Annotated in this window: 54 protein-coding genes (2 of these 54 running past the window's edge); 30 read left to right on the forward strand and 24 right to left on the reverse strand. The window is 62.2% G+C overall.

The annotated features are described in order from the left end of the window. A protein-coding gene (hmpA, locus tag BW992_RS02470; RefSeq protein WP_072388258.1) for an NO-inducible flavohemoprotein crosses the window boundary here: on the reverse strand, window positions 1-469 show its start. The gene continues 713 nt to the left of window position 1, outside the view; 469 of the gene's 1,182 nt are visible here — the first part of the coding sequence; its start codon is at window positions 467-469; its stop codon lies beyond the left edge, outside the window. 151 nt (window positions 470-620) lie between these two features. Here hmpA and norR point away from each other — a divergent pair, with 151 nt between their 5' ends. From norR to BW992_RS02495, 5 genes are all read left to right on the forward strand, one after another. Beyond that, window positions 621-2,177, forward strand: a complete 1,557-nt coding sequence (gene norR, locus BW992_RS02475; protein WP_076405527.1) for a nitric oxide reductase transcriptional regulator NorR — start codon at window positions 621-623, stop codon at window positions 2,175-2,177. Window positions 2,178-2,414: 237 nt separating this feature from the next. Then, window positions 2,415-3,317 carry a chemotaxis protein CheV gene (locus BW992_RS02480; RefSeq protein WP_072388262.1) on the forward strand — a complete coding sequence of 301 codons (903 nt, stop codon included), beginning with the start codon at window positions 2,415-2,417 and terminating at the stop codon, window positions 3,315-3,317. A gap of 148 nt (window positions 3,318-3,465) precedes the next feature. Further along, on the forward strand, window positions 3,466-3,801 hold the full coding sequence (locus BW992_RS02485) for a hypothetical protein (protein ID WP_072388264.1): 336 nt from the start codon (window positions 3,466-3,468) through the stop codon (window positions 3,799-3,801). A gap of 77 nt (window positions 3,802-3,878) precedes the next feature. Beyond that, window positions 3,879-4,628 (forward strand): YkgJ family cysteine cluster protein, encoded by a 750-nt coding sequence (locus BW992_RS02490; protein WP_072388747.1) that lies wholly within the window; start codon window positions 3,879-3,881, stop codon window positions 4,626-4,628. 147 nt (window positions 4,629-4,775) lie between these two features. After that, window positions 4,776-5,747: a 2-hydroxyacid dehydrogenase gene (locus tag BW992_RS02495; protein ID WP_072388266.1), complete on the forward strand. Its 972-nt coding sequence runs from the start codon at window positions 4,776-4,778 to the stop codon at window positions 5,745-5,747. 76 nt (window positions 5,748-5,823) lie between these two features. Here BW992_RS02495 and BW992_RS02500 read toward each other — a convergent pair whose 3' ends face one another. Next, entirely contained in the window at window positions 5,824-6,726 is a 903-nt protein-coding gene (locus tag BW992_RS02500) for a DMT family transporter (protein WP_072388268.1), read from the reverse strand. Window positions 6,727-6,861: 135 nt separating this feature from the next. Between BW992_RS02500 and BW992_RS02505 the strand changes: the two genes are divergently transcribed. From BW992_RS02505 to fecA, 4 genes are all read left to right on the forward strand, one after another. Further along, complete coding sequence (locus BW992_RS02505; RefSeq protein ID WP_072388270.1) at window positions 6,862-7,749, forward strand: AraC family transcriptional regulator; 888 nt, start codon at window positions 6,862-6,864, stop codon at window positions 7,747-7,749. A gap of 116 nt (window positions 7,750-7,865) precedes the next feature. Beyond that, a complete protein-coding gene (locus tag BW992_RS02510) occupies window positions 7,866-8,354 on the forward strand; it encodes a sigma-70 family RNA polymerase sigma factor (RefSeq protein ID WP_072388272.1) in 489 nt (162 codons plus the stop codon). 4 nt (window positions 8,355-8,358) lie between these two features. After that, on the forward strand, window positions 8,359-9,306 hold the full coding sequence (locus BW992_RS02515; protein WP_076405530.1) for a FecR domain-containing protein: 948 nt from the start codon (window positions 8,359-8,361) through the stop codon (window positions 9,304-9,306). Window positions 9,307-9,457: 151 nt separating this feature from the next. Then, a complete protein-coding gene (fecA, locus tag BW992_RS02520; protein ID WP_072430784.1) occupies window positions 9,458-11,797 on the forward strand; it encodes a TonB-dependent Fe(3+) dicitrate receptor FecA in 2,340 nt (779 codons plus the stop codon). 97 nt (window positions 11,798-11,894) lie between these two features. Here fecA and BW992_RS02525 read toward each other — a convergent pair whose 3' ends face one another. Continuing rightward, window positions 11,895-12,302 carry an HPF/RaiA family ribosome-associated protein gene (locus BW992_RS02525; protein ID WP_072388278.1) on the reverse strand — a complete coding sequence of 136 codons (408 nt, stop codon included), beginning with the start codon at window positions 12,300-12,302 and terminating at the stop codon, window positions 11,895-11,897. Between the two features lie 495 nt (window positions 12,303-12,797). On the opposite strand from BW992_RS02525, the gene BW992_RS02530 reads away from it, so the two are divergent. Continuing rightward, a complete protein-coding gene (locus BW992_RS02530; protein ID WP_072388280.1) occupies window positions 12,798-13,115 on the forward strand; it encodes a DUF3509 domain-containing protein in 318 nt (105 codons plus the stop codon). Window positions 13,116-13,154: 39 nt separating this feature from the next. Here BW992_RS02530 and BW992_RS02535 read toward each other — a convergent pair whose 3' ends face one another. Beyond that, on the reverse strand, window positions 13,155-13,655 hold the full coding sequence (locus BW992_RS02535; protein ID WP_072388282.1) for a phosphate-starvation-inducible protein PsiE: 501 nt from the start codon (window positions 13,653-13,655) through the stop codon (window positions 13,155-13,157). A gap of 301 nt (window positions 13,656-13,956) precedes the next feature. Here BW992_RS02535 and BW992_RS02540 point away from each other — a divergent pair, with 301 nt between their 5' ends. Next, a complete protein-coding gene (locus BW992_RS02540; protein ID WP_072388283.1) occupies window positions 13,957-14,217 on the forward strand; it encodes a YebG family protein in 261 nt (86 codons plus the stop codon). An 87-nt stretch (window positions 14,218-14,304) separates the two neighbouring features. Here BW992_RS02540 and BW992_RS02545 read toward each other — a convergent pair whose 3' ends face one another. Continuing rightward, the gene (locus tag BW992_RS02545) at window positions 14,305-15,324 is read right to left on the reverse strand and encodes a Glu/Leu/Phe/Val dehydrogenase family protein (RefSeq protein WP_072388284.1); all 1,020 of its coding nucleotides are present in this window, start codon (window positions 15,322-15,324) and stop codon (window positions 14,305-14,307) included. Between the two features lie 185 nt (window positions 15,325-15,509). Here BW992_RS02545 and BW992_RS02550 point away from each other — a divergent pair, with 185 nt between their 5' ends. After that, the gene (locus tag BW992_RS02550) at window positions 15,510-16,313 is read left to right on the forward strand and encodes a SirB1 family protein (RefSeq protein ID WP_072388285.1); all 804 of its coding nucleotides are present in this window, start codon (window positions 15,510-15,512) and stop codon (window positions 16,311-16,313) included. A gap of 94 nt (window positions 16,314-16,407) precedes the next feature. On the opposite strand, the gene maiA is transcribed toward BW992_RS02550, so the two are convergent. From maiA to hmgA, 3 genes are read right to left on the reverse strand one after another with little or no spacing between them, the layout of a single operon-like run. After that, window positions 16,408-17,043 carry a maleylacetoacetate isomerase gene (maiA, locus tag BW992_RS02555; RefSeq protein WP_072430783.1) on the reverse strand — a complete coding sequence of 212 codons (636 nt, stop codon included), beginning with the start codon at window positions 17,041-17,043 and terminating at the stop codon, window positions 16,408-16,410. An 11-nt stretch (window positions 17,044-17,054) separates the two neighbouring features. Then, window positions 17,055-18,359 carry a fumarylacetoacetase gene (gene fahA, locus BW992_RS02560; protein ID WP_076405532.1) on the reverse strand — a complete coding sequence of 435 codons (1,305 nt, stop codon included), beginning with the start codon at window positions 18,357-18,359 and terminating at the stop codon, window positions 17,055-17,057. A gap of 3 nt (window positions 18,360-18,362) precedes the next feature. Beyond that, window positions 18,363-19,667 (reverse strand): homogentisate 1,2-dioxygenase, encoded by a 1,305-nt coding sequence (gene hmgA / locus BW992_RS02565; protein WP_072430781.1) that lies wholly within the window; start codon window positions 19,665-19,667, stop codon window positions 18,363-18,365. Between the two features lie 115 nt (window positions 19,668-19,782). Here hmgA and BW992_RS02570 point away from each other — a divergent pair, with 115 nt between their 5' ends. Next, window positions 19,783-20,568, forward strand: coding sequence for an IclR family transcriptional regulator (locus BW992_RS02570; RefSeq protein ID WP_072388291.1), 786 nt, complete (start codon window positions 19,783-19,785; stop codon window positions 20,566-20,568). A 188-nt stretch (window positions 20,569-20,756) separates the two neighbouring features. Here BW992_RS02570 and BW992_RS02575 read toward each other — a convergent pair whose 3' ends face one another. The 3 genes from BW992_RS02575 to BW992_RS02585 form a co-directional block, all read right to left on the reverse strand. Beyond that, complete coding sequence (locus BW992_RS02575) at window positions 20,757-23,309, reverse strand: helix-turn-helix transcriptional regulator (protein ID WP_076405534.1); 2,553 nt, start codon at window positions 23,307-23,309, stop codon at window positions 20,757-20,759. A 139-nt stretch (window positions 23,310-23,448) separates the two neighbouring features. Further along, window positions 23,449-24,816, reverse strand: coding sequence for a DUF1329 domain-containing protein (locus tag BW992_RS02580; protein WP_076405536.1), 1,368 nt, complete (start codon window positions 24,814-24,816; stop codon window positions 23,449-23,451). A 22-nt stretch (window positions 24,817-24,838) separates the two neighbouring features. After that, window positions 24,839-26,632 carry a DUF1302 domain-containing protein gene (locus BW992_RS02585; RefSeq protein WP_072388297.1) on the reverse strand — a complete coding sequence of 598 codons (1,794 nt, stop codon included), beginning with the start codon at window positions 26,630-26,632 and terminating at the stop codon, window positions 24,839-24,841. 888 nt (window positions 26,633-27,520) lie between these two features. Here BW992_RS02585 and BW992_RS02590 point away from each other — a divergent pair. Beyond that, window positions 27,521-28,288 carry an N-acetylmuramoyl-L-alanine amidase gene (locus tag BW992_RS02590; protein ID WP_072388299.1) on the forward strand — a complete coding sequence of 256 codons (768 nt, stop codon included), beginning with the start codon at window positions 27,521-27,523 and terminating at the stop codon, window positions 28,286-28,288. Window positions 28,289-28,329: 41 nt separating this feature from the next. Here the strand turns inward: BW992_RS02590 and BW992_RS02595 are convergent, their stop codons facing one another. The 4 genes from BW992_RS02595 to BW992_RS02610 all read right to left on the reverse strand — a co-directional run bounded on the left by BW992_RS02595 (window position 28,330) and on the right by BW992_RS02610 (window position 31,713). Further along, window positions 28,330-29,241 carry an SDR family oxidoreductase gene (locus BW992_RS02595; protein ID WP_072458681.1) on the reverse strand — a complete coding sequence of 304 codons (912 nt, stop codon included), beginning with the start codon at window positions 29,239-29,241 and terminating at the stop codon, window positions 28,330-28,332. Between the two features lie 179 nt (window positions 29,242-29,420). After that, window positions 29,421-30,323 carry an alpha/beta fold hydrolase gene (locus BW992_RS02600; RefSeq protein ID WP_072388303.1) on the reverse strand — a complete coding sequence of 301 codons (903 nt, stop codon included), beginning with the start codon at window positions 30,321-30,323 and terminating at the stop codon, window positions 29,421-29,423. After that, the gene (locus tag BW992_RS02605; RefSeq protein ID WP_072388306.1) at window positions 30,323-31,105 is read right to left on the reverse strand and encodes a class II aldolase/adducin family protein; all 783 of its coding nucleotides are present in this window, start codon (window positions 31,103-31,105) and stop codon (window positions 30,323-30,325) included. Before BW992_RS02605 ends, BW992_RS02600 begins: the two co-directional genes overlap by 1 nt. A gap of 152 nt (window positions 31,106-31,257) precedes the next feature. Next, window positions 31,258-31,713, reverse strand: coding sequence for a flavodoxin (locus tag BW992_RS02610; protein ID WP_072458682.1), 456 nt, complete (start codon window positions 31,711-31,713; stop codon window positions 31,258-31,260). A 155-nt stretch (window positions 31,714-31,868) separates the two neighbouring features. Here BW992_RS02610 and BW992_RS02615 point away from each other — a divergent pair, with 155 nt between their 5' ends. Both BW992_RS02615 and BW992_RS02620 read left to right on the forward strand, forming a co-directional pair. After that, window positions 31,869-32,345, forward strand: coding sequence for a PAS domain-containing protein (locus BW992_RS02615; RefSeq protein ID WP_072388310.1), 477 nt, complete (start codon window positions 31,869-31,871; stop codon window positions 32,343-32,345). A gap of 54 nt (window positions 32,346-32,399) precedes the next feature. Further along, window positions 32,400-33,005, forward strand: coding sequence for a hypothetical protein (locus tag BW992_RS02620; RefSeq protein WP_072430776.1), 606 nt, complete (start codon window positions 32,400-32,402; stop codon window positions 33,003-33,005). 99 nt (window positions 33,006-33,104) lie between these two features. Here the strand turns inward: BW992_RS02620 and BW992_RS02625 are convergent, their stop codons facing one another. After that, window positions 33,105-34,064 (reverse strand): MerR family transcriptional regulator, encoded by a 960-nt coding sequence (locus BW992_RS02625; protein ID WP_072388314.1) that lies wholly within the window; start codon window positions 34,062-34,064, stop codon window positions 33,105-33,107. A 175-nt stretch (window positions 34,065-34,239) separates the two neighbouring features. Between BW992_RS02625 and folM the strand changes: the two genes are divergently transcribed. The 6 genes from folM (at window position 34,240) to BW992_RS02655 (ending at window position 38,081) form a co-directional block, all read left to right on the forward strand. Beyond that, entirely contained in the window at window positions 34,240-34,950 is a 711-nt protein-coding gene (gene folM / locus BW992_RS02630) for a dihydromonapterin reductase (protein WP_076405538.1), read from the forward strand. A 19-nt stretch (window positions 34,951-34,969) separates the two neighbouring features. After that, on the forward strand, window positions 34,970-35,530 hold the full coding sequence (folE, locus tag BW992_RS02635) for a GTP cyclohydrolase I FolE (protein WP_072388318.1): 561 nt from the start codon (window positions 34,970-34,972) through the stop codon (window positions 35,528-35,530). Beyond that, entirely contained in the window at window positions 35,531-35,911 is a 381-nt protein-coding gene (folX, locus tag BW992_RS02640; RefSeq protein WP_072388320.1) for a dihydroneopterin triphosphate 2'-epimerase, read from the forward strand. It abuts the gene before it with no gap. Between the two features lie 99 nt (window positions 35,912-36,010). Beyond that, complete coding sequence (locus BW992_RS02645; RefSeq protein WP_072388322.1) at window positions 36,011-36,307, forward strand: DUF1244 domain-containing protein; 297 nt, start codon at window positions 36,011-36,013, stop codon at window positions 36,305-36,307. Next, the gene (locus tag BW992_RS02650) at window positions 36,300-36,638 is read left to right on the forward strand and encodes a HopJ type III effector protein (RefSeq protein ID WP_072388324.1); all 339 of its coding nucleotides are present in this window, start codon (window positions 36,300-36,302) and stop codon (window positions 36,636-36,638) included. The genes BW992_RS02645 and BW992_RS02650 overlap by 8 nt, the downstream gene beginning before the upstream one ends. A 192-nt stretch (window positions 36,639-36,830) precedes the next feature. Beyond that, on the forward strand, window positions 36,831-38,081 hold the full coding sequence (locus BW992_RS02655) for a 2-aminoadipate transaminase (protein WP_072388326.1): 1,251 nt from the start codon (window positions 36,831-36,833) through the stop codon (window positions 38,079-38,081). A gap of 186 nt (window positions 38,082-38,267) precedes the next feature. Here the strand turns inward: BW992_RS02655 and trxB are convergent, their stop codons facing one another. Further along, a complete protein-coding gene (gene trxB, locus BW992_RS02660) occupies window positions 38,268-39,230 on the reverse strand; it encodes a thioredoxin-disulfide reductase (RefSeq protein ID WP_003205459.1) in 963 nt (320 codons plus the stop codon). 309 nt (window positions 39,231-39,539) lie between these two features. On the opposite strand from trxB, the gene cysZ reads away from it, so the two are divergent. Both cysZ and BW992_RS02675 read left to right on the forward strand, forming a co-directional pair. After that, window positions 39,540-40,295 (forward strand): sulfate transporter CysZ, encoded by a 756-nt coding sequence (gene cysZ, locus BW992_RS02670; RefSeq protein ID WP_072388329.1) that lies wholly within the window; start codon window positions 39,540-39,542, stop codon window positions 40,293-40,295. 40 nt (window positions 40,296-40,335) lie between these two features. Then, entirely contained in the window at window positions 40,336-41,535 is a 1,200-nt protein-coding gene (locus tag BW992_RS02675; protein WP_076405541.1) for a glycosyltransferase family 4 protein, read from the forward strand. A gap of 136 nt (window positions 41,536-41,671) precedes the next feature. Here BW992_RS02675 and BW992_RS02680 read toward each other — a convergent pair whose 3' ends face one another. From BW992_RS02680 to BW992_RS02690, 3 genes are all read right to left on the reverse strand, one after another. Next, complete coding sequence (locus BW992_RS02680) at window positions 41,672-42,775, reverse strand: NADH:flavin oxidoreductase (protein ID WP_072388333.1); 1,104 nt, start codon at window positions 42,773-42,775, stop codon at window positions 41,672-41,674. 209 nt (window positions 42,776-42,984) lie between these two features. Then, complete coding sequence (locus BW992_RS02685) at window positions 42,985-43,467, reverse strand: glutathione peroxidase (protein ID WP_072388335.1); 483 nt, start codon at window positions 43,465-43,467, stop codon at window positions 42,985-42,987. Window positions 43,468-43,574: 107 nt separating this feature from the next. Continuing rightward, on the reverse strand, window positions 43,575-44,060 hold the full coding sequence (locus BW992_RS02690; RefSeq protein WP_072388337.1) for an FKBP-type peptidyl-prolyl cis-trans isomerase: 486 nt from the start codon (window positions 44,058-44,060) through the stop codon (window positions 43,575-43,577). Here BW992_RS02690 and BW992_RS02695 point away from each other — a divergent pair. The 3 genes from BW992_RS02695 to BW992_RS02705 are packed head-to-tail and all read left to right on the forward strand — an operon-like array spanning window position 44,029 to window position 47,429. After that, the gene (locus tag BW992_RS02695; protein WP_072388749.1) at window positions 44,029-44,367 is read left to right on the forward strand and encodes a DUF3565 domain-containing protein; all 339 of its coding nucleotides are present in this window, start codon (window positions 44,029-44,031) and stop codon (window positions 44,365-44,367) included. The genes BW992_RS02690 and BW992_RS02695 overlap by 32 nt on opposite strands. Window positions 44,368-44,420: 53 nt before the next feature. Continuing rightward, the gene (gene pta / locus BW992_RS02700; protein ID WP_076405543.1) at window positions 44,421-46,520 is read left to right on the forward strand and encodes a phosphate acetyltransferase; all 2,100 of its coding nucleotides are present in this window, start codon (window positions 44,421-44,423) and stop codon (window positions 46,518-46,520) included. Continuing rightward, entirely contained in the window at window positions 46,521-47,429 is a 909-nt protein-coding gene (locus BW992_RS02705) for an acyltransferase (protein WP_072430771.1), read from the forward strand. Between the two features lie 199 nt (window positions 47,430-47,628). On the opposite strand, the gene cysN is transcribed toward BW992_RS02705, so the two are convergent. The 3 genes from cysN to BW992_RS02720 form a co-directional block, all read right to left on the reverse strand. Next, complete coding sequence (cysN, locus tag BW992_RS02710) at window positions 47,629-49,527, reverse strand: sulfate adenylyltransferase subunit CysN (RefSeq protein ID WP_072388344.1); 1,899 nt, start codon at window positions 49,525-49,527, stop codon at window positions 47,629-47,631. A gap of 9 nt (window positions 49,528-49,536) precedes the next feature. Beyond that, window positions 49,537-50,454, reverse strand: coding sequence for a sulfate adenylyltransferase subunit CysD (gene cysD / locus BW992_RS02715; protein ID WP_072388346.1), 918 nt, complete (start codon window positions 50,452-50,454; stop codon window positions 49,537-49,539). 248 nt (window positions 50,455-50,702) lie between these two features. Next, window positions 50,703-51,461, reverse strand: coding sequence for a Nif3-like dinuclear metal center hexameric protein (locus tag BW992_RS02720; RefSeq protein WP_076405545.1), 759 nt, complete (start codon window positions 51,459-51,461; stop codon window positions 50,703-50,705). Between the two features lie 104 nt (window positions 51,462-51,565). On the opposite strand from BW992_RS02720, the gene algW reads away from it, so the two are divergent. The 3 genes from algW to BW992_RS02735 all read left to right on the forward strand — a co-directional run bounded on the left by algW (window position 51,566) and on the right by BW992_RS02735 (window position 55,848). Further along, the gene (gene algW / locus BW992_RS02725) at window positions 51,566-52,726 is read left to right on the forward strand and encodes a Do family serine endopeptidase AlgW (protein ID WP_072388350.1); all 1,161 of its coding nucleotides are present in this window, start codon (window positions 51,566-51,568) and stop codon (window positions 52,724-52,726) included. Window positions 52,727-53,009: 283 nt separating this feature from the next. Further along, on the forward strand, window positions 53,010-55,115 hold the full coding sequence (locus BW992_RS02730; RefSeq protein WP_076405547.1) for a TonB-dependent siderophore receptor: 2,106 nt from the start codon (window positions 53,010-53,012) through the stop codon (window positions 55,113-55,115). A 13-nt stretch (window positions 55,116-55,128) separates the two neighbouring features. Further along, a complete protein-coding gene (locus tag BW992_RS02735; RefSeq protein WP_072388354.1) occupies window positions 55,129-55,848 on the forward strand; it encodes a DUF4198 domain-containing protein in 720 nt (239 codons plus the stop codon). A gap of 84 nt (window positions 55,849-55,932) precedes the next feature. Here the strand turns inward: BW992_RS02735 and hisC are convergent, their stop codons facing one another. Beyond that, window positions 55,933-56,421, reverse strand: the 3' end of a protein-coding gene (hisC, locus tag BW992_RS02740; protein WP_072388357.1) for a histidinol-phosphate transaminase. It continues 564 nt past the right edge of the window; only the last 489 of its 1,053 coding nucleotides appear in the window; its start codon lies off the right edge, out of view; it ends in the stop codon at window positions 55,933-55,935.

A 56,421-nucleotide genomic window follows, 5' to 3' on the forward strand; every position in this document is an offset into this window, starting at 1 on the left:
CACGCTCGCCCCGCCAGCCGCCCGGTGCCGCGGCTTTCTGGTCGTACATGCCGGCTTCGGCACCGATCAGGATATCGGCCAGCTGGTTATAGGCCGCGCCCCACGCGGCAATCACCTCGGGAGTGGCGATTTCCTCGCCCAGCACCTCGGCAATGGCCCGCAACAGACAGGCGCCAACGATCGGGTAATGCTCTGGCAGGATCTGCAAGGCCACATGCTTGTTGACGATTTTCGCCACCAGGTCACCCAACTGGTCGAGCTGGTCGATGTGCCGCGCATACATCAATACGCCATTGGCCAGGGCGCGGGGCTGGTCGCCGCTGGCCTGGTGAGCCTGGTTGAACAGGGGACGCACCTGGGGATATTCGGACAGCATCATGCGGTAGAAATGGGTAATGAGCGCTTCACCACCGCTTTCCAGCAATGGAACAGTGGAACGGATGATGGCGCGTTCTTCTTGGCTGAGCATTGGGTGACTCCATGCAAGGACTTGATAACAACTGCCTTGTCCTATCAGATTTCATGCCATGATTAATTTCGTTATTTTTCAATAACTTAAAATCAGAGTAGTCATAAAGACACAAGACTCGATATAGTCTTTGGGACTACATGGAGTCTTTATGACCGCAACCTCTCTGCTGACAGCCTTGTTGCCACTGGTGGCGGACCTGTCCCGGGAACTGCCTGAAGGCGAGCGCTATCGCCGCCTGCTGGGAGCCCTGCGCGCCTTGTTGCCCTGCGACGCAGCCGCACTGTTGCGCCTGGACGGAGACTGCCTGGTGCCCCTGGCGGTGGACGGCTTGAGCACCGACACCTTGGGCCGACGCTTCCGGGTCAGCGAGCACCCGCGCTTCGAAGCGCTGCTGGCCAATCCGCACCCGACCCGGTTCGCCACCGACAGTGACCTGCCCGATCCGTACGACGGGCTGGTCGAAGGCCTCGACGATCATCTGGAAGTCCACGATTGCATGGGCTGTCCGCTGTTCGTCGATGAACGACCGTGGGGACTGCTGACCCTCGACTCACTGGATCCGGGCCGCTTCGAGCCGATCGACCTGAGCGCCTTGCAGGCCTTCGCCAGCCTCGCCGCCGCCACGGTCAGCGCGGCCGAACGCATCGAGCGCCTGGCCTTGAAAGCCGAAGACGAACACCGCCGCGCCGAGGTCTATCGCCAGGCCAGCGGCCATCAGCACCGGGACATGGTCGGCCAGAGCAAGGCCCATAAACGCCTGGTGGAAGAAATCAACCTGGTGGGCAGCAGCGACCTGACGGTACTGATCACCGGCGAAACCGGCGTCGGCAAGGAACTGGTCGCCCAGGCCATCCATGCCGCCTCGAAGCGCGCCGAGCAGCCGATGATCAGCCTCAACTGCGCCGCCCTGCCGGACACCCTGGTGGAAAGCGAACTCTTCGGTCACGTGCGCGGCGCCTTCACCGGGGCCACCGGTGATCGGCGTGGCAAGTTCGAACTGGCCGACGGTGGCACGCTGTTCCTCGATGAAGTGGGCGAGCTGTCCCTCACCGTCCAGGCCAAGCTGCTGCGAGTGCTGCAGAGCGGCCAGTTGCAGCGCCTGGGCTCGGACAAGGAACACCGGGTCGATGTGCGCCTGATCGCCGCCACCAACCGTGACCTCGCCGAGGAGGTGCGCAACGGTCGCTATCGGGCCGACTTCTATCATCGCCTGAGCGTCTACCCCCTGCAGGTACCGGCCCTGCGCGATCGCGGTCGCGATGTGCTGTTGCTCAGCGGCTTTTTCCTGGAGCAGAACCGTTCGCGCATGGGCCTTGGCAGCCTGCGCCTGAGCAGCGACGCCCAAGCCGCGCTGTTGGCCTATGACTGGCCAGGTAACGTGCGCGAACTGGAACACCTGATCGGTCGCAGCGCCCTCAAAGCCCTGGGCCGCTGCCCGGTGCGGCCGAAAATCCTCAGCCTCGGCGCCCAGGACCTGGATTTGCCCCAGACCGGCGAACCGCTTTCAGCCTCGGCCCCGGCCAGCCCGACGCCCGCCACGGAACCGGCCACCGGAGATATGCGCGAAGCGGTGGACGATTTCCAGCGCCGGTTGATCACCGCCAGCCTGGAGCGCCACCGGCACAACTGGGCCAGCGCCGCCCGGGAACTGGGCCTGGACCGCGCGAACCTGGGGCGGATGGCCCGGCGACTGGGGCTCAAGTAGCTCCCCTTCCCCCTGCTCGGACCCAGAACAAGAGTGGGCACCTTGTGGCCAGGGGATTTATTCCCTGGCCACAGATCAATCCCGCACCTCAGGATAAGCGTGCGCAGGCCGCTGACTTGAAATTGGCTGACGACAGCTTTCGTCCTAAAGCCTGCCCCCAACAAGTCGATAACCCAATATCAAAAGCTGTTTTGGCGATCTTCATGCTCGCCCCACCTTTTTACACAGAAGGTTTTTATGTCTTCCAACAAAGCCCGCGCAGATTCACTTTCGCTTCTGCTGTTTACCTTGCGCAGCGGCAAGCTGATGGCAATCAACCTGCTCAAGGTCAGTGAAATCATCCCCTGCCCGCCACTGACCAAACTGCCGGAGTCGCACCCCCATGTAAAAGGCATCGCGACCCTGCGTGGCACATCGCTGTCGGTGATTGACCTGAGCCGCGCCATTGGCGAGCGCCCCCTGGAAGATCCCGATGGCGGCTGCCTGATCGTCACCGATGTCAGCCGGTCCAAGCAGGGCCTGCATGTGCAGGCAGTGAGCAAGATCGTGCATTGCCTGACCACCGATATCAAACCGCCGCCCTACGGCTCCGGCGGCGTGCGGGCGTTCATCACCGGCGTGACGTCGGTGGACGGCACACTGGTGCAAGTACTGGATATCGAAAAAGTCATCCATGGCATCGCCCCGGCGCAGATCGAGACGGCGCCCACCGAATTGAGCATGGAAGACGCCGAGGTATTGGGTAACGCGCGGATCCTGGTGGTGGATGACAGCCAGGTCGCCCTGCAACAATCGGTGCACACCCTGCGTAACCTGGGCCTGCAATGCCACACCGCCCGCAGCGCCAAGGAAGCCATCGAGTGCCTGTTGGAACTGCAGGGCACCGCACAGGAAATCAACCTGATCGTCTCGGACATCGAGATGTCGGAAATGGACGGCTACGCCCTCACCCGGACCTTGCGCGAAACCCCGGACTTCGCCCATCTCTACGTGCTGCTGCACACCTCCCTCGACAGCGCCATGAACAGCGAGAAAGCCCGGCTGGCCGGTGCCAACGGCGTGCTCACCAAGTTCTCTTCGCCGGAACTGACCAAGTGCCTGATCACGGCGGCCAAAGCCGTTGCCGAACAAGGACGCTGAGGACAAAGACGTCGTTACCCGCTGATGGGCACCGCCTGTGGCGTGCCCCCGGACGGCCCCCCAGTCACGCCTGGAATCACGTCGCCGTGTCACGCGCTCGCCGTTGTGGGCTTATAGTGCAGGCTCCCCTGGCGCTCTGGAGTCGAACATGAACAGTACCGCACGAACCGCTCTTTACCTGGTCGCCCTGACCTCCCTTGCCTTTCACGCCCACGCCTCGAGCCCCAGCGCCTGGGCAGCTCATGACAAAGAGGTGCTTGCCAGTTGCCTGAAAGCCAGCGGCCTGAAGGACGCGGCGCCCGTGGGCAGCGCCGCGCAATTCGATGACCGGGTGGGCTACACCGCGCTGTTGCTGCAAGGCCACTATCCGCAGAAACACATGAAAGGCGCGAACGGCACCGAACTGTGCCTCTACCACAAGCAAGCCAAGGTCGCCTACGTCACCGAATGGGATTCGATTCGTCCAGCCACGACCTCGCACTGAGTGGCGCATAATTTGCTATGCAGGGCTTGGCACGGCGTATTTCTGTCGCCGCTTTCAGCCTCGCATCCGGGCAATCGATGAACACGACATTTTCCTGCGTAGGGTGTGGCAAATGCTGCACCGATCACCACGTCCCCCTGACACTCGACGAGGCCCGAATGTGGGCTGATGACGGCGGCCAGGTGATCGTCCTGGTGGAAGCCTTCCTGCCCAATGGCCTGGGCCTGCCGGCGGGGCAACGCGAGCATGCCGAACGGCGTTCGGCGGTGGTTCGCACCGGCAGCACCGAAGCGTTCGTGGCGATCACCTTCGCCGCCTACAACGCTGGCCGTTGCAGGAACCTCGACGAAGAAAACCTGTGCCGCATCTATGAGCGCCGGCCATTGGTTTGCCGCATCTATCCCATGGAAATCAACCCGCACATTCCCCTCGACATCGCCGTCAAGGAATGCCCGCCGCAATCGTGGGAAACCGGACCGCAGTTGATCCTGGGAGGCGAACTGGTGGACCAGGAACTGGCACGGCTGATCGAGCGTTCGCGCCAGGCCGATCGCGACGAGATCCGGATCAAGGAGCGGGTCTGCGCTCGCCTGGGCATCCATGTCACCGCGCTCAAGGGCGACGGGTTCACCGCCTACCTGCCGGACATGGCGGCGTTCGCCTCGGCGATCGACCAGGTGCGCTCCCAGCCCCTGGAGCAACAGGCCAACGAGTGGCAGCTTCACCTGTCCGGTGCCGATGTGGCCGACCAGGTCCAGGCCAGCGGTGCATGCGTCGCCACGGAAACGCCGGCCAACTACGCCTTTATTTCGCTGCGGGCGGCATAGCGGCAGATCGTGACGAACCCTCCCGTGGGAGCGGCCTGGTCCGCTCTCACACGGTGTCTTCATGGCTTGCGATCACTTCCCCTCTCGCCTAACCCTCGGCAAGAATGTTAGCGTGCTTGGTATTCTCTGCCAGACGAGCCTTGCACGATGAAAAAAACCGTACTTGCCTTCAGCCGTATCACGCCCCAGATGGTCGAGCGCCTGCGACAGGATTTCGACGTGATCGTGCCCAACCCGTCGAACGGCGACATCAATGCCCAGTTCAACGAAGCCCTGCCCCAGGCGCACGGACTGATCGGCGTGGGACGCAAGCTTGGCCGCGAACAACTGCAAGACGCCGCGAACCTGCAAGTGGTGTCCAGTGTGTCGGTGGGCTACGACAACTACGACCTGGCCTACTTCAATGAGCGCGGGATCATGCTTACCAACACGCCCGACGTGCTCACCGAAAGCACCGCCGACCTGGCGTTCGCCCTGCTGATGAGCAGCGCCCGGCGCGTCGCCGAACTGGACGCCTGGACCAAGGCCGGTCAATGGCAGGCCACCGTCGGCCCGCAACTGTTCGGCAGCGATGTGCACGGCAAGACGCTGGGCATCGTCGGCATGGGCAACATCGGCGCGGCCATCGCCCGGCGTGGCCGCCTGGGCTTCAACATGCCGATCCTCTACAGCGGCAACAGCCGCAAGACCGAACTGGAAAACCAGTTGGGCGCGCAATTTCGCGAACTCGATCAGTTGCTGGCCGAAGCGGACTTCGTCTGCCTCGTGGTGCCCTTGAGCGAGAAGACCCGTCATCTGATCGGCCAGCGCGAACTGTCGCTGATGAAGCCGAGCGCCATCCTCGTCAACATCTCCCGCGGCCCCGTGGTGGATGAACCGGCGCTGATCGAAGCCTTGCAGAACAACCGCATCCGCGGCGCCGGGCTGGATGTCTACGAAAAAGAGCCCCTGGCCGAGTCGCCGCTGTTCCAGCTGAAAAACGCCGTGACCTTGCCCCACATCGGTTCCGCCACCCATGAAACCCGTGAAGCCATGGCCAACCTTGCGGTGGAGAACCTGCGAAGCGCCTTGATGGGCGAACGGCCCAAGAACCTGGTCAACCCGCAAGTCTGGAAATAAGACTCGCCGGGTATCATGAGCCCTGTGGCGAGGGAGTTTGCGCCCTCGCCACGGGATATTCGCCAGCCACTGCGCCTCAGCGCGCACCCAGCGCGACTTTCGCGGCCACCGGCCGCGGTTTGCGGAACACCAGCACGTTCCCCAGCATCACCAGCACCAGCCCGACCAACGCCGGTGCCGTCCATTGGTAGCCCTCGGCGAACGCCGAGACATTCAGCGCCACCACCGGAAACAGGACCGTGCAATACGCTGCCCGCTCCGGCCCCATGCGCCCCACCAGCGTCAGGTACGCGGTGAAGCCGATCACCGATCCCGGGATCACCAGGTACATCAACGAGCCGATATAACGAGTATTCCATTCCACCTCGAAGGGGATGTCGTTGAACAGGCACCACACAGCCAGCATCGCCGCGCCATAGGCCATCCCCCAGGCATTGGTCGTCAGCGGCTTGAGCCCGGCTTTCTGTTGCAGGCTCGACAGCATGTTGCCGGCCGAGAAACACAAGGTCCCCAGCAGCGCCAGCGCCAACCCGAGCAACGTCTGTGGGCTGGCCTGGTGGCCGGCCAGTTCCGGCCAGAACAGCAGCCCCAACCCCGCCAGCCCGAGGGCACCGCCCAACAGCACGTTACGCGCGATACGCTGGCCGAAGAACACGCGTGCGTTCAAGGCATTCCACAGCGTGGCGGTGGAGAACACCACGGCCACCAGGCCGCTGGGAATCCACTGGGTGGCGGTGAGGAAGCACATGAAGTTGATGCAGAACAGACACAGGCCCTGGGCCAGGCAAATCAGATGGCCACGGCGATTCATGACCTGCAGGCGCCGGCTGAGCAAGAGCATTGCGAACAGGATCAAGGCCGCGAGGCCGAAGCGATAGACAATCGACACCGCAATGGCGACGACGCCCAGTTGAAGTTTCAACGCGATCCAGGTGGTGCCCCAGATCAGTACGGTGAGCAAGTACAGCGAGAGGTTCATGACGGCGTCTCCTGACATTGGCCACCAGTGTCACGCCATGGGCCGACGGCCAGTTGCGTAAACTTGCGGTTTTGTCGGTGGGCGGGCTGGCAGGGAGCGGCCTACGGAGTAGGATGTAGGCTGGAGAGAACGAACATGTCCACACTGCAAACCCTGCAAGTCTTTCAAGCCCTCAACAGCTCGCCCAACGCTCGCCTGGAATACAGCGCCGAGCTGGGGGATGGCATGGCGGCCGCCTTGTGGAGCAATCATCACGACGCGCGGGACTACGAGGCACCGACCCACCACACACTGTCGTGCTACATCGCCGGCGGTACCGGTACCTTTCGCCGCGAACGCCCCGACACCACCGGGGCTCCCGACAAGCTCTGCGTCCTGCCGGCCGGCCATGAATCGGCCTGGGTCATCAACGGCGACATCCGCCTCGCCCACCTGTATTTCAGCCCCGAGCAATTCGCCCTCGGTTGTGTCACGTTGCTGGACCGCGAACCCCGGCAACTCCAACTGCACGAAGCGACCTTTCTCGACGACCCGCAACAAGCCCAGCGTTTTCGCCAGTTGATCGGCCTGGACTGGAACGAACCTGCCGAACGCCTGCTTTGCACCAGCCTGGCCCATGACCTGCTCGGTCATTTGCTGCTGAGCCAAGTCAGCCCGCGCCAGGGGCTACGCCTCAAGGGCGGGCTGGCCGCTCACCAGCGACGCTTGCTGGTGGACTACATCGACAGCCACCTGGCCGATGGCATCAGCCTCGGGCAACTGGCGGCATTGTGTACGCTGTCCGAATACCACTTTGCCCGGATGTTTCGCGAGAGCTTCGGGCTGCCCCCCCATCAATACGTGCTTGCGCGGCGTCTTGCCCGGGCGCGTCACCTGCTACGCACCACCTCACACCCCTTGGGCGATGTCGCCCTGGCCTGTGGGTTCGCCAGCGCCAGTCATTTCACCCACCGTTTCCGCCAGGCCCTGGCCGCCACGCCTGGAGAGTATCGACAGGCCTTCCTGCGCCAAACGCCCACGTGACCCGGTTCAACGAAAGAACCCGATACTCATCCCGATTGCCGTAGCCCCCGTCGCGCCACTACAATGCGAACAATTCTTGTTCTCTAACGTAGTCGATCGCTGTCGGAGTGTCCCCGTTGCCGCCCGCCCCCACCGTCGAAGTGCTTTATACCGCCCATCACAACTGGCTCAACGGCTGGCTGCGACGCAGGCTCGGCTGCCCCGACAGCGCCGCCGACCTGGCACAGGATACGTTCATTCGGGTACTGACCGCTCGCGATCCACAGCCGATCCTCGAACCGCGGGCCTTTCTCACCACCATCGCCAAACGCGTGCTGTTCAACCATTACCGCCGCCAGGACCTGGAGCGCGCCTACCTCGAGGCCGTGGCTCAATTGCCCGAGCAGGTGGCGCCGTCGGAGGAGGATCGGGCGATCATTCTGCAAACCCTGCTGGAACTCGATCAGTTGCTCGACGGCCTGCCGCGTGCGGTCAAGCGTGCCTTTTTGCTGGCCCAGGTCGATGGACTGACCTACAACGAAATCGCCCGCGAACTGGGCATCTCCCTGGCAACGGTCAAACGCCATTTGAACAAGGCAGCGATGCGCTGCTATTTCGCGCTGTGACCCCATGAACACGCCCCCCAACGTGAGCACACGCGTCGCCGAGCAGGCGGTCCACTGGTTACTGGAAATGCAGCAGGGGCCACTCACCCCACGTCAGCAACAGGCCTGGGAACAATGGCTCGACGCCCACAGCGAACATCGCCGCGCCTGGGAGCACATACAACGCGTCAACCAACGACTGCGCAGCGTGTCGTCCCCCTTGGCCCACGCCGCCCTCAATGCCCCCAAGCGCAGCACCCGGCGCCAGGCGCTCAAGCTGCTATCGATACTGGGCGCCGGTTCGGCCCTGGCCTGGGGCCTGCGCGAACGCCAGGTGCTGCCCCCGCTGCTGGCAGACTATCGCAGCCCGGTGGGCGAGCGTCGTCGCCTGACCCTGGATGACGGCAGCCAGTTGCAGCTCAACACTGGCAGCGCCGTGGACGTTCGCTTCGACGCCCAACGCCGCGTGATCCGCCTTCTGGAAGGGGAACTGCAGTTGGCCAGCGCCCGGGACCCTCGTCCGCTGCACATCGTGACCGCCCATGGCCTGCTGGACAGTCATGGCGCGCGGTTCAACGTCCGTGAGTTTGCCGACCACACCCAGGTGGCGGTGTTCGAAGGGCAAATGCAAGTCCATGACCGGCATGGCGCCTCACTCTTGTTGACGGCCTCGCGGCAAGTGGGCCTGGGCGTCAACGGCCCCGGCCCGGTCACGGCACTGGACGCCAACAGTGGTGCCTGGACCGAGGGCATGCTGGTGGCGTCCCACATGCGCCTGGCGGATTTCCTCGACGAACTCAGCCGCTACCGGCGCGGCCAGTTGCACTGTGACGACGCGGTCGCCAACCTGCTGATTTCCGGAAGCTACCCACTGGACAATAGCGAACGCATTCTCGATCTGCTGGAAGTCAGCCTGCCGGTGACCGTGCGACGGTTTACCCGCTACTGGGTCAGCGTCGAAGCTCGCAGCTGAAACATGAGCATGACGAGGGCCGGGCATCGCCCATCGAACAAACCCGATCGCGCCCTGTTTAAAAAAATAATGTTCCGGTGAGCCGTTTTCGACACCTCGGGTGACAGAGAAGTAAAGCCACTTTGACGCAACCTTCTCAGGACCCTCCTTCATGCAGCCATTGCCTACCCGTCTCACCCCGATCACTCGCATCCTGCGCCGACTGCTGCTGGGAGCAAGCCTGGGCCTCGTTGCGTTACCGCCGGCGCAGGCAGCCGAACCCAAGGCCTACCACATCGCGCCGTCCTCGCTGGAAGAGGCCCTCAATCAGTTCGGTCGGGAAGCGGGGGTCTTGATTTCCTTCGGCTCGCAAGTGACCAGCGGGTTGAAAAGCCGCGGCCTGGAAGGCAGCTACAACCCCGAACAGGCCCTGGATGCGTTGCTTGAAGGTACGGGCCTGCAAGCCCGTCCCGAAGGCGACAACGCCTTCAGCCTGCAACCGGTCAGCGACGCCGCGCTGGACCTGGGGACCACCACCGTGGTGGGCGACTGGCTCGGCGATGCCGCGCAGGCCAACGTGTTCGAGCATCCCGGCGCCCGTGACGTCATCCGTCGCGAAACCTTCGAGCGGCAGGGCGCGACCCAGGCCCGCGATGTGCTCAATCGTATTCCCGGGGTCAACGCCCCCGAGAACAACGGCACTGGCAGCCACGATATGGCGCTGAACTTCGGCATCCGGGGCCTCAATCCACGCCTGGCCTCACGTTCCACGGTGCTGATGGACGGTATCCCGGTGCCCTTCGCCCCGTACGGCCAGCCGCAACTGTCGTTCGCCCCGGTCAGCATGGGAAACATGGACGCCGTGGATGTGGTGCGCGGTGGCGGTGCGGTGCGCTATGGCCCACAGAACGTCGGCGGCGTGGTCAACTTCGTGACTCGGGCCATTCCCGATGCACCGACGGTCAAGGGTGGCTTGCAGACCGAGACGAGCCCGTCCTCCAGCCACGACGGCTTCAAGACATCTTCCAACCTGTTGGCCGGCGGCACCGCCGCCAATGGCCTGGGCGGTGCGCTGCTGTATTCCGGAACCCGTGGTGGCGACTGGCGCGAACACAGCGACACGCAGATCGACGACCTGATCCTCAAAGGCAACTACCAGCTGGACGAAGCCAACAGTTTCAACGCCATGGCCCAGTACTACGAGGGTGAAGCCAATATGCCCGGCGGTCTGAATGTCGCCGACTACGATGCCGATCCGTACCAGTCCACTCGGCCGAACGACCGGTTCTGGGGCCGCCGAACATTGGTCAACTTCGGCTATCGCTACCAGCAAGACCGCCGGGAATTCACCGCCAGCACATTCTTCACCAAGACCTTGCGCAGCGGTTACCTGGATCAAGGCTCGTTCCTCTCCCTGTCGCCTCGCGAATATTGGGTGCGCGGCCTGGAAACCCGCTTCGCCCAGGGCTTCGACCTCGGCCCGACCCGCCACGAAGTCGGGGTCGGCTACCGTTACATCAATGAAGCCGGCCACGAGTTGCGCTATCGCACCCCTATCGCCAGCAACGAGTTGCCGACGACCGACAGCCGAAACGACCGAGACACCCGTGGCGGCACGCAAGCCAACGCGTTTTTCATCGATGACCGGATCGACATCGGCAAGTGGACCATCACGCCGGGTATTCGCTACGAGATGATCGAATCGCAGCAAACCAACAACCTGACGAACGTGAAGTACAAAGGCGACTACAACACCGCCCTCCCGGCGCTGAACGTGCTCTATCACCTGACCGACGATTGGAACCTGTACGCCAACACCGAAGGCTCCTTCGGCAGCGTGCAGTACAGCCAGATGCCCAACCGCGTCAGCAGCGGCGAAGTGAAGCCGGAGAAAGCCCGCACCTGGGAGATCGGCACACGCTATGACAATGGCAATCTGAAGGCAGAGATCGGCGCATTCCTGATCAACTTCGATAACCAGTATGAAAGCAACCAGACCAACGACTCGGTGATCGCCCGCGGCGAAACCCGTCACCAGGGCGTGGAAACCAGCATCAACTATGCCCTCGATGGCCTGAGCCCGGTGCTGGCCGGTTTCGATGTCTACGCCACCTACGCCTTCGTCGACGCCACGATCCGCGAAGACGGGCCGAACAAGGGCAACCGCGTGCCGTTTTCCTCGAAACACAAGGGCACCCTGGGGATCGGTTACACCGAAGGCCCATGGAAGCTCAACCTGGACAGTACCTACCAGAGTGCGCAGTTCGCCGACAACGCCAACACCCGCGCCGAAAGCGCTGATGGCAGCACCGGCAATATTCCCGGCTACATGCTCTTGAGCAGCCGTGCCGCCTACGACTTCGGCCCGCAGTTGTCGGACCTGAATGTCGCCGTGGGGGTGAAGAATATTTTCAATACCCAGTACTTCACCCGCTCCTTCGACGACAACAACCGGGGCAAGTACGTAGGGGAACCGCGCACGTTGTATGTGCAGACCTCCGTGGCATTCTGATCGGCACGCAACCCGCGTCCTGTCCATGACACCACAGAAAACGAAACGGGCCTGCAATTGCAGGCCCGTTTAGCAGGTCAGTGGGTTTGAATCAGGCTCAGCCGTTCAGGGCAGCCCGCTCGTTTTCCAGGAATTCTTCCTCCAGCATCGCGTCGGCCAGTGCCACGGACTCGGTCTTGACTGCCGCGGCGCGCTTGCCGCGCAGCTTGCCGAACAGATGTTCCAGGGCATTTTCAAGCTTGGTGGCCGCGCCTTCGATCGCCGCATCCAGCGAACCGGCCTTGTGCGTCACGGAGATCGGCTGATGGCCCTTTGGCCGAGCTTCGATCTGGCAGCGCATGTCATGGGGACCAGGCTTGTCGCCGTTCTCATCCCCCAGGTGGACCTCGACCCGAGTCAGGTCTTCTTCGTAACGTTCGAGCGTGCTTTCAATGGTTGTACGTACCCACTCCTCCAGTCGGATGCTGCTTTGAATATGGTTATCGCTGTTGACTTGGATTTGCATAGTTCATCCCTTATTTCGGCTAGCTCGCCAGGGGCCTGTCGACGTTGGCGTAACGGCCCCTTGAATACAGAGTCGGGCTGTGGGAGGAACAATTCAACCCCTGGAGAAAGATAAATATTCATTTGCAAATAAAGGCGGACAACACGCAAAAGCGCTGTTAAGGTCGGGAATTGCCCTGCCTCGCCTCCTCTGGCAAACCCTCTCCTTCCTGCACCTTCAACGACCATTGCGCCCCGAAACGGGCAGCCGTTGCAGCGCCGTTCCAGAGCGCTGTGGATCGATACGCCTGGAACCATTGTCCGAAGGTTTTTCCGGCATGTCCCTTGCTACCTCTCAACCAGGCACCGCAGGGGAATGACTGTCAAATGGCCACCTGCCGACGCCTTGCAACAGAGGATGAAATACGAACATGGAATGGCCGATGGTCCGGTATTGCGAACTAATCCTGATCACGGCCGGTCAACAACTGCACGTTCAATCAGGCGGTGACGCATCATGGACAACCCTTTTCAGATCATTACCGACGCTTTTGCGCCGCACTATCAAATCAATCTGAGCATCCAGGGACTGGACGGCAGCATCATGCTGACCTTATCCAAGGCCGGTCGGATCGTCGCCAAGCGCATGATCAGCGCCCAGCAACGCAACGATCCGGAACGCCTGAAACGCCTGGTGCAAAGCATCCAGTTCGGCATCGCCATCGAGCAGGGCCACAGTGCCGTGGCGATCCTCGAAGCCATGACCGGCGGTGACAACGTCAAGCTGCCACCGCGGCAGGCACAAAGCCTGGGCGCCCCTGCCGCCAGCCTCTGAGACGGCGCGAGGGGCCCGCGGCGACTTCTCGTTGAGCCCCTAGATCTCGCCTTTCTCCACTTCGGCATGCTCGCTGGAACCCGCACCGACCTTACGGTGCGGGTGTTCGATCTTCACCGAAGGAAATTGCGAGGAAGCGTAGCGCACCACCAGGATAGAGAACGCCAGCAGCAGGATGCCGCCACACAGGTAGATGATCCCGAGGTCCGGCGGGCTGTGATGGGAAACGTTGGAAATCAGCAGGCGGGTCAGCGCGGTAATGGCCACGTAGATCAGAAACCGTACCGGCATGTGGTTGGTCTTGAAATAGATCCCCACCATCGCCCCCAATTCCAGGTAGATGAACAGCAGCAGGATGTCATCGATCTTGATGTGCCCCTCTTCGATCATCTGCAAAAATTCCATCACCGCCGCCCAAGCGGTCACCGCTCCGATGGCGAACAACGCCAGGTAATGAAACGTCTCGACGAACAGGTTGCCCAGGGATTCGGCCAGTTGATGCACGTTCTGCCGCAGGTTCTCGGCCCAGTTGATTTTCACGGTGTGGTTTCCTTAGGTCGTTTCGACCGGATGATGCGGATTGGACGTGACGGTTGTTCTGCATGCAGAAAAAAGGCCAGCGACTGTGGGTGAGATGGCAATGGGCCGTGCTTCGACACTTTTGCGCGGCTGGCGAAGACGGGATCTCTGCCACCAGGCTCAGCCCGCCAGGACAAATACCGAAACCGGTCTACATTAAAAAGCCACTATCCAAGGGAAAGGGATTTCGCTTATCCTCTTGGCTGTATATAAATACAGTAGTCAGAAAGACTAACCAATGTGAAGGCATGTGAGGTGGTGAATGGCCGTCGAAGTGGTATACCGCAGCAGCCGAGATCTGGAGCGCTTGTTCATGGATAAAGCCGAAGCTGACCGTCATGACAAAATGCTGGAGCTCGCCGAATTGCTGGCCGAAGTGTTGCAAAAAGCCGTTCCATCGCTGAGCGAGCAACAGGTAGAGGAAGCCGGCATCTACATGGCGAAGAATCGCGAAGTATTTGCAAGGGCATTCAAGAGCCAGCCGGACGCGCTGTCCGAACTGCTCAATCCTTCCGCCGAATGAACAAAAAAGATCGCAGCCTTCCGGCCGCACCGCATGGCATTGAATGCATGCAGGTGCGGCCGGAAGGCTGCGATCTTTTTTATCGGTTCACTTGTACAGCAAGCGCTCCGCCAGTTCGTCCGCCACCCGCGCCGGCGAGCGCTTTTCGGCCTGGGCATGGGCGAAGATCTCGGTAAGCCGGGCGCCGATCTTCGACAGGTGAGCCGTAATGGTCGGCAACTCTTCACCGTGGTGTTTCAGGGCGACGTAGATCAGGCCGCCGGAGTTGATCACATAGTCCGGCGCATAAAGAATCCCGCGCCTTTCCAACTGATCGGCCACTTGCAGGTTGCTCAACTGGTTGTGGGCCGAGCCGGCGACGGCCGAGCAGCGCAGTTGCGCCACGCTGTGGCTGTTGAGTACACCGCCCAGGCCACAGGGCGCGAGAATGTCGCAAGGGGTACTGAGCAGCGCGTCGTTGGCGATAGGATGGGCACCCAGTTGCTCCATTGCCAGTTGCACCTTGCCGGGGTCGATGTCGCTGACCAGCAGTTCGGCGCCCGCCGCGTGCAGTTGTTCGGCCAGGGCATATCCCACGTTGCCCAGGCCCTGGATGGCCACCCGCAGGCTTTCCAGGTTATCGCTGCCCAGGCGCGCCATGGCCGTGGCGCGGATGCCGGCGAACACACCCATCGCCGCATGGGGTGCGGGGTCTCCCGAGGCCGTGGTGCTGGTGACATGGCGAGTCTGCTGGGCGATGCAATCCATGTCGGCCACCGACGTGCCGCTGTCGATGGCGGTGATGTAGCGACCATCCAGTTGCTCGATGCAGCGGCCGAAGGCTTCGAACAATGCGGCCCGGCTTTCGACATGGGCCGGGCGCATGATCACCGCCACCCCGCCGCCCACCGGAAGTCCGGCCAGGGCAGCCTTGTAGCTCATGCCCTGGGCCAGGCGTACCGCGTCGACCACGGCACTTTCGTCGTCGGGGTAGGACAGATAACGACACCCTCCCAGGGCCGGCCCAGGACGGCTGCAGTGGATGGCAATGACCGCCTTCAACCCGGTCGTCGGGTCTACGCTCAAGTGCAGCGATTCAAGGCGGGAGCTTTGCATGAGAGCAAACATCGAAAGGCTCCCGAATCACTTTTGTTTGTTTCGCCAGTATAGGCGTGTAGTCGAAAATTGCTGGAGCACGCCGGAATAAGCCGCAGCCGTTGTCAGTCTTTTCGGACATAACCATTACGACGACTGTCCGAGACTGGACGAAACCCCATGGCGGGGCTAAAACGAGGCAAAGCCCGGAGACTGTGATGAAACCGCGCCAAGCTTTTTTTGAATGCCTGCACCGCTCGCCACCGGCCCTGTTCGAAGCGGCGCTGTGGATTGCCGCCGAACATGACCGTGACGTGGACGTGCCGGCCCTGCTCAGTGATTTCAAGGACCTGCAACGGCGTGTCAGCCAGAACCTGCCGATGCTCCCTGTCGCGGAGCTGGGCCAGCCCCTGCTGCGCTGCCTCAACGACCTGGGTTTTGCCCAGGATGACTTCACCCCGCTGCGCCCGCGCGCCGCGTTGCTCGACAAGGTACTGGCGCGCAAGCGCGGGCAACCCCTGGCCCTGGCCTTGATTGCCCTGGAGTTGGCCCGAGGCCTGGAAATTCCGATGGTCGGCGTCAACTTCCCTGGCCATTTCCTGTTGCGCGTGCCCGGCGCCGACCATTTGCTCGACCCCTGCGGCGGCCGCCGGCTCTACCCCAATGACTGTCGGGAACTGCTGCAACGCCAATACGGTGCAAACATGCCGCTCAAGGCCGAGCACCTGGTCACCGCCGAACCGATGCAGATGCTCCAGCGCCTGTCGCGCAACCTCCGGCAATTGCACCTGACGAACGACGAATACATCGATGCCTTGATCGACGCCGAACGGGTACTGGAAATGGGGAATGCCAGCGCCGCCGACTACCTGGCCCGCGCCAGCCTGTACCAGCGGCTCGATTGCCCCAACGCCGAACGCTTCGACCTGGAACACGCGTTGATGCTCAGCGACGATCCGATCCAACGGATCCGGTTGACCGAACGGCTGGGGCATTTACCGCCGAATTCGATTGTGCATTGAACCGGTGGACGGCATTCGGCAGGGATGATGGCCCTGTGGCGAGAGAGCTTGCTCCTCGCCACAGCAATCACCTGGTTTTCAGAACAGCAAGCCTTCAGGGTGTATCCGGCTGGTTCGCCGGATGCGCCTGCCGGAAGGCCGGATGGGCAGCCGCCAACGCGGCAACGCGGCGGATCCGTGGGTACGCGTCCAGGGTCACGTTGAACCGCTCGGCCGCATACAGCTGCGGTATCAGGTAAACGTCCGCCAGCCCCGGTAACGGGCCGAAACAATAGCCCTCATCGCCGATCAACTGCTCCACCGCCGCCAGCCCTTGGCCGATCCAGTGAGCGATCCACTCCGTCACCTGCGTTTCATCGTGTTCCCACTGCCGCAGCTTGTTAAGCACGCTGACGTTGTGCAATGGATGGATGTCGCAACCGATCAGTGCCGCGACGCCCCGTTCATGGGCACGAACCGTCAGGTCCGGATTGAGCAGTGGCACCTGTGGATAACGTTCCTCCAGGTACTCGATGATGGCAGGCGACTGCACCAGCAGCCCGCCCTCGTCGGTGCGCAGCGCCGGTACGCGCCCCTGCGGGTTGATCGAAAGATAGGCCGGCTGGCGATGCTCACCGCCCGGTGGGGCGATCAGGTTGACCGGCAGGGCCTGGTAATCCAGGCCCTTGAGCGCCAGGGCAATACGCACCCGGTACGACGAGGTGGAGCGGTAGTAAGTGTAGAGTTCCATGCCCTGGTTCCTCAACGCGCCGGCAGGATCTTGCCACGGCACTCGCCGAAACCGATGGACGCGACGCCCTCACGGCTGCAACGGGCCCGCAAGATGATCTCGTCGCCGTCCTCGAGGAATTTGCGCACTTCGCCGCTAGCCAGTTCGACCGGCTTCTTGCCACCCTCGGTGATCTCCAGGAGGCTGCCGAACTGTCCGTTTTCAGGACCCGACAAGGTGCCCGATCCGAACAGGTCGCCGGCCTGCAACTGGCAGCCGTTGACGCTGTGGTGGGCAATCATCTGCGCCACGGTCCAGTACATGTACCGGGTGTTGCTCAGGGTCAGGCGATGGGCCGGCAGGTTCTGCTCGCGCATGGTTTCGGTCAGCAGCAGCACTTCCAGTTCGATATCGAAGGCGCCACCGGCCTGATCGCGCTTGTCCAGCAGATACGGCAACGGTTGCGGATCGCCTTCCGGGCGCGCCGGTTGTGGCCGGCGGAACGGCTCGAGGGCTTCGGCCGTCACGACCCAGGGTGACACGCTGGTGAGGAAACTCTTCGACAGGAACGGTCCCAATGGCTGGTATTCCCAGGCCTGGATATCCCGCGCCGACCAGTCGTTGAGCAGACAGAAACCGCCGATATGCTCGGCAGCGTCACCGATGGCGATAGGCTCGCCCAAGGCGTTGCCCTTGCCGATCCAGATGCCCAGCTCCAGTTCGTAGTCCAGCCGCGCACAGGGGCCGAAGGTCGGCTCGGTCTGGCCGGCGGGCAGGGTCTGGCCCCTGGGACGTCGCACATCGGTGCCGGAAGGGCGGATGGTGGAGGCACGACCGTGATAGCCGATGGGGACGTACTTGTAGTTGGGCAGCAAGGGATTGTCGGGGCGGAACAGCTTGCCGACATTTTGCGCATGCTCGATGCCGACATAGAAATCGGTGTAATCGTTGATCCTGGCCGGCAAGTGCATCTGGCAATCCGCCGCCTGGGGCAGCAGTCTGGCGCCCTGGGCCAGGATCTGGTCGCGCTGCGGGCTGTCTTCGCCCAACAGCACCAGCAGCCGCTCGCGCAAGGCCACCCGGGCGCCGCGCCCCAGTTCGAAGAAGGCATTCAACTGGCCCTCGCCCATGGCCTCGACCGCTTCGCGGGCCGCGCCCTCGAACAGGCCCGCCTCAAGGGCGGCCTGCAGGTCCAGGACATGATCGCCGATGGCGACGCCGCTGCGCGGGCCGCCATTGCCGGTGCTGAAGATTCCCAATGGCAGGTTCTGCAGGGGAAAATCGGCATGGCCGTTGGCGGAGGCCACCCAGCTACGGGCAGGGGAAACGTGAGTCATGGGTTATCTCCGGGTCGGGTCGAACGTGACGGGCAGCGAGGCCCAGCAGGCATCGTAGTCGGTTTGCAGTTGCGGGCAGTCCAGGGCGAACCGGCTCGGGCGCAGCACCTGGCTGGTCTCGAACATGAAGGCCATGGTGTTGTCGATCTTCGTCGGCTCGAGCGTGGCATTGATCGCCTTGGTGCAGGTCTCGCCATCCGGGCCATGGGCGCTCATACAGCTATGCAACGAGGCGCCACCCGGCAGGAAACCTTCGGCCTTGGCATCGTAGGCGCCCTGGATCAAGCCCATGAACTCGTTCATCAGGTTGCGGTGGAACCACGGCGGACGGAAGGTCTTTTCCGCCACCATCCAACGCGGCGGGAAGATCACGAAGTCGAGGTTGGCCAGGCCGTGGACACTGGTCGGCGACGTCAAAACGGTGAAGATGGAAGGATCCGGGTGATCGAAGCTGACCGTGCCGATGGTATTGAAGCGTCGCAGGTCATATTTGTACGGCACGTTGTTGCCATGCCAGGCCACCACATCCAGGGGCGAGTGATCCAGTTCGCACGCCCACAACTCACCGAGGAATTTCTGTACCAGGGTGGTGGGTTGCGCCAGGTTCTCGTAATGGGCCACCGGCGCCAGGAAATCACGCGGGTTGGCCAGGCCGTTGCTGCCGATGGGGCCCAGGTCCGGCAGGCGCAGCGGCGCACCATGGTTTTCGGCGAGGTAGCCCCGGGCCTGTGGGTCGAGCAATTCGACCCGGAATTTAAGCCCACGAGGCAACACGGCGATTTCCAGCGGAGCCAGCTCCAGCACACCCAGTTCGGTGGCGATTCGCAGCCGTCCCAGTTGCGGCACGACCAACCATTCACCATCGGCGTTGAAGAACACCCGCTCCATGGAGCGGTTGGCACGGTAGTGATAAAGGCTGATGCCGGCGGGTTTGTCCTGGCTGGCATTGGCCGCCATGCGCACCAGCCCGTCGATGAAGTCGGTGGGCTCGGCAGGAATGTCCAGCGGGCTCCAGCGCAGGCGATTGGGAGTGATGTCCCCCAGCGGCCCACCGGCCAGCTGACGCTCCAGGCGGGTAAAGGCCGGATGATTGGCCGACGGCCGGATGCGGTACATCCAGGTGCGTCGCGCTTCACTGCGAGCCATGGTGAAGGCGGTGCCGGAGAACAGCTCGGCGTAGAGACCGTACGGGGCTTTCTGCGGGGAATTCTGGCCGACGGGTAATGCGCCTGGCAGTGCTTCACTGGCAAATTCGTTGCCGAAGCCCGATTGATAGGCCAGGTCCGATGCCGTGGGATCGAGGTTCATGGAGCCTCCTGAACATCTGTTATTTTTATCGTAATCCAATTACGTATAACGTAATTTGCCCGATAGCAACCGTCAAGCTATAAAGACGCCCATTCGCCCCCCAGATCAGGCCTCCATGGAAAACCCGCTCAGTAACGGCAAACAGAAAGTCCGCTCGGCCGAAGTCGGTACCGACATTCTCAAGGCCCTGGCCGAACTCTCTCCGTCCACCTCCCTGTCGCGCCTGGCCGAACACGTGCAGATGCCGGCGAGCAAGGTCCATCGCTACCTGCAAGCCTTGATCGCCAGCGGTTTCGCCGAGCAGAACGCCGCGACCAACCATTACGGCCTGGGCCGCGAAGCGCTGCGGGTGGGCCTCGCAGCGTTGAATGGCATGGATGTGCTGCAGGTGGCCGCCCTGCCCCTGGCAGAGCTGCGGGACGACCTCAATGAAACCTGCTTCCTGGCGGTATGGGGCAATCACGGCGCAACCGTGGTGCGGATCGAACCCGCCGTGCGGGCGGTGACCGTGGTGACGCAACTGGGGTCGGTACTGCCGTTGCTCAGTTCATCCACCGGCCTGGTGTTCAGCGCCTATCTGCCGGAGCGCGAGACAATCGAGTTGCGCCAGCAGGAAGTGAAGAGCAGCCAGGCGCACGCCCTGGCCGACGACCACGCCTATGCCAGCCTGTGCGAGCAGATTCGCAGTCGCGGCCTGCACCATGTGCACGGTTTGCTGATGCCGGGCGTGGACGCCTTGTCCGCCCCGGTCTTCAACGCTGTCGGCCAGGTGGCCGCCGTCATGACCATCGTTGGCCCGACATCGCTGTTCCATGCCGACGAACACGGCCCGGCGGCGCAACGGCTGTTGGCGGCCACCCGGGCCGTGAGCTGGCGGATGGGCTACGAAGGCTCTGTCTGAAAAGCCCTTACTCGGTGAGGCTGCGTTGAAACCGGCTCGTGCGCGAGCCCCATCGCCATGCTCATTCACTCCAGTAAAGTCGCGCGCGACCCCGGCCGTTCCTCGCCTTGCCTGACCCTCGTCTCAGACTTTTCAAACAGAGCCTGAGGCAGTCCCGCCGGAAGCTTGCAAGAAAGCCACGCGCCGTCCTAACTCATGACCCCCATGCCCTTGGCTTTCGCCACCGCTTGAGTCCGTCGCTGCACGCCAAGTTTGCTGTGGATCCGACGGGCGTGGGTTTTCACGGTGTGCAGCGAGATGAACAACTGTTCGGCGATCTGCTGGTTTGAATGCCCTTGTGCGATCAACCCCAGCACTTCCAGTTCACGCTGGCTCAACAAGGTCTCTTCGGCCGCGGTTGCAGGCGGCTCGATAGGGGCCGCCGCCTGCACCCAGCGCAATAGCTGGGGCTGGCGCAGGCGCAATTCACTCAGGGCGTGTTCCGCTCGCCAGCAGGCGACGCGTTCGAATCCCTCCTCCATGAGCGAACGCGCCAGGGCATGGTCGGCGGACAGCCACGCCACTTCGGCCAGGGCCAGGTGCAACTCGGTCTCCAGCCCATGCATGCCACAGCGCTGAGCCTGCTCGATCATTGCCTTGAGCCGTGCCTGTGGCTCCTGCGCCCGCTGCAGGTAGACCTCGGTGAGCACCAGCAAGTATTCGAGCCTGGGGATCAACTCCAGGGTCGCCGGTGGCGCATGCTTGGCCTGGGGCCCATGGAAATGCCGCAGGACCCTGGTAAGGGCTTCATGGGCCAGCTCCGGACGCCCTTGCTGCAACCAGAACTGGCAGCTGGTTTGCAGCAAAACGCCACGGTAGACCGTGTCGGGAATGTGCCGTTGCTGCATGATCCGCTCGGCATCGCGCAGTTGCATGAAAGCTGCGCCGTAATCCCCCAGGTTGACAGCCAGGCTGGCCTTGCCGAGAAACCCGTAGAGCACCTGTTTATCCTGGTAGCGCAAAGCCGTGTCCAGGCCCCGCTGGAATTGCTCGGCGGCCTGGTCGTCAAAGCCCATGCGCAACGCCAGGCGTCCACGACGCAGGGCGATACGCCCCAGCAGCGCGGAAAAATCCTGGCCCGGCTTGTCCAGCAACACTTGCACCGCCCTGAGCAGATCGTCGGCTCGATGGGGCGCGCCGCGCTGTTCCAGGATCTGGGCATGGTCCAGCTCCAGCAACCCTTCGAACACCAGCGAACCCTGGGCCCGGGCCAGGCACAGCGCCTGGCGGCTGGTCCACTGGGCCGAGGCCAGTTCGCCCTTGAGCAATGCCTGCTGCGTCAATCCCGACAGGCACAGCAACTGCAAGGACCAGGCTTGCGGATCCAGGCCGGCCTGGGCCTGGAGGAAGTGCTCGCGTGCCTGTTCGCCGTCGCCCGACAGATGCAGCAGCCACCCCCGCAGGACCTGCCAGCGAGCCACCAGTTGCCGCTGCTGGCAAGCCTGGGGTTGCGGTGCGAACCGGGTCAGTTGCTCGATGCAGGCCGAGGCCTGATCGAAGCGTCCGGCGAACAGCAGCGCGGCAGTGACCAACCCCACCGATTGCGGCGTGCTCAGGGTCAGTGCCTCGCCTTGCTGGTCATGCAGGTCCAGCAACAGCAGTACATTGTCGCGCTGCAAGACGTGCTCGAAACTCAGGTGGCGCAGGAAACTGATGGCCGCTTCGAACTCCTCGGCCTGGATGGCCTGCTCGAACGCCATTTGCCAGTCCTGTTCGGCGGCGAACCACTGGCACGCCCGTCGATGCCAGGAGCGTCCCTGGGGCCAGGGTTCATCACGCACCAGCCGAGCCAGCGGCGGGAAAATCTGCAGCCAGTCCGAGGACTGCTCCCAAGGTTCGATGAAGCATCCCAGCTCCAGCAGCAAGGGCAGGCACTCCGCCCCCACGGTGTCACCGAACAGATGCTCGCAAAGACGGGCGTTGAAGCGCGGCAGATGCGCCAGCACGCGCCACGCCTGGGCCAGGTCCGCGGTCAACGTGCTGAACAACTCGTACTCGAGGTAGTCCAGCAAGGTGCCGGGCCGCCCTGGCGAGGCGTGACGGCGCGCCCATTCGCACTGTTCGAGCAAGGCGATGCGCACGCCGGCGCACCAGCCGCCACTGCGCTGTATCACCTCCCGGGCGGTTCGGGTTGCCTGGGGCGGGGTCAGATGACCGAGCAAGGGCAGGATATCGTCGGGCGTGAAGACCAGCGCCTTGGCATCGAACTCGTACAGCTCGTCCTCGAGCAGCAGGCGCGTCCAGTTGCAATGCGGACGCCGACGGCCGTTGAGCCACAGATGCAGCAGCGGGCTGCTGGCATTGAGCAGACGGTCGAGCCAGTGGTCCAGGCCGGGGTTCGACACCCGGCAGTAATCATCCAGGAACAGCCAGGTGGGGGTTTGCAGGCGGGCCAGATGATTCAGCAGCCCCGCCTCGTCCATCATCGGCAGGCCCAGGGCCTGGGCCAGGCGCTCGCACATCTGCGTCGCATCCAACACGCTGCCTGCCAGGGGCAACCAGTGCACTCGACAATCTTTGGGGGCTTGCAGGAAACACTCGGCGAACAAGGCGCTCTTGCCGCTGCCCGCGGGCGCGCACAGCAACTTCACCCGAGCCCCCGAGGCCAGCAGGGGCTCGCTCAGGGACCTGCGCGGCACATGCGTCGAAGACAGGCGAGGCAGCAATCCAGGACGGTCCGGGCACGGGGACATGGCGGTCATGCGGGCAGGTCCTTTTTATTGTTCTCCCTCCACCCTAGTCCTGTGTCACCCACCTTTGGAGAAGTATTCAGCGCGCTGATCGCAGCCCATAAAAAAAGAGACCGATCGGTCTCTTTTTTCGTAGCGACGGCAGTGGGTGTTACCGAACCCCACTCGACCGCAGCGCCGCCGGGGTGTAGTCGGCCGCACGGGCCTCGAAACCATACACGTAGCTGTGCTTCTCCTCGTTCTTCATGCCCAGGGCAATATAGCGGCCGGCGATGAGGTCGTAGAGTGCCTCGAGGGTGTAGCCCGGGTTCTGGTGATCGTAATAGAACTGGGCATGCCCTTCGGCCACTCGCCACAGTTGCCCACGACCGTCGTAGTGGTCCACCAGCGCGGCCTGCCAACTGTCCTCGTCGATGTACATGTGGCGCTTGGCATAGATATGACGCTCGTTGGGCTTGACCGTGCCGATCACTTCCCAGACGCGATGCAACTCGTAGCGGGTCAGGTCCTGGTTGATGTGACCGGCCTTGATCACGTCGTCGTACTTGAGGTTGGGCGAGTCGAGCTTGTAACTGTTGTACGGGATGTACATTTCCTTCTTGCCCACCAGCTTCCAGTCGTAGCGATCCGGTGCGCCGGAAAACAGGTCGAAGTTGTCGGAGGTACGCAACCCGTCGGCGGCGGTGCCCGGACCGTCGTAGGCCACCTGAGGCGCGCGGCGTACACGCCGCTGGCCAGCGTTGTAGATCCAGGCCAGGCGTGGTTCCTTCACCTGGTCGAGGGTTTCATGCACCAGCAGTACGTTGCCGGCCAGACGCGCCGGAGCGGTGACCTCCTGCTTGAAGTAGGTGAGCACGTTGCTGGCTTTATCCGGATCGGCGTCCTTGATCAGGAATGGCACGGCAATTTCTTCTTCGAAGCGGATCGGCGTGAAGCTGCCGTTGGTCTGCGGCGTGGCCTGGGTGATGATGCGCCGCAGGTTGCCACCGTGGTAACGAGTGACGTGGTTCCACAGCACCTCCACGCCGTTCTTGGGAATCGGGAACGCGTAGTAGCGGTTACCGGTGAAATTGGACAGGCCGTTGCCATCGTTGATCGCCGTGACGTTGAGCGCGCTGCGCTTGATCGACTCGTAGATCTCGGGGGGCAGCGACACACTGCGATGGGTCGGATAGACCGGGATCCGGTAGGTTTCCGGGTAGCGCTTGAACATCGCGACCTGGCCTTCGGAAAGCTTGTCTTTGTATTTGTCCACGGTGGCGGCGGTGATGGTGAACAGCGGTTTTTCACTGGCAAACGGATCAGCCAGGAAACCTTTGCTGTCCACCGCCCCGGCATTCTTGGGAATGCCGCCGGTCCAGGCCGGAATCGAGCCATCGGCGTTGCCCGCCTTTTCCGCGCCCACCGGCGTCAGGCTGGTGCCCAGTTTGTTCGCTTCCTCCGGCGAAACCGCCGCCATCACGTTCGCGGCCAGCAGGCTCAGGGCCAGGGCACCGCATTGCAGAATCATCTTGCGCATTGGGTTTTCCTTGTCAGCCAGATCAGAAGTTCACGCCGAAGCTCAGGGCGAGGAAGTCGCGGTCTTCGAGGACGTTGTAGTCGCCGCCGAAAAAGTCGGTGTAGCTCAGGCTGGCGGTGTAGGTGTTGCGGTAGTCGGCGTCGACGCCAACGCTGACAGCCTTCGCGCCCTCGTTGAACAGGCCGTTGGGGCCGTAGCCTGACACGTCGTGAGACCAGGACAGGTTGGGTTTGAAGTTGACGCCGGCGACGACGTTGGAATAGTCGAGAATGGCCCGCGCGCGGTAGCCCCATGAGGTCGAGGTGACGAAACCGTCGGTGTCACCGTTGAAGCCGTACTGGCCGTAGACCGAGTCGCGGCCATAACGCAGCTGGTCCTTGGACTCCAGCCCCCCGACATGCACCACCGCCGCCTCGCCCACCAGGGTCAGCCGATCGGCCCCCAGCACCTGGTCGAAGAAGTGCGTCATGGTGCTCTGGATCTGGGTGATTTCCTTGCGCCGGTAGCCGGTGTTGTCGGCACCCGGCGCGGTCGCGATGGGCGATGCCGCGCCACCGGCAATCGGGTTGACCAGGGCCAGGGTCAGGTCGTTGGTATTGACCTGCACCGGTGCGTTGGGACGGTAGCTGATCTCGCCGGTCCAGGCGGTGCCGGTGGGTAACGTCGTGGAGAAACTGGCGCCGTACAGGCGGATATCTTCCGGGTATTCAAGGTAGTACCCACCACGGCCCAGCATCACGCTTTGCGCAAGGCCCGCACCGCTGCCAGGGACCAGGCCGTTGGCGATCGCGACCATTCCCGGCAACGCCGCCAGCGTCGAAAGCCCCGCCGTGGTGGTCCCGACGGTAGGCGTACGGCTGTGGTAATTCATGAAGTACAGGCCGTACTCGGTATCATCGCCAAGCCAGCGCAACGCCGTGCCCCACTGGCCGGAGTCGCGGGCGTCGCGGTCGCCGCCACGGGGAATGATCACCCCTTCGCTGGACACCTGGATCTCCTGGCCGAATGCCTGGGTCAGGGGCACGAACGGCGCAATCGCCGGACTGCCCACGGTGTAGCCACTGGTGCAACCATCGGCCACCACGTCGTTGCCGAAGAACGTGCCGCAGTTATCCACCACGGTCTGATCCCACTCCAACTGGTAGAAACCTTCGATGGTGAGCTTGTCGGTCAGGCCCTGGGAGGCGAACAGCATGTTCACCGGAATCAGGCCTTCCTTGATTTCCGCACCGGGGCGACGGAAGGCGGACACGTCCACCGGGTTGATGCTGTTGATGGAGTTGCCGATGAAGGTGCTTTCCCCCCAACTGACCACCTGCTTGCCGGCGCGCACAGTGCCCGGCAGATCGGCGATGGAATAGTTGTGATAGACGAAGGCATCGAGAATCTGTGCCCCTGAGGACTTGGCGCCTTCCTTGCGATTGCTGTCGCTGATGTCCTTGAACTCGCGGCCCTCATCCTTGAGCTCGAAGTCATACCAGTACTTGCCACGCACGAACACACCGGTGTCGCCGTACTTGAGTTCGAGGTCGTGCAGTCCTTTGAAGATCTTCGAAAAGGTCTCGCCTTTCTTGAAGTTCAAGCGCCCATCGTCACCGGTGGAAGATTGCCCCCGGCCACCGTTGACCGTCCCCACCAGATCCCTGTCGGCGTCGCGCATGCCCCAGCTCGCGCCAACGGACAGCGAGGAGTCGAACTGGCCTTCGATCTCGCCAATGTTGAATGAAACGGCCTGCGCCTGGGCACAGCAACCCAAGGCCACCGCGACGGCCAGCGCCTGCGGCTTGAAGATGGCGCGCATTGTTATTGTTGTCATGCGTCTTCCCCGGTGAGTGACAGAGACTTCACCCTACTGCCGCCCGGAGCGGGCGATAAGCGCACCAAGGAGGTATTCGCGCTGTCGCTCGAAAGGATTACAGCCTTTGCGAGACGGGCCTTTGCACGACGCATGGATGGACTGGATGACCCATCATCAACGCCACGCATATCCATCGCGGCCATGACACTGTTGCGCGCACTGCAACAGTGCATGTCCGGATCCGGGCTGTTTCCCGACGCGGTCGATCCTTATGCTGGCCGGGCTTGCAGGGTAACGGGCCTGCCAGCAGCCGCCACGGCATCCCTCACGCCTGGCGCACCGTCATTCGGATGGACTGGCGTCATCGGTTCATCATCCCGTGCTTGCGACGTTGATTTGTAGCTCCTTTGCAACGTCATCTTCAGGCCGCTGCTTTTTGCAGCGGCCTTTTTTATTTGGTTTATTCCCAGATGAAATTCTCGACGCTTACATCAATATCGGAAATATCCAACAGCCCGGCCACCTGCTCCAGCGCATTGTTTTCTTTCATTTCCATTGAGTACAACTACGTCAATTGCAATGAACGATGACAAGTGCTCAACATACCGCCATATCACTGATATACCGGCATCCGATATATGCATGGGAAGAACACCCAGGGACTCTTAAACCAACGTAGACCGGAAGCAGCGGCAAAATAGAAACAGGGCACAAGCAAGCCTGAATACCTTACCGGTGACACCAGTTAAGAGCGGCAACTGCCGTACCTCTAACGCCCTGAAGACCAGACGCCAATTCCCACACGAAACCAAGACCTTCACTACATGCCGAACCCACAGTCATTGTTAGCCTGATTTACGTCGAAGCCTGTTGCATCGACCTTCTTCAGTTATCAGTGAGTTTCTTATGTACGCGATCAACTCCACAAGTTACCGATCAAGATATGGCTATAACAATCGGGTTCGTTTCCTCGTCTTTCACTATACCGCCGCCAACTTTTCGTCCTCTGTCAATACATTGACCGGCGCCTCGGTCAGCGCTCATTACCTGATTCCGGATTTCAACGACCCGAGTTATCTGAAGGCTGGGTTCAATGAGCCGCAGATCTTCAACCTGGTGGACGAGAACCAGCGCGCCTGGCACGCAGGGGTGAGCAGCTGGGGAGGCAGGAATAACCTGAACGACACTTCGATTGGCGTCGAAATCGTCAATCTCGCCACGGATAACCAGGGACAATTCACCTTTCCTCCTTATGACCCCCGGCAAATCGAGGCAATCCAATACCTGGCCTCGAACCTGCTCCAGCGCTATCCGGACATCAGCCCGGTCAACGTGGTGGGGCATTCGGACATCGCCGCCGGCAGGAAAAGCGATCCCGGCCCGATGTTCCCGTGGCAGGCGCTATACGCCAAGGGCATCGGTGCCTGGTTCGATGAGTCCACCCAAAGGGCCTGCATGCACGCCTACGAATGCGCCGGCTTGCCTACCCGCGAACAATTGCTCGGGCTGTTCAAGAAATATGGCTATGACACTTCGGCTGCCACGACCAGTATGGGCTTCCAGCGCCTGGTGCGCGCCTTCCAGCTTCACTTTCGCCCGGCCCGGTATGACGGTGTGATGGACATCGAGACCGCCGCGAACCTGGCGGCACTGGTGAAGAAGTATTGTCCGTGACCGACGTTGCCGTCATCGACGGCAACCGGTCTGGCGGCGAGTCAAACGGCGTAGCGTTGCAGATTCGCCATCATCTCCTTCAATGCTTCCAGGTTGTCGTTCGGGTGGACTGCGTCCTTGAAATCACAGATCTGCTGCCAATGGGCGGCGACGTCTTCGGGGGAAAAACCCTTGTTCGGATCGAATCCGGCACCGAGGCTGCGTTCCCAGCGCACCTTGCCTATCCAGCCGCCACCCACCTCGAACAACCCGGAAGTTTCCTGACAGGCTTCGCTGGCCAGGTACACCACCAGCGGGCTGACCAGTTCGGGCTTGAGCTGTTCGAACACCTGCGGCGGCATCAGGCCTTCGGTCATGCGGGTGCCGCCAGTAGGCGCGATGGCATTGACCAGGATGTTGTTCTTGCGACCTTCAATGGCCAAAGTGCGCGTCAGGCCATACAGGCCGAGCTTGGCCATGCCGTAGTTGGACTGGCCGAAATTGCCATAGATCCCCGAGGTCGAGGCCGTGAAGATCACCCGGCCATAATTCTGCTCGCGCAGGTGCGGCCATGCGGCACGGGTGACTTTGTAGGCGCCCTCGACATGGACGCGATAGACCAGGTCCCAATCGGCATCGTCCATCTTGTGGAAGGTCTTGTCCCGCAGGATACCGGCGTTGTTCACCACCACATCGACCCGGCCGAACACGTCGAGGGCATTCTGTACCAGTTTGTCGCCATCAGTGACCGAGTCGTGGTTTGCCTCGGCAATACCGCCGGCCTCGCGAATCTCAGCCACCACCCGATCCGCCGCCGAGGCGTTGGCCCCCTCGCCCTGGGCGGAACCACCAAGATCGTTGACCACTACCCGGGCGCCTTGCCTGGCGAACAGCAGGGCATGGGCCCGCCCCAGGCCACCGCCAGCTCCGGTGACGATCACCACTTTATCTTCGAAGCGCACAGATTCACTCATGGGCAGAACTCCAGCAGGCCGAATGGATTGCAAAGCCCGAGTGTCGGGCACAGGGAGCATGATCCACAATCAACACGGCTGAGAGTGAATGGTGGGCGATAAGGCGAGGGGATGATGCGTTGGCGCATGACAGGACGCGAATCCGAGCCTGGCTCAACCCGATCCCAAGGCAACAGGCGTCACGAGTACACCACCTGCCGCACCGGCCCAGGGATGCCCGCACGGAACGCCAGGTAATGCTTGAGCACCTGCACCGGTGCCTCCGCCTGCGGATAGTGGCCGATGTCGGGCAGCAGCACCGTATCCGCATTGGGAATCAGCGCCTCGTAGCGCGCTACCATGTGCGCACCGGAAATCGGATCGAACCCACCATCGATGACCCGCATGGGCACTTCGCCGCGCTGCATCGCGTGCACCCAGCGATCGCGCTGCACACGGCGTTCGGGAATGTAGCGGATGAGTTTGTGCATGATCCGTGGGCCGCCGTTGCTGTGCACCAGGCTCCAGTAATCGTCCAGTTCGCTTTCGCTGGGGCCGGTCCATGGCCCGAAGATCCGCCGAAAACTCTTGGCCAGGCCCTCGCGGGAAAAGGCCCGGGCCACCAGCCAGCCCAAAGGACCGAGCAACAACCTTTGCACCAGCACCGGACGATGGGTCTCCGGAAACAGGCCGCCGTTGAGGAACACGCAACTGGCGATGTCGATACGTGCCTCGCAATGACGAGCGATCAGTTCCTGGGCCACGCTGTCCCCATAATCGTGGGCCAACAGGTGAACCGCTTGCCTGACATTCAGGTGCTCCAACAGCGCCTGCTGCAGATCGGCCTGCTCCAGCAGGCTGTAGATGTGATCCACCGGCTTGGCGGAATCACCAAACCCGAGCATGTCGCAGGCAATCACCCGATAGCGCTGGGCCAGGGGTTGCCACAGGTAGTGCCAATCCCAACTGGCGGTGGGGAACCCGTGGATCAGCAGCAACGGTTCACCGTGCCCCGCCGCCCAGTACCGGATGGCATGCCCCCGGAACATGAAGGTCTGGCCGCGCTGGCGCCAGATGCGCAGGGGAACCTGCACCATAGGCATCAGCTTCTATACCCCTGGTCTTGTTGATCGAGCTTGCGCAGCAACGCCGGCCACGCCAGCGCGCCCCCCATGCCCTGGGCACTCCTGGTGACTGCGGCGATCATCGCCTTGGCACCGGCCAGTATCGGCGCATCGATGGCAATCAGCTCGGCCCCGCCATTTTGTGCCAGTACCTGGATCTCACAGGCCCGCTGAAAGGTGAACATCATCAGGAAGGTATCGGCGATGGTCCCGCCGCAAGTCAGCAGTCCATGGTTGTGCAGCAACAGGAAGTTGCTGTCGCCCAGGTCTGCCTGCAGACGGGCCTTCTCTTCGTGATTGAGGGCAACGCCCTCATAAGGGTGACAGGCCAGGCTCGACAGCACGAACAGGGATTGCTGGCTGATGGGCAGCACCCCTTGCTTCTGGGCCGATACGGCGACGCCGGCAGCGGTGTGGGTATGCAACACACAGGCTACATCGTGGCGCACTTCGTGCACTGCGCTGTGAATGGTGTAGCCGGCCGGATTGATCTCGTAGGGGCTGTCCATGAGCTTGTTGCCGGCCTGATCGACCTTGACCAGGCTGGACGCGGTGATCTCGTGGAACATCATCCCGAACGGGTTGATCAGGAAGTCCTCGGTGCCGGGAATCTTGGCGGAGATATGCGTGAAGATCAGGTCATCCCAGCCATGCAACGCCACCAGTCGGTAACAGGCGGCAAGATCGACGCGGGTTTGCCATTCGGCGGTGCTGACCTGGTCCTTGATGCTGAGTGTCGATTGGATGGGCGCTACGCTCACGGCTCTGACCTCTGGCTTATCGTTATAAGGTGCAACGGCACGCCGTGCACAAGAGGATGAGTCTAGTCAGCCCTGGCGAGGGCGCCAGTTGCCTTGGAGCCAGCTTAATGACCGAGCGGGTCACGCCGCCCGTTGCGCCGACGCCCGCTCGATCAACGACGCAGGGCCTCGATCAACTCTCCCAGCCAAGGCTGCGCATCGGTTTCCGGCGTGACGCTTTCGCTGGCATCCAGGCGCAGCATAGGCAGCACCTCGGCCACCCCAAGTTCGGCGAACAATTCGCGCATCTGCTCGCCACCGCCGCAGAAAGTGTCGCCGTAGCTGGCATCTCCCAGGCCGATCACGGCACCTGGCAAACCGCGAAAGAAGGCGGGCAACTGGTCGCGAATGGCCGAATACAAGGGCATCAGGTTATCCGGCAGTTCTCCCATGCCGGTGGTGGACGTCACGGCCAGCAAGGCCTGCGGGCCGAATGCCTGGATGTCCGCCAGGGTCGCCCGGGGGTTGCACAGGGTTTCGAAACCGGCCTCGCCGAGCAGGGTGGCGGCATGGCGGGCGACTTCTTCGGCGGTGCCGTATACCGAACCGCAAAGGATGGCGATTTTCATCTATCTGGTCCTGAACCTGAATAAAAGACTCGGGATAGTAGCAGGCAGAGCCGCCAGTTTGCGATTGGCTCCCAACAACCAGTGATGGCCAGTGGACAGCCCTGCAGATTCTTCTAAAATGCTGTATTTACAGGGATTTGAAAAGGAAGCGGTCCATGATCAATGCGCAGCTGATGCAACTGGTGATAAACGCTTCCAACGACGGAATCGTCATCGCCGAAAAGGAAGGCGACGAGGACAACATCCTCATCTATGTGAACCCGGCCTTCGAGCGGCTGACCGGCTATAGCCGGGACGAGATCCTCTATCAGGACTGTCGTTTCCTGCAATCGGGCGATCGCGACCAGCCCTCGCTCGAGCACATACGCGAGACGTTGAAGCAGGGCGGTGCCTGCCGGGAAGTGCTGCGCAACTATCGCAAGGATGGCACGCCGTTCTGGAACGAATTGTCACTGTCGACGGTTAAGAACGCAGCTGACGGCCATACGTACTTCGTGGGCGTGCAGAAAGACGTGACGGTCCAGGTCAGGGCACAGAACCGCATTGCGCAGCTGGAAAAGGAACTGGCGGACGCCCGGGCCACGATTGCTCGTCTTGAAGCGACGAATGGCACAAACAAAACGGCGAATTAACGGTCAGTCACTACAATCACCAGTGAACACGTAAGAAATCATCTCGAGCACACCATGCAGCGCGACGCCCTTCTGACCCAGGATGAGCTGGATTTCATCCGGACAATGCAGCACAACCCGCAATTGAACGAGCGGGATGTCACGTCGAGCCTGCTGGTCAATGGCGGGTCGCAGATCCGTGACCTGCTGACGCGCCTGGCGGCGAACGAGCAGGTCACGCTGCAAGCCAGTTTCGAAAATCAGCAGATGACGTTCCCGCTGCACCTGGTGGAAGACGAATTTCACGCGATGCACCTGCGCCTGGGCGTACCGAGCATCTACGAGGACGGGCCCAAGGTGCGTCCCTGGCGCTTGGCCCTTGAAGAACCGGTGGCCCTGGAGAACGCCAAGGGCCAGCCAGGGCCTTTGTGGGTTCACGAGGTATCCTGCAAGGGCGTGCTGCTGGAAAACCGCAGCCGCATCAAGCCCCCCAAGCAGTTCGCCTTGTGGTTCAGCCCGTCAGGGTACGAGAGGATTTCGTTGCGCGGCGCCTTCGAACGGGAAACCGATCGGGGCCTGTATGCCTATCATCTGAGCCAGAATGACGAGGACGAGACCGAGCGCCTGCGTCAGTACATCCTTCAACAACATCGGCTGACCCATCCGGCGATGCATCTCTAGGCCACGAAAAGCCTTGATACTCGCTCATGCTGCTTACAGAGCCCAGGCCCTGCCTGTGTCTGCACGATTTCTCGCACTAGCCCAGGCGATCGTCCGGCTTCAGGTGTCCAGGCTTCCCGCCAGCAACTGACGCAAGCGCTGGCTCATCACCGTCCCTTCATTGCCCAGGCAGCCGATCGACGATCCCGCCAGGCAATCCTGCATCAAATCGGAAGCGTCGCCCGCCAGCATCAAGGGGCAATCCAGGCTCATCGCCAGTTTGTTCAGGCGCTTGGGCAATTCAGCCCCAGGGGCATGGTTGGACATCAGTACCAGCGCCACCGGTTTCACCTTCTGGCACACCAGGGTCAACTCATCGAACGGCTGGCCCACCGTCAACAGCCTGATGCCCACGTCCGCCTTCGACAGGAACAACGCCGTGACCAATAGCTCCAGTTCGCGGCATTGGCCGGCGATGGCAGTGACCAACAGACGTCGCGAGGGTGAATCACGCTTGAGCAAGAGCCGTTGTGCGACACGCGAACGCAGGAAACCGTCGTAGAACAGCCATTCGCTGGTCTGGCCGAACTCCTGCTGGCGCTGCAACAGCTGCCGCCACAGTGGCATCAATATGTTCTGGAATACGATGGGCACCGCGTAGCTGGAAAATATCTGCCCATAGATGCGGTCCAGCCCCATGTCGTCAAAGTCGCCGATTGCATCGGCCACTTGCTGTTGCCATTGGGCGTAGTCGCTCCTGACCCGACTGGATGGAATCAACGGGGAAACCGATTTCACCGAATCGGTTCTGGCCAGGATCTTGCTCACCTTGCTGACCGCCACCCCCCGTTCGATCCAGGCCAGGATGCTGCGGACCTTCTCGATATCCCCCAGGGAGTACAAGCGATGACCGCTGTCAGTGCGCGTGGGCTGGATCAGACCGTAGCGGCGTTCCCAGGCGCGCAGCGTCACTGGGTTCACGCCGGTGAGGCGGGATACTTCGCGAATGGGAAACAGATCTTCCCGTTCCATGGCGCCTGATGCCTGGAATACGAACTTATCGTCGGTGATTACGCTCATCTCGGAAGAATTCCCATTGGCGAATTGGATCCTATCTTACCCCTTCTAAGTCGTATGATGACAACTACAAACCGTATCGATATGCGCAGTTGTTGTGTCCCTTCATGACGGGCTCGTAGGTACAGGTCGCCGACCGCTGTTATAGTTTTGCTCCTGCCGTGAACCGAGCCGCCCCATGCCCAGTGCCAACGCTCCGATCCTGCTCACCGGCGCAGCCCAGCGCGTCGGCCTGCATTGCGCCCAGCGACTGCTGGACGAAGGTCACGCGGTGATCGCCACCTATCGCACCGAACGTCCCGGCGTACAGACGCTGCGTGATCGGGGGGCGACCGTGCTATACGCCGATTTTTCCAATGAGGCGGGGATCCTGGCCTTCGTCGAGCAACTCAAGCAGCACACCGACCGGCTGCGGGCCATCGTGCACAACGCCTCGGCATGGCTGGTCGAAACACCCGGCGACGAAACGGCAGCCTTCAACGCGATGTTCGGCGTACACATGCTCGCGCCCTATCTGATCAACCTGCATTGCGCGCAGCTGCTGCTGCGCTCGAGCCCCGCGGACATCGTGCATATCAGCGATGACGTGACACGCAAGGGCAGCAGCAGGCACATCGCCTATTGCGCCACAAAGGCCGGCCTCGAAAGCCTGACGCTGTCCTTCGCGGCGAAGTATGCACCCGCCATCAAGGTCAACGGCATCGCCCCCGCCCTGCTACTGTTCAACCCCGGAGACGACGCGGCGTACCGGGCCAAGGCCCTGGCCAAGTCGGCACTGGGCATCGAGCCCGGTAGCGAAGTGATCTACCAGAGCCTGCGTTACCTGCTGGACAACCCCTATGTCACCGGCACGACCCTGACCGTCAACGGCGGGCGGCACCTCAAATAGCCTGTTTCGAGGATTCATCATGGCGTTATCCCTGCCACAGCATTACCGCGAAATCCTCATCGGCCTGGGGGAAAACCCCGAGCGCGAGGGCTTGCTCGATACCCCGCTGCGCGCCGCCAAGGCCATGCAGTACCTTTGCCACGGCTACGAGCAGAGCGTGGAGCAGATCGTCAACGGCGCGCTGTTCGCCTCGGACAACGATGAGATGGTGATCGTCGCCGACATCGAGCTCTATTCCTTGTGCGAACATCACCTGCTGCCCTTCATCGGCAAGGCCCATGTGGCTTATATTCCTACGGGCAAGGTCCTGGGGCTGTCGAAGATCGCCCGGTTGGTGGACATGTTCGCCCGTCGCCTGCAGATCCAGGAGAACCTCACCCGGCAGATCGCCGACGCGGTGCAGCAGGTCACCCAGGCCGCCGGCGTGGCGGTGGTGATCGAAGCCCAGCACATGTGCATGATGATGCGCGGTGTCGAAAAACAGAACTCGACCATGAATACCTCGGTGATGCTTGGCGCCTTCCGCGAGTCCAGCACCACCCGCCAGGAGTTCCTGCAATTGATTCGACGGAGCAACTAAATGCCACAACTTCAGCCAGCCATGGCGCGCATCCGGGTCAAGGACCTGCGCCTGCGCACCTTCATCGGTATCAACGAGGAGGAGATCCTCAACAAGCAGGATGTGTTGATCAACCTGACCATCCTGTATCCGGCCCAGGACGCGGTTCGCGACAACGACATCGATCACGCGCTGAACTACCGCACCATCACCAAGGCGATCATCGCCCACGTGGAAGGCAATCGCTTTGCCCTGCTCGAACGCCTGACCCAGGAGCTGCTGGATCTGGTCATGGCCAATGAGTCGGTGCAGTACGCCGAGGTCGAAGTGGACAAGCCCCATGCCCTGCGATTCGCCGAGTCGGTGTCGATTACCCTTGCAGCAAGCCGGGCTACTTCGTAGCCGCTGCAAGCCTCAAGCTGTAAGCTTCGAGCCTGAGCACCGCAAATCCACTCTTGCAGCTTGAAGCTCGCCCCTTGAAGCTGCCTCGCAGAGACCACCATGAACGATCAACAACGCCTCGAACTCGAAGCCGCCGCTTTCCGTCGGCTGGTTGCCCACCTGGACAGCCGCAAGGACGTGCAGAACATCGACCTGATGAACCTTGCCGGCTTCTGCCGCAACTGCCTCTCCAAGTGGTACAAGGCCGCCGCCGATGAACGCCAGATCGAGGTGAGCCTCGACGAGGCCCGTGAAACGGTCTACGGCATGCCCTATGCCGAATGGAAAGCCCAATACCAGAAAGAAGCCAGCGCCGAACAGCAAGCGGCGTTCGCCAAAGGAAAACCCGATGCCTGACCTGAACACCTTTCGCAGCCAACTCAAGAGCGGCGAGCACGCCTTCGCCGACACCCTGGCCTTTATCGCCGCCGGCTACGATTACCAGCCCCGCGCCTTCAATAACGGCGGCGTGCAAAACGCCGCCGGGCAGAACGAAGGCTCGTGCAAGACCCTGGGCCTGGCCTTGCTCGAAGGATTGAGCGACGAAGAAGCGCTGCTGGCGTTCGGCGAACATTACCGCTCGGTGCTGGCCACGCCCGAAGGCAGTGATCACGGCAATATCCGCGCGCTGATGGTTCATGGGCTGGCAGGTGTGAAGTTCGACGAGTTGCCGCTGCAACGGCGCTGATCGATCCTAGCTGTGTGGTGAGACCTGTGTGGTGAGATCCCCTCGCCACAAGGGTTGCACGCATCCTGAGTTGAAGTACACCTCGCCACATCCCGACTTTTAAGATTGACCCGGCAACTTTATTTCGTTTGCCGGGCCCCTCTGCTCGCGGCTTAGATAACGGAAATTTCTCCTTCGTCCGGGCCGTCATCCATGAGCAGCGAAACCATCAGCCAATCGATTTCCATCGTGCATCCCGTCAGCCTCAGCCACGGCAGGAACGCCGAGGTCTGGGACACCGAGGGCAAACGCTACATCGACTTCGTAGGCGGTATCGGCGTGTTGAACCTCGGCCATTGTCATCCGCGCATTGTCGAGGCGATCCGCGAACAGGCTACGCGGCTGACTCACTACGCGTTCAATGCCGCGCCCCATGTTCCCTACATCGAATTGATGGAACGCCTGACGGCGTTCATACCGGTGGATTACCCGATCAGCGGCATGCTCACCAACAGCGGCGCCGAGGCGGCGGAGAACGCCCTGAAGATCGTGCGGGGCGCCACGGGCCGTACCGCCGTGATCGCGTTTGACGGCGCCTTTCACGGTCGCACCCTGGCGACCCTCAACCTCAACGGCAAGGTCGCGCCTTACAAGCAGAAAGTCGGTGTGCTGCCCGGGCCGGTGTATCACTTGCCCTATCCCAGCCCGGACAACGGCGTGTCCTGTGCCGACGCCTTGAAGGCCATGGAGCGGTTGTTCAGCGTCGAGATCGATGTCAACGACGTGGCCTGTTTCATTGTCGAACCGGTCCAGGGCGAAGCCGGCTTCCTCGCGCTGGACGTATCCTTCGCCCAGGCCCTGCGCCAGTTCTGCGACGACAAGGGCATCGTGCTGATCATCGATGAAATCCAGTCCGGATTCGGGCGTACCGGCCAGCGCTTTGCCTTCTCCCGATTGGGCATCGAACCCGACCTGATCCTGCTGGGAAAAAGTATTGCCGGTGGCGTGCCCCTCGGTGCGGTGGTAGGCCGCAAAGCGTTGCTGGACAACCTGCCCAAGGGTGGCCTGGGCGGTACCTACTCGGGTAACCCCATCGCCTGCGCCGCCGCACTGGCGACCCTGGACGAAATGACCGATGCCAACCTGCACGCCTGGGGCGTGCAACAGGAAGAGGCGATCGTCAGCCGCTACGAATCCTGGCGCAGCCGCGGGCTAAGCCCTTACCTGGGTCGCCTGACCGGCGTCGGCGCAATGCGCGGCATCGAGCTGAGCCAGTCCGACGGCACCCCGGCTTCGGCACAATTGACGCAACTACTGGCCCTGGCACGGGAATCGGGCCTGCTGTTGATGCCCAGTGGCAAGTCGCGACACATCGTGCGGCTGCTGGCGCCGTTGACGACCGAGCCGGCAGTGCTGGAAGAGGGGCTGGATATTCTGGAGGCGTGCCTGGCGAAGCTGGCCTGAAACTCAGTGTTTCTGAGCACACAAGAAGCTTGGGGAGCGCGCTTGCTCGCGGCAGCGTCAAATCTGCCGACATCGATGTTGGCCGGTACACCGCCATCGCGAGCAAGCTCGGTCCCACAAGGGTTCAAAGCCAGGTACTCAGGCATTAAAAAACCGGCCGAGGCCGGTTTTTTAATGCCCATTTGATCAGAACGAAGCGTTCTGCAGGCCGTCCAGGTAGCGCTCGGTGTCCAGTGCTGCCATGCAACCGGCGCCGGCCGAGGTGATGGCCTGGCGGTAGACGTGGTCGGCCACGTCGCCGGCCGCGAAGATACCTTCGACGCTGGTGGCAGTGGCGTTGCCGTCGCGGCCGCCCTTGACCACCAGGTAGCCGTCCTTGAGTTCCAGCTGGCCTTCGAACAACGACGTGTTCGGAGTGTGGCCGATGGCGATGAACACGCCGTCAACCTTGATCTCGTCGAAGCTGCCGTCGTTGTTCTTCAGGCGAGCACCGGTCACGCCCATGTTGTCGCCCAGCACTTCGTCCAGGGTCGCGTTGAGCTTGAGGATGATCTTGCCTTCGGCGACGCGAGCATTGAGCTTGTCGATCAGGATCTTCTCGGCGCGGAAAGTCTCGCGACGGTGGATCAAGGTCACCGTGCTGGCGATATTGGCCAGGTAGAGAGCTTCCTCTACAGCGGTATTGCCGCCACCGACCACTGCCACCGGCTTGTTGCGGTAGAAGAAACCGTCGCAGGTGGCGCAGGCCGAAACCCCTTTGCCCATGAAGGCTTCTTCCGAAGGCAGGCCCAGGTAACGAGCGCTCGCGCCAGTGGCGATGATCAGGGCATCGCAGGTATAGGTCGCGCTGTCGCCGGTCAGGGTGTAGGGCTTGGCTGCGAAATCCACGGCATTGATATGGTCGAAAACGATTTCAGTCTCGAAACGCTCGGCGTGTTCCTTCATGCGCTCCATCAACGCCGGGCCGGTCAGGCCATGGACGTCGCCCGGCCAGTTGTCGACTTCGGTGGTGGTGGTCAATTGACCGCCGGCCTGCATGCCGGTGATCAGCAGCGGCTTGAGGTTGGCACGGGCCGCGTAGACCGCGGCGCTATAACCGGCAGGGCCGGAACCGAGAATAATCACTCGAGAATGACGGACTTCAGACATGACCTGCTCCTGTTGACCGGCCCCTGCGGACCGGAACGCCGGGTAAACGGCGGGAATAAAAAAGAACCGTTGATGCACTTGGGGAAGGCTTTGGTTCGACGGTCCTGAAAAAGAATGGGTGCAGCGTATCGAGGGAGCGAAGATTAAGGAAATACGGTTTAACAATCCAGCTCATAGGTGAGTTCTATCCCAGGTAGACCTCTCGATAGGAGCCACTGTCCGGCAAACCTGTTACAGGCCATGTAGACGCTTTCCCGTACGCCGCAAAGCCGGTAAGGTCGGCGCGTTCATCTTCGTTCGGAGCATCCCATGCCTGCCCCCGTCCTGTCGGGCCCGCAATATCTGCAAGAAGGTCTCAAGCTGGTCCTGAGCCCGGGCCTGCGCCTGTTCGTCCTGCTCCCGCTGGCCATCAACCTGCTGCTGTTCATCGGCCTGATCTACCTGGCCGGCCATCAATTCAGCCTGTGGGTCGACACCCTGATGCCGTCGCTGCCGGACTGGCTGAGCTTTCTCAGCTACATCCTCTGGCCGCTGTTCGTGGTCCTGGTGGTGCTGATGGTGTTCTTCACGTTCACCATGCTCGCCAATATCATCGCCGCCCCCTTCAATGGCTTCCTCGCGGAAAAAGTCGAAGTGGTGATCCGGGGTACCGATGATTTCCCGGCCTTCAGCTGGGGCGAACTGGTGGCCATGATTCCCCGAACCCTTTCCCGGGAAGCCCGCAAGCTCGGCTACTTCCTGCCCCGTGCCCTTGGCCTGTTCGTGCTGTCGTTCGTGCCGGTGCTCAATCTGGTGGCCGCGCCGCTGTGGCTGTTGTTCGGCGTGTGGATGATGGCCATCCAGTACATCGACTACCCGGCGGACAACCACAAGCTGGGCTGGAACGAAATGCTCGCCTGGCTGCGGGAAAAACGCTGGCAGAGCCTGGGCTTTGGCGGCAGCGTGTACCTGGTGCTGCTGATCCCGGTGGTCAACATCCTCATGATGCCGGCGGCAGTGGCCGGGGCGACCCTGTTCTGGGTGCGCGAGCAAGGCGCCGAGACCGCACTGGCCCGCCAGGGCTGAGCCGGTCACGAATCCGTCATCAAGACGACACAATGACGAAATGACCCCGGTCGACACTGGGGTCATGACCACACCTCTGCACGTTACCCTCATCACCGAAACCTTCCCGCCGGAAATCAATGGCGTGGCCAACACCCTGGGCCGTCTGCACGACGGCTTGCGTGCCCGCGGGCATCGGGTCGAACTGGTACGTCCGCGCCAGGGGGGCGACCCGCGCCAGGCCGGTGACGAACATCTGTTGCTGTGTCGGGGCTGGCCGTTACCGGGCTACCCAGGGCTGCAATGGGGCCAGGTGTCCATGCACAAGCTGCTGCGCCGGTGGAAGCGCCATCGGCCGGACGTGCTCTATATCGCCACCGAAGGGCCGCTGGGCCTGTCGGCGTTGCGGGCGGCGCGGCGCCTGGGCATCGCGGTGGTCAGTGGGTTCCATACCAACTTCCAGCAGTACACCCAGCAGTACGGCCTCGGGCTGCTGAGCCGCGCGCTGACTCATTATCTGCGCTGGTTCCATAACCGCTCCGCCGTGACCCTGGTGCCGAGCCTGAGTCAGCGGCTGGAACTGGAGCGTCGCCATTTCGAACGGGTGACGTTGCTGTCCCGTGGCGTGGACAGCCAGCTGTTTCATCCCATCAAGCGCTCGGCCTCCCTGCGCGAGGCCTGGGGCCTGGGTGAGCACGACATTGCGGTGATTCATGTGGGGCGCCTGGCGCCGGAGAAGAACCTCGGGCTGCTCAAGCGCAGTTTCGACACGCTGCGCAGCGCTTTTCCGGAGCGACGGCTCAAACTGGTGGTGATCGGTGATGGCCCGCAGCGCTCGGCACTGGAGCAGGACCTGCCCGAAGCGGTCTTTTGTGGCGCCCAGCGTGGCGAGGCGCTGGCCAGCCACTATGCGTCCGGGGATGTGTTCGTCTTTCCAAGCCTGACCGAAACCTTCGGCAACGTCGTGCTGGAAGCCCTGGCGTCCGGGCTGGGTGTGGTGGCCTACGATCAGGCCGCGGCGGCACAGCATATCCGCCATGGCTATAACGGCGTGCTGGCCATGCCGGGGGATGAAGAGGCATTCTGCGATGCCGCCCGTTGGCTGCTGGAGGAGCGCGAGACCTTGCGTTGCGTGCGGCTCAATGCGCGCCAGCATGCCAGTCGCCAGGGCTGGGCGGCGGTGATCGAGCAATTTGAAGCGCAGTTGCGAGGGGCTTGCGTGGGTGAGCAGGTAATGCCTGTTGCGCCCACTGTGCGCTGACTGTTCGGTGATTTTCAGGCCGCTATCGTGAGCAAGCTCGCCCCCACAAGTGGATTCTGGCCGGACACCGATAGGCGTCCGCCAAGGATCCATGGGGGAACAGGCTTGCTCGCGACAGCGTCAGTCAGGACGCCGCTTAAACCAAAGTCATCAGCGCCTCTCGGCTGAACGGCAGGATCTCCTGCTCACGCCCTTCACGGACTTTCTGCGCCCAGTCCGGATCCACCAGCAGTGCACGGCCCACCGCCACCAGGTCGAACTCATCGTTGTTCAGCCGCTCCAGGAGTTTTTCCAGGCTGGCGGGTTGGGCGACCTTGTCGGTATTGACCATGAACTGCAGGAACTCGCCATCCAGGCCGACGCTGCCAACGGTGATGGTCGGCTTGCCGGTCAGCTTGCGGGTCCAGCCCGCCAGGTTCAGTTCGGAGCCTTCGAATTCCGGTTCCCAGAAGCGCCGCGTCGAGCAGTGGAAAATATCCACGCCGGCTTCGGCCAACGGCTTGAGGAATTCGCCCAGGGCCTCGGGAGTCTGCACCAGGCGTGCCGTGTAGTCCTGCTGCTTCCATTGGGAGAAACGGAAAATGATGGGGAAGCCCTCGCCCACTGCCGCACGCACGGCACGGATCAACTCGATGGCGAAACGCGAACGATTGGCCAGGCTGCCGCCGTAGCCGTCGGTACGCTGGTTGCTGCCTTCCCAGAAGAATTGATCGATCAGGTAACCGTGGGCACCGTGAATCTCCACGCCGTCCATGCCGATGCGCTGGGCGTCCTTGGCCGCCTGGGCAAAGGCCGCGATGACCTCATCGATATCCGCCTGGGTCATGCCGTGCACCACTACCTGGCCGTCCTTGAGCTTCTCCGAAGGGCCATAGCCCGGCACGCTGGCATCCGGCTCGGTGCCGAGGCGGCGCACATTGCCGACATGCCACAACTGCGGAACGATCTTGCCACCCTCGGCGTGAACCGCATCGACCACCTGCTTCCAGCCTGCCAGCGCGGCTTCGCCGTAGAAGTGCGGCACGTTCGGATAACCGTTGGAGGCCTTGTGTCCGACCGTGGTGCCCTCGGTGACGATCAGGCCGACCCCGGCCGCCGCGCGACGACGGTAGTACTCCACCACCTTGGCATTGGGCACGCCACCCGGCGAAAAGGAACGGGTCATCGGCGCCATCACCACCCGGGTCGGCAGTTCGAACGCGCCGAGCTGGAAAGGTTTGAACAGGGCTTTTACAGACATGGGGCACTCCACGGGCATGGGATCGCTGATCAATATGACGGCGATAATATGTGGCCCTGGGAGGCTCGGGTAGCACTATTGATTGGAATGATTAAGGATCAAAAGCGAGCCGAGAGAATCGCGGTCGGGTGAATGAACCGATCCGCAGCCGGGGGGGAAATCTGTGGCAAGGGATTTATCCCCTCGCCACAATGTTGTCGTGCCTGGCTTCAACCCAGGGCTTTTTCGATGGCCTGGATCACCGTGGGATCATCCGGTGCGGTGCGTGGCGAGAAACGCGCCAGCACGCGACCGTCCTTGCCCAGCAGGAACTTCTCGAAATTCCAGGTGATGTCGCCGGGAAACTCCGCCCCCTCGCCGGCCAACAGGCGGTACAACTGGTGGCGGTCGGGACCGTTCACGTCCAGCTTGCTGGACAGCGGGAAGGTCACGCCATAGTTGAGGCTGCAGAATGCCTGGATTTCCTGCTCGGTCCCCGGTTCTTGCCCGGCGAACTGATTGCACGGCAGGCCCAGCACACTGAACCCCTTGTCCTTGTATTGCTGGTAGAGATTCTCCAGCGCCGCGTACTGAGGCGTCAGGCCACATTTGGAGGCGACGTTGACCACCAGCACGACATGCCCCTTGAAGGGTGCCAGCGCCAGCTCCTGACCATCCAGGGCTTTGAGTTTAAGGTCGTGGAAAGCACTCATGACGAACTCCAGGTTTACCGATCTTTCGAAACAGCCATGGACGATGCTACCGACAAAAAAGGCGCCACGGGGCGCCTTTTTCGTTTCATTTGAGCGTAGCGCAGAAATCAGTGGTGATGGCCGCCTTCACCATGGACGTGACCATGGGCGATTTCTTCCTGGCTGGCGTCACGGATGTCAACGATCTTGACCTTGAAGTTCAAGCGCTGACCGGCCAGTGGATGGTTGCCGTCAACAGTGACGTCGTCGCCTTCCAGGTCACGAATGGTGACGATCTGCATCTGGCCATCGGGCGCCGATGCGTGGAACTGCATGCCCACTTCCAGCTCGTCCACACCTTCGAACATGCTGCGGCTCAGGGTGCTGACCAGCTCGGCGGAGTACTCGCCATAGGCGTCTTCCGGTTCAACGGCAACGTTCAGCTCGTCACCGGTGGTTTTGCCTTCCAGGGCTTTTTCCAGGCCCGGGATGATATTGCCTGCACCATGCAGGTAGACCAGCGGAGCGCCGCCGGCAGAGCTGTCGATGACCTCACCAGCGTCGTTGGTCAGGGTATAGTCGATGGAGACAGCCTTATTGGCGGCGATCAGCATGGGGCGAGACCTTTTGCATAAGAATGAAGAACGGACAAGTCTAAACAAGGATTTGCCCGAAAGCGAACGGAACCCGGACAAACGGGCTCGTTCGAACAGACCGACGGTCACCGGTTTCCATCAGGACGAGGATGGGCACTGGGTAGTCGAGCTGTCCTGCGGGCACACCCAGCATCTGCGCCACCAGCCACCGTGGCAGGCCCGGGCCTGGGTCCTGGACGCCGCGCAACGTATTGAAAAAATAGGCCAGCCCTTTGATTGCGGCTGGTGCGCGCAGGCCCCCGTTAGCGATAACCTTGGCGACTGAATTCGACGGTAGACACAGACCGCGCCCTTGCCATGCACCCTTAGAGAATCCGCATGCAAACTTTTTTTATCGCGCCCACCGACTTTGGTGTGGGTCTGACCTCCATCAGCCTCGGGCTGGTGCGTACCCTTGAACGGGCCGGGCTGAAAGTCGGCTTTTTCAAACCCATTGCCCAGCCTCACCCCGGCGACACCGGACCGGAACGCTCCACCGAACTGGTGGCCCGCACTCACGGTCTCAAGCCGCCCCATCCCCTGGGCCTGGCCCATGTCGAACGGATGCTCGGCGACGGCCAGCTCGACGAACTGCTGGAAGAGATCATCACCCTTTACCAGCAGGCCGCGATCGGCAAGGACGTCCTGGTGGTGGAAGGCATGGTCCCGACCCGCAGCGCCAGTTACGCCGCCCGGGTCAACCTGCACCTGGCCAAGAGCCTGGACGCCGAGGTCATCCTGGTGTCGGCCCCGGAGAACGAAGTACTGACCGAGCTTTCCGGGCGGGTGGAGTTGCAGGCACAGCTGTTCGGCGGCCCCAAGGATCCGAAGGTCCTCGGGGTGATCCTGAACAAGGTCCGCACCGATGAAAGCATCGAGGCGTTTTCCGCGCGCCTGAAGGAACATTCGCCCTTGCTGCGCAGCGGCGACTTCCGCCTGCTGGGCTGCATTCCGTTCCGGCCGGAACTCAACGCCCCGCGCACCCGCGACGTGGCCGACCTGATGGGCGCGCAGGTGCTCAACGCCGGCGACTACGAAACCCGGCGCATGAGCAACATCATCATTTGCGCCCGCACCATGCGCAACACGGTGGAATTGCTCAAGCCCGGCGTACTGGTGGTGACTCCCGGCGATCGCGACGACATCATCCTGGCCGTGAGCCTGGCGGCTATCAACGGCGTGCCCCTGGCCGGCCTGCTGCTGACCAGCGACACCCTGCCAGACCCGCGCATCATGGACCTGTGCCGAGGCGCCTTGCAGGCCGGCCTGCCGGTGCTGTCGGTCAGTACCGGCTCCTATGACACCGCCAACCTGCTCAACAGCCTGAACAAGGAAATCCCGATCGATGACCGCGAACGCGCGGAAATCATCACCGATTTCGTCGCCAGCCACCTGGATGCCCAGTGGCTGCACCAGCGCTGTGGCACGCCACGGGAAATGCGCCTGTCCCCCGCCGTGTTCCGCTACCAACTGATCCAGCGCGCCCAGGCCGCCAACAAGCGCATCGTGCTGCCGGAAGGCAGCGAGCCGCTGACCGTACAGGCCGCCGCCATTTGCCAGGCCCGGGGCATCGCCCGTTGCGTGCTGCTGGCCAAGCCGGCCGACGTCGAGGCGGTAGCCCGTGCCCAGGGCATCGAACTGCCGCCGGGGCTGGAGATTCTTGATCCGGACGCGATTCGCGAGCGCTACGTCGAACCGATGGTCAGCCTGCGCAAGAGCAAGAGCCTGAACGCACCGATGGCCGAGCAGCAGTTGGAAGACACCGTGGTGATCGGCACCATGATGCTGGCCCTGGATGAAGTGGACGGGCTGGTTTCCGGCGTGATCCATTCCACCGCCAATACCATCCGCCCGGCCTTGCAGTTGATCAAGACTGCGCCCGGCTGCTCTCTGGTGTCCTCGGTGTTCTTCATGCTGTTTCCCGAAGAAGTGCTGGTCTATGGCGACTGCGTGATGAACCCGCACCCCAGTGCGGCGGAGCTGGCGGAGATTGCCTTGCAAAGCGCCGATTCGGCCGCCGCGTTCGGCATCACCCCGCGGGTGGCGATGCTCAGCTATTCCAGCGGCGAGTCGGCCAGCGGCGAGGAAGTGGAGAAGGTCCGCGAAGCCACGTTGCTGGCCCATGAGGCGCAGCATGGCTTGCTGATCGACGGACCGTTGCAGTACGACGCCGCCGCCAACGAAGCCGTGGCGCGGCAACTGGCGCCCAACAGCCAGGTGGCCGGCCGTGCGACGGTGTTCATCTTCCCAGACCTCAACACCGGCAACACCACCCACAAGGCCGTTCAGCGCAGCGCCGATTGCGTCAGCCTCGGCCCCATGCTGCAAGGCCTGCGCAAACCGGTGAACGACTTGCCTCGCGGCGCCCAGGTCGATGACATCGTGTACACCATCGCCCTGACCGCCATCCAGGCCGCCAACCGACCCATGGATATCTAAATGCTGGACTTTCTGCCCGCCCCCTTGCGGGGCGTCATCGCTTCACTGCTGTTGGCCCTGAACACCGTCGTGTGCTGCACGCCGCTGTTCATCGTGGCGATCTTCAAGTTGCTGTTGCCCTTCCCCGCCGCCCAGCGCCTTACCGACTGGCTGATGAGCCATATCCACGAGGCCTGGATCAGCAACAACAAGGGCTGGATGAACCTGCTGCGCCGTACCCGCTGGCACCTCAGCGGCCTGGAAGGCCTGGACTACCAGCATTCCTACCTGATCACCAGCAATCACCAGAGCTGGGTCGACATCATGGTGCTGCAATACGTGCTGAACCGGCGGATCCGCCCGTTGAAGTTCTTTCTCAAGCAGGAGCTGATCTGGGTGCCGGTGATCGGCCTGGCCTGGTGGGCCCTGGGCTTTCCCTTCATGAAGCGCTACTCCAAGGCGTACCTGGAGAAGCATCCGGAAAAGAAAGGCAAGGACCTGGAAACCACTCGCAAGACTTGCGCGAAGTTTCGCAACAACCCCGTGGGCATTTTCAACTTCGTCGAAGGCACACGCTTCACCGAAGGCAAGCATGCCCAGCAACAGTCACCGTTTCGCTACCTGCTCAAACCCAAGGCCGGAGGCATTGCATTCGTGCTCGACGCCATGGGCGAGCAACTGGAATCGATCATCAACGTAACCATTCACTACCCCGGCGGTCGTCCGGGATTCTGGGACCTGCTGTGCGGCAAGGTTGGGGAAGTGGTGGTGCATTTCCAGGAGCTGAAGCTACCGCCGCAATTCATCGGCAAGAGCTACGACCAGGACGGCGCCTATCGCCTGGAGTTCCAGGGCTGGATCAACCAGCTGTGGCAGGACAAGGACGCGTTGCTCGAACAGATGCACCACGAGTATCCCGGCAAGTCTTGAGGTGTCGGTACGGGCCTCATCGCGAGCAAGTTCGCTCCACAGGTGATGTGGGATGAGTTCCGGTACTGTGTCCGCTGCTCCCCTGTGGGAGCGAGCTTGCTCGCGATAGCGTCCTTCGACAATAAAAAAGCCCGCAGATGATCACTCATCTGCGGGCCTTTGCTTGCCGCTTGAAGCTAGAAGCTCACAGCGACTTGCCTTAGATCGCCCCACGCTTGCGCAGCAGATCCAGCACCTGCTTGACACCCTCTTCCAGGGTCAGCGCCTGGGTGTCGATCACCAGGTCGGCATCCAGCGGCACGTCATACGGGAAGGACTCGCCGGGAATATTGTCGCCAGCGGCGGCGTACAGCCCCTGCGGATCACGCTGGGCACACACTGTCGGCGAAGCCTGGACATAGACCGTCAGCAGACGATCACGCCCGATCAGGTCCTTGGCCTGCTCACGCCCTTCGGCACTCGGCGCAACGAACGCGGCGAGGGTCAACAGGCCGGCTTCGTTGAACTGCCGGGCGACGTGGGCCGCACGGCGCCAGTTCTCGGTGCGCCCGGCACGGTCCTGTGGCAGGCCCTTGTTCAGGTCATGACGCAGGTTCTGGCCATCGAGCACGAACACCGCACGCCCCATGTCGAACAACTTGCGCTCCACCGCATAGGCCAGGGTGCTCTTGCCAGCGCCGGACAGGCCGCTGAACAGCACCGTGGCCGGTTGCTGGCCGAAGCGTTGGGTGCGCTCTTCCACCGACACATGGGCCAGCTTGCCGTGGTGCGTGCTGCTGCCGTGGGTCAGCGGCTGGGCGACGATCATGCCGGCACCGACCGTGCCATTGGTCAAACGATCGATGACGATGAACGCGCCGGTGGTGCGGTTGCTCTCGTAGCCGTCCAGGGCGATCGGCGCGTCCAGCGCGATTTTCACCTTGCCGATTTCGTTGAGCTGCAAGGCACTGGCCGGCCCTTCTTCCAGGGTATTCACATCGACCCGGTTGACGATGCTGGCAATCGAGCCAGGCACATAACTGGTGGCGCGCTTGATGTCGTATTTCTTGCCGGGCAGCATCGGCTCCTCGGCCATCCATACCAGCATCGCTTCGAAGCTGTCGGTGACCGGCGGAACGTTGTCGGCATGCACCAGCAGGTCGCCACGGGAGATGTCGATCTCGTCTTCCATGGTCAGCGTCACGGCCTGGCCGGGGCCGGCGTGTTCCAGCTCGCCCTCGAAGGTGACGATGGATTTCACGCGGCTGCTCTTGCCCGATGGCAGCACCACCACTTCGTCGCCCTTGTGCACGATGCCGCTGGCCAGGGTGCCGGCGAAACCGCGGAAGTTCAGGTTCGGACGGTTGACGTACTGCACCGGGAAACGCAGGTCGGTGAAGTTGCGGTCGCCCGCCACTTCCACGGTTTCGAGGATCTCCATCAGCGACTGGCCGGTGTACCACGGCGAGCGCTCGGACTTGTTCACCACGTTATCGCCCTTGAGGGCGGACATGGGCACGAAATGCAAGGTGGTGGGCTTCATCTTCAAGCCCTCGGCGAACTTCAGGTAGTCGGCCTTGATCGACTCGAACACACCCTGGTCGAAGTCCTTGAGGTCCATCTTGTTGATGGCCACGACGATGTGCTTGATGCCCAGCAGCGAGGCGATGAAGCTGTGGCGACGGGTCTGGGTCTGCACGCCGTAGCGGGCGTCCACCAGGATGATCGCCAGGTCACAGGTGGAAGCACCGGTGGCCATGTTGCGGGTGTACTGCTCATGGCCGGGAGTGTCGGCGATGATGAACTTGCGCTTGGCGGTAGAGAAATAGCGGTACGCGACATCGATGGTGATGCCTTGCTCGCGCTCGGCCTGCAGGCCATCGACCAGCAGTGCCAGGTCGATATCGTCACCGGTGGTGCCGACTTTCTTCGAATCGCGGGTGATGGCTTCCAGGTGATCCTCGTAGATCATCTTGGAGTCGTGCAGCAGGCGCCCGATCAGGGTGCTCTTGCCGTCGTCGACGTTGCCGCAGGTCAGGAAACGCAGCAGTTCCTTGCGCTCGTGCTGGCCCAGGTAGGCGAGGATGTCCTCGCTGATCAAATCAGATTGGTGCGACATGACAACCCCTTAGAAATAACCCTGACGTTTCTTGTCTTCCATCGAGCCTGCGCCATCGTGGTCGATGACCCGGCCCTGGCGCTCGGAAGTTCGCGTCAGGAGCATTTCCTGAATGATGTCCGTCAGGCTCTCGGCCTCGGACTCCACCGCGCCCGTCAACGGGTAGCAGCCAAGGGTACGGAAACGCACTTTCTTCTTGACGATGCGGGCCTTTTCTTCCTCGGACAGGTGCTCGAGGATGCGCTCGTCGTCGATCATGATCAGCGTGCCGTTCTTCTCGATCACTTCGCGCTCGGCGGCGAAGTACAGCGGCACGATCGGGATGCCTTCGAGGTAGATGTACTGCCAGATGTCCAGTTCGGTCCAGTTCGACAGGGGGAACACGCGGATCGATTCGCCCTTGTTGACCTTGCCGTTGTAGACGTTCCACAGCTCGGGACGCTGGTTCTTCGGGTCCCAGCGATGCTTGCTGTCGCGGAACGAGTACACGCGCTCCTTGGCGCGGGACTTTTCTTCGTCGCGACGGGCACCGCCGAACGCGGCGTCGAAACCATACTTGTCCAACGCCTGCTTCAGGCCCTGGGTCTTCATGATGTCGGTGTGCTTGGCACTGCCGTGGGTGAACGGGTTGATGCCCTGCGCCACGCCATCCGGGTTCACATGAGTGATCAGCTCCAGGCCCAGCTCTTCGACCATGCGGTCGCGGAACTTGTACATTTCCTGGAATTTCCAGCGGGTGTCGACGTGCATCACCGGAAACGGCAGCTTGCCGGGAAAAAACGCCTTGCGTGCCAGGTGCAGCATCACGGCGGAATCTTTACCGATGGAGTACAGCATCACCGGGTTATCGAACTCGGCGGCCACCTCGCGGATGATGTGGATGCTTTCCGCCTCCAGCTGTTTCAGATGCGTCAGTTTGTCGACCATGGCTACTCACGAAAACTTTCTTATGAACGGCCAGCGGGCCGTGTTCGAGCGAGGAATCCTAGCACAGCGACCTCTTCTAATCAGGGCGCCAACTAGATCGAAACAGCATATGGATATGCCTGGTGGTTCGGCCGCTATGGCTCTTTGTGGGAGCGAGCCTGCTCGCGATAGCGTGTGTTCAGGCGCATTAATGCTGGCTGATCCGCCGCTATCGCGAGCAAGCTCGCTCCCACCGTGGTTATAAGCAGTCAAATGGGATTCGGGCAGTCGATGAAGATGTGCTCCAGGGCAAACCGGCGTGCCAGGTAATCACCCAAGGCCTGGACGCCGTAGCGCTCGGTCGCGTGGTGCCCGGCGGCGATGAAGCTGATGCCGTTTTCCCGGGCGCTGTGGAACGTCTGCTCGGACGCTTCGCCGCTGAGGTACAGGTCGACCCCGGCCAACACCGCCTGGTCGATATAGCCCTGGCCGCCTCCGGTGCACCAGCCGACCCGGCGGATCATCTGCTCGCCTTCGATCAGCAACGGCTCGCGCCCCATGACTTCCTGGACCTTGCGCGCGAAATCACGAGCCGTCATGGGTTCGGACAAGGAACCCACCAGCCCGACGACCTTGGGATTATCCGGGTCCAGTGGTCCTTCGACGGTGATGTCCAACTGACGGGCCAATTGCATGTTATTGCCAACGTCGGGGTGCAGGTCCAGCGGCAGATGATAGGCCAGCAGGCTGATGTCGTGCTTGAGCAAGGTCTTGAGCCGCCGCTGCTTCATCCCGGTGACGCAAGGGTTTTCGCCCTTCCAGAAGTAACCGTGGTGGACCAGCACCAGGTCGGCCTCGGCTTGCACCGCGGCATCCAGCAGGGCCTGGCTGGCGGTGACGCCACTGACGATGCGCATCACCTGGGGCGAACCTTCTACTTGCAGGCCATTGGGGCAATAATCGGCGATCCGGCTGCTCGCCAGGTAACGGTCCGCTTCTTCGACCAGGGTGCTCAGGGCTACGGCCATGAAAAGACTCCTAAATATCCCGTTCAGAGGCACGCGCGGCCTCGTATAATGCGCGACATTATGGGCGGTCTTATCCCGCCCGCAACCTTCGTAGGACGTGCTTAATGCTCAAGGCGCTGCGTTTTTCCGGCTGGCCGCTGTTGGCTGGCGTGCTTGTCGCTCTACTGATTATCCAGCGCTACCCGGAATGGGTCGGCCTGCCAAGTCTTGACGTCAACCTGCAGCAGGCGCCGCAAACCAAGGCCCTGCAGCAGGGCCCGGTGTCCTATGCCGATGCCGTGACCACCGCCGCGCCAGCCGTGGTCAACCTCTATACCACCAAGGTCGTCAACAAACCCAGCCATCCGCTGTTCGAAGACCCGCAGTTCCGGCGTTTCTTCGGCGACAACTCGCCCAAGCAGAAGCGCATGGAGTCGAGCCTGGGTTCGGGCGTCATCATGAGTCCGGAAGGCTATATCCTGACCAACAACCACGTCACCAGCGGCGCCGACCAGATCGTGGTCGCCCTGAAGGATGGCCGTGAAACCCTGGCACGGGTGATCGGCAGCGACCCGGAAACCGACCTGGCGGTGTTGAAGATCGACCTGAAGAACCTGCCGGCCATCACCATCGGCCGCTCGGACAGCATCCGCATCGGCGACGTCGCCCTGGCCATCGGCAACCCGTTCGGTGTCGGCCAGACCGTGACCATGGGCATCATCAGCGCCACCGGTCGCAACCAGTTGGGGCTCAACAACTACGAAGACTTCATCCAGACCGATGCCGCGATCAACCCCGGCAACTCCGGTGGCGCGTTGGTGGATGCCAACGGCAACCTCACCGGGATCAATACGGCGATCTTCTCCAAGTCCGGCGGCAGCCAGGGCATCGGCTTCGCCATTCCGGTGAAGCTGGCGATGGAGGTGATGAAATCCATCATCGAACACGGCCAGGTCATTCGCGGCTGGCTGGGTATCGAAGTACAGCCGCTGACCCAGGAGCTGGCCGAGTCCTTCGGCCTGTCCGGGCGGCCAGGCATCGTGGTGGCGGGAATCTTCCGCGACGGACCGGCGCAGAAGGCCGGCCTGCAACTGGGCGACGTGATCCTGAGTATCGACGGCGAGCCGGCCGGCGATGGCCGTCGCTCGATGAACCAGGTGGCACGCATCAAGCCTACCGACAAAGTCGCCATCCAGGTGATGCGCAACGGCAAGGAGCTCAAGCTCACCGCCGAGATCGGCCTGCGGCCACCACCGGCACCGGTGGTGCCCAAGGAAGAGCAGTAACTGAGGGGCGCATCCTCGTTGGCCTGACACAACCCTGTGGCGAGGGGATTTATCCCGCCGGGTTGCGCAGCAACCCGTAATCAGACACCGCGGTCCATCAGATGAACCGTACCGGCTGGTCTACGGCTGCTGCGCAGCCGAACGGGGATAAATCCCCTCGCCACTAGAAATCCTACCGGCACTTCCACTGTGATCCTCTCCAGATTTCACTTGAAATACAGATAGCAGAAATTCTCATTAGTAGTGTTATATTGTTTCAATTATAAATTTGGAACAATATAACATGCCATCCTTGAAACGGCTCTCCTTCGCCAGCCTGGCCCTGGGTCTGCTGGGCGACCCGGCCTTCGCCGAAGAAGTGCAACCGGTGGAACTGGACGCCATCAGCGTGAGATCCGATTACGAATCCCCCACCGGGCCCGTGGCCGGCTATCGAGCGACCCGCTCTGCCAGTGCGACCAAGACCGACACGGCCCTGAGGGATATCCCGCAATCGATCAGTGTGATCCCCGCCAGCGTACTCAAGGATCTGGGCAGCACTGAGGTTGAACGGGCACTGGAGTTCGCTGGTGGGGTATCGAAACAGAACAATTTCGGCGGGTTGACGCTATACGAGTACAGCGTGCGCGGGTTCACGACGTCGGAATTCTACAAGGACGGCTTCAGCGCCAACCGCGGCTATCCGAGCACGCCGGATACGGCCAACATCGAACGCATCGAGGTGCTCAAAGGCCCGGCCGCCAGCCTGTACGGCCGAGGCGATCCGGGTGGCACGGTGAACATCGTCACCAAAAAACCCCAGCCCGATGCCTTTACCACCCTTCAGACAAGCGCCGGCAGTTGGGATCGCTACCGCACGGCCCTGGACGTCAACACGCCCCTGGATGCCGAAGGCAACCTGTTGTCGCGAGTCAATCTGGCGGTGGAAGACAACCACAGCTTTCGCGACCACGTCGACAGCCAGCGTGTTTTCGTCGCGCCTTCCATCAGCTGGCAGCTGAACCCAGATACGCGGCTGTTGCTGGAAAGCGAAATCGTGCGCCACAGCTCGACGTTCGACCGCGGCATCGTCGCCCCGAACAACCGCTGGAGCGGAGTTTCCCGTTCCACGTTCCTGGGCGAACCCGACGATGGCGACATCGACAACCACAACAACATGCTCCAGGCCGCGCTCGAACATCAGCTCAACGACGCCTGGCAACTGCGCCTGGCCAGCCATTACAAGCAGGGCGAACTCTGGGGGTTCGCCTCCGAAGCGCGCCCGTTGAACGCCGACGGGCGTACTGTCAACCGTCGTTACCGCGAGCGGGACAACGATTGGCATGACAGCATCACCCAGCTGGAACTGCGCGGCCTGTTCGACCTCGGTCCCTGGCAGCACGAACTGTTGATCGGCAGTGAATATGAGGACTACCGCAAGAACGAGCGCGTGACCACCATCACTGGCGGTCACTACCCCATCGACATCTATCAGCCGATCTACGGCCAGCCAAAACCCGACGGCCTGCGTACCGGCACGGACTTCTTCGAGCATGTGCAAAGCCGTGCGCTGAACCTTCAGGACCAGATCGTCTTCACCGACAAGCTGCGAGGCATGCTGGGCGTACGTTACGAGCACTTCGAACAGAGCATCGACGATCACACCCGCAACGCCACCGACCGCCAACGTCACGAGGCCCTGACGCAACGCGCCGGCCTGCTGTATCAGCTGACGCCCGAAGTCGGGCTGTTCGCCAACGCATCCACCTCGTTCAAGCCCAACAACGGCCTGGATGCCACCGGCAAGTCCTTCGATCCGGAAGAAGGCGTGGGCTACGAAATCGGAATCAAGAGCGAGCTCTTCGACGATCGCCTGAGCAGCACCCTGGCGGCATTCCATATAGAGAAGGAAAACGTCCTCGCACTGGACCCGGCTACCGACACCAACCGGGCCATGGGCAAGGCCCGCAGCCAGGGGCTGGATCTGCAGGTGACCGGACAGGTGACCGATGCCGTACGGGTGATCGGCGCCTTCGCCTACATCGATGCGCAAGTGACCCAGGGGGACAAGGCCATTCCCACGGGCAGCCGGATCCTGGGCGTTGCCAAGCACAGCGGCAGCCTGTTGGGGGTATATGAATTCCAGGACGGCCGCCTGCGTGGTTCGGATGTCGGCGCGGCGCTGACCTACGTTGGGGATCGTTCCGGACAGGCCGGCAGCGATTTCGAATTGCCGGCGTACCACACCGTGGACCTGCTGGCGCATTACAAGGCCAGCGACAACGTCACCCTGGGCCTGAACCTGAATAACGTCCTCGACGAAAAATACTACGAACGCTCCTACAGCAATTACTGGGTCACCCCCGGCGACCCGCGCAATGTCACCGTCAATCTCACCCTTGATCTATAAAAAGGAAAAACCCATGAAATGCCCCAAGACAGTCGCCCTTCTCGGCTTGCTCCTGGCGACTCAAGCCTCGGCCCATGGCCTGTGGACCGAACAGCGGCGTGGCAACATCGAAGTGATCTATGGTCACGGTGCCGAAGATAATGCGTTCAAGGCGCAGAAAGTCAGCGGTGCCTGGGCCTATGACCTGGGCGGCAAGATGATTCCGGTGACCGTGGAACGCCTCCCGGACCACGCCCGCCTGCAACCACTCAAGCCGCCCGCCGTGCTGGCAGTGGCGCTGGATAACGGCATGTGGTCCCAGACCGCCGACAAGAAGTGGATCAACGAAGGCCGCAGCAAGGTGCCAGGGGCAATCGAGTCGACCCACACGTTCAAATACAGCCTGGCGATCTACGAACCCGGGGCCAGGCTGCCAAAGCTCGACGAGATAAAGTTCGTGATTCGCCCGCAAGTCGACCCGCTGACCGTAGGGCCGGGCCAGTCGTTGCCGGTCCAGGTACTGCTGGACGGCAAGCCGGCGGCAGGCGTGAAGCTGGTGGGGGACTATCGCAGCGCGCCGGACACCGTCTCGGCTGAAACCGATGCCGATGGCCGGGCCAACGTCGTGGTGCGCAATGAAGGGTTGAATGTGATCGCCGCGCAGATGGAAATGGCCCTCAAGGACAACAAGGACGTGGCCACCCGAGGCGTATTCACCTCACTGACCTTCGTCGGCGAGCCGCATCACGATTAACACGCCGGGCACAGTCAGTCGCATGGATGCCGACTGACTGAGTCATCGCGAACAGGTTCGCTCCCACAGGTTCAGCGCCAGGCTTCAGAGTTCGCCGAGGGCTTCCACCAGCGCCTGGTTCTGTTCCGGCGTGCCGATGCTGATCCGCAGGAACTGGGCAATGCGTTCCTGCTTGAAGTGCCGCACGATCACGCCCTGTTCCCGCAGTTTCGCCGCCAGCCCCGCCGCATCGTGCCGTGGGTGGCGAGCGAAGATGAAGTTGGCGGCCGAAGGCAGGACTTCGAACCCCTTGCCCTGCAGTTGCGCCACCACCCACTCCCGATGCTCGATGACCAGCCGACAGGTCCGGTCGAAGTACTCCCGGTCGTCGAACGCCGCCGCGCCGCCGACGTTCGCCAGGCGATCGATGGGGTAGGAGTTGAAGCTGTTCTTGATCCGTTCCAGCGCTTCGATCAGGTCAGGGTGACCCACCGCCAGGCCCACCCGCAGCCCGGCCAGCGAGCGAGACTTGGACAGTGTCTGGGTGACCAGCAGGTTCGGGTAACGACCCACCAGGCTGATGGCCGTCTGGCC

This window comes from Pseudomonas sp. 7SR1 (assembly GCF_900156465.1).
Classification (GTDB): domain Bacteria; phylum Pseudomonadota; class Gammaproteobacteria; order Pseudomonadales; family Pseudomonadaceae; genus Aquipseudomonas.

Coding starts and splice junctions, on each gene's coding strand:
- norR (WP_076405527.1), top strand. CDS start 621: ATGACCGCAACCTCTCTGCTGACAGCCTTGTTGCCACTGGTGGCGGAC.
- BW992_RS02480 (WP_072388262.1), top strand. CDS start 2,415: ATGTCTTCCAACAAAGCCCGCGCAGATTCACTTTCGCTTCTGCTGTTT.
- BW992_RS02485 (WP_072388264.1), top strand. CDS start 3,466: ATGAACAGTACCGCACGAACCGCTCTTTACCTGGTCGCCCTGACCTCC.
- BW992_RS02490 (WP_072388747.1), top strand. CDS start 3,879: ATGAACACGACATTTTCCTGCGTAGGGTGTGGCAAATGCTGCACCGAT.
- BW992_RS02495 (WP_072388266.1), top strand. CDS start 4,776: ATGAAAAAAACCGTACTTGCCTTCAGCCGTATCACGCCCCAGATGGTC.
- BW992_RS02500 (WP_072388268.1), bottom strand. CDS start 6,726: ATGAACCTCTCGCTGTACTTGCTCACCGTACTGATCTGGGGCACCACC.
- BW992_RS02505 (WP_072388270.1), top strand. CDS start 6,862: ATGTCCACACTGCAAACCCTGCAAGTCTTTCAAGCCCTCAACAGCTCG.
- BW992_RS02515 (WP_076405530.1), top strand. CDS start 8,359: ATGAACACGCCCCCCAACGTGAGCACACGCGTCGCCGAGCAGGCGGTC.
- fecA (WP_072430784.1), top strand. CDS start 9,458: ATGCAGCCATTGCCTACCCGTCTCACCCCGATCACTCGCATCCTGCGC.
- BW992_RS02525 (WP_072388278.1), bottom strand. CDS start 12,302: ATGCAAATCCAAGTCAACAGCGATAACCATATTCAAAGCAGCATCCGA.
- BW992_RS02530 (WP_072388280.1), top strand. CDS start 12,798: ATGGACAACCCTTTTCAGATCATTACCGACGCTTTTGCGCCGCACTAT.
- BW992_RS02540 (WP_072388283.1), top strand. CDS start 13,957: ATGGCCGTCGAAGTGGTATACCGCAGCAGCCGAGATCTGGAGCGCTTG.
- BW992_RS02545 (WP_072388284.1), bottom strand. CDS start 15,324: ATGTTTGCTCTCATGCAAAGCTCCCGCCTTGAATCGCTGCACTTGAGC.
- BW992_RS02550 (WP_072388285.1), top strand. CDS start 15,510: ATGAAACCGCGCCAAGCTTTTTTTGAATGCCTGCACCGCTCGCCACCG.
- maiA (WP_072430783.1), bottom strand. CDS start 17,043: ATGGAACTCTACACTTACTACCGCTCCACCTCGTCGTACCGGGTGCGT.
- fahA (WP_076405532.1), bottom strand. CDS start 18,359: ATGACTCACGTTTCCCCTGCCCGTAGCTGGGTGGCCTCCGCCAACGGC.
- hmgA (WP_072430781.1), bottom strand. CDS start 19,667: ATGAACCTCGATCCCACGGCATCGGACCTGGCCTATCAATCGGGCTTC.
- BW992_RS02570 (WP_072388291.1), top strand. CDS start 19,783: ATGGAAAACCCGCTCAGTAACGGCAAACAGAAAGTCCGCTCGGCCGAA.
- BW992_RS02575 (WP_076405534.1), bottom strand. CDS start 23,309: ATGACCGCCATGTCCCCGTGCCCGGACCGTCCTGGATTGCTGCCTCGC.
- BW992_RS02580 (WP_076405536.1), bottom strand. CDS start 24,816: ATGCGCAAGATGATTCTGCAATGCGGTGCCCTGGCCCTGAGCCTGCTG.
- BW992_RS02585 (WP_072388297.1), bottom strand. CDS start 26,632: ATGACAACAATAACAATGCGCGCCATCTTCAAGCCGCAGGCGCTGGCC.
- BW992_RS02590 (WP_072388299.1), top strand. CDS start 27,521: ATGTACGCGATCAACTCCACAAGTTACCGATCAAGATATGGCTATAAC.
- BW992_RS02595 (WP_072458681.1), bottom strand. CDS start 29,241: ATGAGTGAATCTGTGCGCTTCGAAGATAAAGTGGTGATCGTCACCGGA.
- BW992_RS02600 (WP_072388303.1), bottom strand. CDS start 30,323: ATGCCTATGGTGCAGGTTCCCCTGCGCATCTGGCGCCAGCGCGGCCAG.
- BW992_RS02610 (WP_072458682.1), bottom strand. CDS start 31,713: ATGAAAATCGCCATCCTTTGCGGTTCGGTATACGGCACCGCCGAAGAA.
- BW992_RS02615 (WP_072388310.1), top strand. CDS start 31,869: ATGATCAATGCGCAGCTGATGCAACTGGTGATAAACGCTTCCAACGAC.
- BW992_RS02620 (WP_072430776.1), top strand. CDS start 32,400: ATGCAGCGCGACGCCCTTCTGACCCAGGATGAGCTGGATTTCATCCGG.
- BW992_RS02625 (WP_072388314.1), bottom strand. CDS start 34,064: ATGAGCGTAATCACCGACGATAAGTTCGTATTCCAGGCATCAGGCGCC.
- folM (WP_076405538.1), top strand. CDS start 34,240: ATGCCCAGTGCCAACGCTCCGATCCTGCTCACCGGCGCAGCCCAGCGC.
- folE (WP_072388318.1), top strand. CDS start 34,970: ATGGCGTTATCCCTGCCACAGCATTACCGCGAAATCCTCATCGGCCTG.
- folX (WP_072388320.1), top strand. CDS start 35,531: ATGCCACAACTTCAGCCAGCCATGGCGCGCATCCGGGTCAAGGACCTG.
- BW992_RS02645 (WP_072388322.1), top strand. CDS start 36,011: ATGAACGATCAACAACGCCTCGAACTCGAAGCCGCCGCTTTCCGTCGG.
- BW992_RS02650 (WP_072388324.1), top strand. CDS start 36,300: ATGCCTGACCTGAACACCTTTCGCAGCCAACTCAAGAGCGGCGAGCAC.
- BW992_RS02655 (WP_072388326.1), top strand. CDS start 36,831: ATGAGCAGCGAAACCATCAGCCAATCGATTTCCATCGTGCATCCCGTC.
- trxB (WP_003205459.1), bottom strand. CDS start 39,230: ATGTCTGAAGTCCGTCATTCTCGAGTGATTATTCTCGGTTCCGGCCCT.
- cysZ (WP_072388329.1), top strand. CDS start 39,540: ATGCCTGCCCCCGTCCTGTCGGGCCCGCAATATCTGCAAGAAGGTCTC.
- BW992_RS02675 (WP_076405541.1), top strand. CDS start 40,336: ATGACCCCGGTCGACACTGGGGTCATGACCACACCTCTGCACGTTACC.
- BW992_RS02680 (WP_072388333.1), bottom strand. CDS start 42,775: ATGTCTGTAAAAGCCCTGTTCAAACCTTTCCAGCTCGGCGCGTTCGAA.
- BW992_RS02685 (WP_072388335.1), bottom strand. CDS start 43,467: ATGAGTGCTTTCCACGACCTTAAACTCAAAGCCCTGGATGGTCAGGAG.
- BW992_RS02695 (WP_072388749.1), top strand. CDS start 44,029: ATGGAGACAGCCTTATTGGCGGCGATCAGCATGGGGCGAGACCTTTTG.
- BW992_RS02690 (WP_072388337.1), bottom strand. CDS start 44,060: ATGCTGATCGCCGCCAATAAGGCTGTCTCCATCGACTATACCCTGACC.
- pta (WP_076405543.1), top strand. CDS start 44,421: ATGCAAACTTTTTTTATCGCGCCCACCGACTTTGGTGTGGGTCTGACC.
- BW992_RS02705 (WP_072430771.1), top strand. CDS start 46,521: ATGCTGGACTTTCTGCCCGCCCCCTTGCGGGGCGTCATCGCTTCACTG.
- cysN (WP_072388344.1), bottom strand. CDS start 49,527: ATGTCGCACCAATCTGATTTGATCAGCGAGGACATCCTCGCCTACCTG.
- cysD (WP_072388346.1), bottom strand. CDS start 50,454: ATGGTCGACAAACTGACGCATCTGAAACAGCTGGAGGCGGAAAGCATC.
- BW992_RS02720 (WP_076405545.1), bottom strand. CDS start 51,461: ATGGCCGTAGCCCTGAGCACCCTGGTCGAAGAAGCGGACCGTTACCTG.
- algW (WP_072388350.1), top strand. CDS start 51,566: ATGCTCAAGGCGCTGCGTTTTTCCGGCTGGCCGCTGTTGGCTGGCGTG.
- BW992_RS02730 (WP_076405547.1), top strand. CDS start 53,010: ATGCCATCCTTGAAACGGCTCTCCTTCGCCAGCCTGGCCCTGGGTCTG.
- BW992_RS02735 (WP_072388354.1), top strand. CDS start 55,129: ATGAAATGCCCCAAGACAGTCGCCCTTCTCGGCTTGCTCCTGGCGACT.